General features: G+C 67.4%; 52 protein-coding genes and 1 other RNA gene (2 of these 53 cut by a window edge). 35 read left to right on the top strand and 18 right to left on the bottom strand.

From position 1 onward, the window contains the following. The 4 genes from ACP26O_RS09480 to ACP26O_RS09465 form a co-directional block, all read right to left on the bottom strand. Positions 1-989, bottom strand: partial view of a DegT/DnrJ/EryC1/StrS family aminotransferase gene (locus ACP26O_RS09480; RefSeq protein WP_175660633.1) — the 5' portion only. Its footprint begins 163 nt before the window's first position; 989 of the gene's 1,152 nt are visible here — the first part of the coding sequence; the start codon lies at positions 987-989; its stop codon lies beyond the left edge, outside the window. Between the two features lie 149 nt (positions 990-1,138). Further along, positions 1,139-1,510 (bottom strand): SMR family transporter, encoded by a 372-nt coding sequence (locus ACP26O_RS09475; RefSeq protein WP_011657057.1) that lies wholly within the window; start codon positions 1,508-1,510, stop codon positions 1,139-1,141. Between the two features lie 13 nt (positions 1,511-1,523). Beyond that, a complete protein-coding gene (locus tag ACP26O_RS09470) occupies positions 1,524-3,200 on the bottom strand; it encodes a glycosyltransferase family 39 protein (protein ID WP_175664825.1) in 1,677 nt (558 codons plus the stop codon). Positions 3,201-3,335: 135 nt separating this feature from the next. Then, positions 3,336-3,710: an Mth938-like domain-containing protein gene (locus ACP26O_RS09465; RefSeq protein ID WP_041489817.1), complete on the bottom strand. Its 375-nt coding sequence runs from the start codon at positions 3,708-3,710 to the stop codon at positions 3,336-3,338. A gap of 316 nt (positions 3,711-4,026) precedes the next feature. Between ACP26O_RS09465 and ACP26O_RS09460 the strand changes: the two genes are divergently transcribed. From ACP26O_RS09460 to ACP26O_RS09435, 6 genes are all read left to right on the top strand, one after another. Beyond that, complete coding sequence (locus ACP26O_RS09460) at positions 4,027-5,265, top strand: pyridoxal phosphate-dependent aminotransferase (RefSeq protein WP_006754745.1); 1,239 nt, start codon at positions 4,027-4,029, stop codon at positions 5,263-5,265. Positions 5,266-5,323: 58 nt separating this feature from the next. Next, entirely contained in the window at positions 5,324-6,652 is a 1,329-nt protein-coding gene (locus ACP26O_RS09455; RefSeq protein ID WP_175664824.1) for a homoserine dehydrogenase, read from the top strand. A 14-nt stretch (positions 6,653-6,666) separates the two neighbouring features. Beyond that, positions 6,667-8,118, top strand: coding sequence for a threonine synthase (thrC, locus tag ACP26O_RS09450; protein WP_105834102.1), 1,452 nt, complete (start codon positions 6,667-6,669; stop codon positions 8,116-8,118). Between the two features lie 250 nt (positions 8,119-8,368). Continuing rightward, a complete protein-coding gene (glp, locus tag ACP26O_RS09445; RefSeq protein WP_175664823.1) occupies positions 8,369-9,616 on the top strand; it encodes a molybdopterin molybdotransferase MoeA in 1,248 nt (415 codons plus the stop codon). 19 nt (positions 9,617-9,635) lie between these two features. Beyond that, positions 9,636-9,893 carry a molybdopterin converting factor subunit 1 gene (gene moaD, locus ACP26O_RS09440; protein WP_006758354.1) on the top strand — a complete coding sequence of 86 codons (258 nt, stop codon included), beginning with the start codon at positions 9,636-9,638 and terminating at the stop codon, positions 9,891-9,893. Positions 9,894-9,903: 10 nt separating this feature from the next. Further along, on the top strand, positions 9,904-10,380 hold the full coding sequence (locus ACP26O_RS09435; protein ID WP_011657050.1) for a molybdenum cofactor biosynthesis protein MoaE: 477 nt from the start codon (positions 9,904-9,906) through the stop codon (positions 10,378-10,380). 77 nt (positions 10,381-10,457) lie between these two features. Here the strand turns inward: ACP26O_RS09435 and ACP26O_RS09430 are convergent, their stop codons facing one another. Next, on the bottom strand, positions 10,458-11,018 hold the full coding sequence (locus tag ACP26O_RS09430) for a group III truncated hemoglobin (RefSeq protein WP_175664822.1): 561 nt from the start codon (positions 11,016-11,018) through the stop codon (positions 10,458-10,460). Between the two features lie 261 nt (positions 11,019-11,279). Here ACP26O_RS09430 and ACP26O_RS09425 point away from each other — a divergent pair, with 261 nt between their 5' ends. Together ACP26O_RS09425 and clpB are read left to right on the top strand one after the other, a co-directional pair. After that, the gene (locus ACP26O_RS09425; RefSeq protein ID WP_175664821.1) at positions 11,280-11,798 is read left to right on the top strand and encodes an Rrf2 family transcriptional regulator; all 519 of its coding nucleotides are present in this window, start codon (positions 11,280-11,282) and stop codon (positions 11,796-11,798) included. 145 nt (positions 11,799-11,943) lie between these two features. Then, entirely contained in the window at positions 11,944-14,541 is a 2,598-nt protein-coding gene (gene clpB / locus ACP26O_RS09420; protein ID WP_011657048.1) for an ATP-dependent chaperone ClpB, read from the top strand. Between the two features lie 134 nt (positions 14,542-14,675). Here the strand turns inward: clpB and ACP26O_RS09415 are convergent, their stop codons facing one another. Both ACP26O_RS09415 and ACP26O_RS09410 read right to left on the bottom strand, forming a co-directional pair. Further along, positions 14,676-15,107: a YidB family protein gene (locus ACP26O_RS09415; protein ID WP_166724682.1), complete on the bottom strand. Its 432-nt coding sequence runs from the start codon at positions 15,105-15,107 to the stop codon at positions 14,676-14,678. Positions 15,108-15,195: 88 nt separating this feature from the next. Further along, complete coding sequence (locus tag ACP26O_RS09410; RefSeq protein WP_175664820.1) at positions 15,196-15,807, bottom strand: ComEA family DNA-binding protein; 612 nt, start codon at positions 15,805-15,807, stop codon at positions 15,196-15,198. A gap of 300 nt (positions 15,808-16,107) precedes the next feature. Between ACP26O_RS09410 and ACP26O_RS09405 the strand changes: the two genes are divergently transcribed. Together ACP26O_RS09405 and ACP26O_RS09400 are read left to right on the top strand one after the other, a co-directional pair. Further along, the gene (locus ACP26O_RS09405; RefSeq protein WP_175664819.1) at positions 16,108-16,569 is read left to right on the top strand and encodes a MerR family transcriptional regulator; all 462 of its coding nucleotides are present in this window, start codon (positions 16,108-16,110) and stop codon (positions 16,567-16,569) included. Then, positions 16,553-16,987 carry a carboxymuconolactone decarboxylase family protein gene (locus ACP26O_RS09400; RefSeq protein WP_011657044.1) on the top strand — a complete coding sequence of 145 codons (435 nt, stop codon included), beginning with the start codon at positions 16,553-16,555 and terminating at the stop codon, positions 16,985-16,987. The genes ACP26O_RS09405 and ACP26O_RS09400 overlap by 17 nt, the downstream gene beginning before the upstream one ends. Positions 16,988-17,015: 28 nt before the next feature. On the opposite strand, the gene ACP26O_RS09395 is transcribed toward ACP26O_RS09400, so the two are convergent. Then, positions 17,016-18,947 carry a sigma-54-dependent Fis family transcriptional regulator gene (locus ACP26O_RS09395; protein WP_175664818.1) on the bottom strand — a complete coding sequence of 644 codons (1,932 nt, stop codon included), beginning with the start codon at positions 18,945-18,947 and terminating at the stop codon, positions 17,016-17,018. Positions 18,948-19,470: 523 nt separating this feature from the next. Here ACP26O_RS09395 and ACP26O_RS09390 point away from each other — a divergent pair. The 5 genes from ACP26O_RS09390 (at position 19,471) to lipA (ending at position 24,772) form a co-directional block, all read left to right on the top strand. After that, on the top strand, positions 19,471-20,529 hold the full coding sequence (locus ACP26O_RS09390) for an ATP-NAD kinase family protein (protein WP_175664817.1): 1,059 nt from the start codon (positions 19,471-19,473) through the stop codon (positions 20,527-20,529). Positions 20,530-20,627: 98 nt separating this feature from the next. Continuing rightward, complete coding sequence (locus ACP26O_RS09385) at positions 20,628-21,611, top strand: thiamine pyrophosphate-dependent dehydrogenase E1 component subunit alpha (RefSeq protein ID WP_011657041.1); 984 nt, start codon at positions 20,628-20,630, stop codon at positions 21,609-21,611. Positions 21,612-21,679: 68 nt separating this feature from the next. After that, positions 21,680-22,684 carry an alpha-ketoacid dehydrogenase subunit beta gene (locus ACP26O_RS09380; RefSeq protein WP_126227995.1) on the top strand — a complete coding sequence of 335 codons (1,005 nt, stop codon included), beginning with the start codon at positions 21,680-21,682 and terminating at the stop codon, positions 22,682-22,684. Positions 22,685-22,688: 4 nt separating this feature from the next. Beyond that, positions 22,689-23,804, top strand: a complete 1,116-nt coding sequence (locus ACP26O_RS09375) for an acetoin dehydrogenase dihydrolipoyllysine-residue acetyltransferase subunit (RefSeq protein WP_175664816.1) — start codon at positions 22,689-22,691, stop codon at positions 23,802-23,804. Between the two features lie 2 nt (positions 23,805-23,806). Beyond that, complete coding sequence (gene lipA, locus ACP26O_RS09370) at positions 23,807-24,772, top strand: lipoyl synthase (protein ID WP_175664815.1); 966 nt, start codon at positions 23,807-23,809, stop codon at positions 24,770-24,772. Between the two features lie 15 nt (positions 24,773-24,787). Here lipA and ACP26O_RS09365 read toward each other — a convergent pair whose 3' ends face one another. The 8 genes from ACP26O_RS09365 to trxA form a co-directional block, all read right to left on the bottom strand. Next, positions 24,788-26,143, bottom strand: a complete 1,356-nt coding sequence (locus ACP26O_RS09365) for an MATE family efflux transporter (RefSeq protein WP_175664814.1) — start codon at positions 26,141-26,143, stop codon at positions 24,788-24,790. A 2-nt stretch (positions 26,144-26,145) separates the two neighbouring features. Beyond that, on the bottom strand, positions 26,146-27,903 hold the full coding sequence (locus tag ACP26O_RS09360) for an ArnT family glycosyltransferase (RefSeq protein ID WP_426356236.1): 1,758 nt from the start codon (positions 27,901-27,903) through the stop codon (positions 26,146-26,148). 216 nt (positions 27,904-28,119) lie between these two features. Beyond that, on the bottom strand, positions 28,120-28,383 hold the full coding sequence (locus tag ACP26O_RS09355) for a type B 50S ribosomal protein L31 (RefSeq protein WP_006761151.1): 264 nt from the start codon (positions 28,381-28,383) through the stop codon (positions 28,120-28,122). Positions 28,384-28,541: 158 nt separating this feature from the next. Further along, positions 28,542-29,372 (bottom strand): zinc-dependent peptidase, encoded by an 831-nt coding sequence (locus ACP26O_RS09350; RefSeq protein WP_175664813.1) that lies wholly within the window; start codon positions 29,370-29,372, stop codon positions 28,542-28,544. Positions 29,373-29,410: 38 nt separating this feature from the next. Next, positions 29,411-30,967, bottom strand: coding sequence for an MFS transporter (locus ACP26O_RS09345; RefSeq protein ID WP_175664812.1), 1,557 nt, complete (start codon positions 30,965-30,967; stop codon positions 29,411-29,413). Next, entirely contained in the window at positions 30,964-31,464 is a 501-nt protein-coding gene (locus tag ACP26O_RS09340; protein WP_175664811.1) for a MerR family transcriptional regulator, read from the bottom strand. Before ACP26O_RS09340 ends, ACP26O_RS09345 begins: the two co-directional genes overlap by 4 nt. A gap of 129 nt (positions 31,465-31,593) precedes the next feature. After that, entirely contained in the window at positions 31,594-32,856 is a 1,263-nt protein-coding gene (gene rho / locus ACP26O_RS09335) for a transcription termination factor Rho (RefSeq protein ID WP_006753675.1), read from the bottom strand. Positions 32,857-33,051: 195 nt separating this feature from the next. After that, on the bottom strand, positions 33,052-33,378 hold the full coding sequence (trxA, locus tag ACP26O_RS09330) for a thioredoxin TrxA (protein WP_006402348.1): 327 nt from the start codon (positions 33,376-33,378) through the stop codon (positions 33,052-33,054). A gap of 402 nt (positions 33,379-33,780) precedes the next feature. On the opposite strand from trxA, the gene ffs reads away from it, so the two are divergent. From ffs to ACP26O_RS09280, 10 genes are all read left to right on the top strand, one after another. Continuing rightward, an RNA gene (gene ffs, locus ACP26O_RS09325) (signal recognition particle sRNA small type) lies at positions 33,781-33,879 on the top strand. 127 nt (positions 33,880-34,006) lie between these two features. Further along, positions 34,007-36,442, top strand: a complete 2,436-nt coding sequence (locus tag ACP26O_RS09320; protein ID WP_175664810.1) for a DNA polymerase III subunit gamma/tau — start codon at positions 34,007-34,009, stop codon at positions 36,440-36,442. A 94-nt stretch (positions 36,443-36,536) separates the two neighbouring features. After that, positions 36,537-36,863: a YbaB/EbfC family nucleoid-associated protein gene (locus ACP26O_RS09315; RefSeq protein ID WP_006755698.1), complete on the top strand. Its 327-nt coding sequence runs from the start codon at positions 36,537-36,539 to the stop codon at positions 36,861-36,863. Between the two features lie 40 nt (positions 36,864-36,903). After that, positions 36,904-37,500 carry a recombination mediator RecR gene (gene recR, locus ACP26O_RS09310; protein WP_006755697.1) on the top strand — a complete coding sequence of 199 codons (597 nt, stop codon included), beginning with the start codon at positions 36,904-36,906 and terminating at the stop codon, positions 37,498-37,500. 48 nt (positions 37,501-37,548) lie between these two features. Beyond that, complete coding sequence (locus ACP26O_RS09305; protein WP_175664809.1) at positions 37,549-38,754, top strand: CaiB/BaiF CoA transferase family protein; 1,206 nt, start codon at positions 37,549-37,551, stop codon at positions 38,752-38,754. A 208-nt stretch (positions 38,755-38,962) separates the two neighbouring features. After that, positions 38,963-39,724, top strand: a complete 762-nt coding sequence (gene surE / locus ACP26O_RS09300; RefSeq protein ID WP_011657030.1) for a 5'/3'-nucleotidase SurE — start codon at positions 38,963-38,965, stop codon at positions 39,722-39,724. Then, positions 39,721-40,653: a protein-L-isoaspartate(D-aspartate) O-methyltransferase gene (locus ACP26O_RS09295; RefSeq protein ID WP_175664808.1), complete on the top strand. Its 933-nt coding sequence runs from the start codon at positions 39,721-39,723 to the stop codon at positions 40,651-40,653. Before surE ends, ACP26O_RS09295 begins: the two co-directional genes overlap by 4 nt. A 5-nt stretch (positions 40,654-40,658) precedes the next feature. Further along, positions 40,659-41,546: a peptidoglycan DD-metalloendopeptidase family protein gene (locus tag ACP26O_RS09290; RefSeq protein WP_175664807.1), complete on the top strand. Its 888-nt coding sequence runs from the start codon at positions 40,659-40,661 to the stop codon at positions 41,544-41,546. Positions 41,547-41,557: 11 nt separating this feature from the next. Next, the gene (rpoS, locus tag ACP26O_RS09285; protein WP_006755579.1) at positions 41,558-42,643 is read left to right on the top strand and encodes an RNA polymerase sigma factor RpoS; all 1,086 of its coding nucleotides are present in this window, start codon (positions 41,558-41,560) and stop codon (positions 42,641-42,643) included. Between the two features lie 3 nt (positions 42,644-42,646). Further along, the gene (locus ACP26O_RS09280) at positions 42,647-43,423 is read left to right on the top strand and encodes a 3'-5' exonuclease (RefSeq protein ID WP_006755578.1); all 777 of its coding nucleotides are present in this window, start codon (positions 42,647-42,649) and stop codon (positions 43,421-43,423) included. A gap of 27 nt (positions 43,424-43,450) precedes the next feature. On the opposite strand, the gene ACP26O_RS09275 is transcribed toward ACP26O_RS09280, so the two are convergent. After that, positions 43,451-44,305, bottom strand: a complete 855-nt coding sequence (locus ACP26O_RS09275) for an endonuclease/exonuclease/phosphatase family protein (RefSeq protein WP_175664806.1) — start codon at positions 44,303-44,305, stop codon at positions 43,451-43,453. Between the two features lie 146 nt (positions 44,306-44,451). Between ACP26O_RS09275 and rlmD the strand changes: the two genes are divergently transcribed. Continuing rightward, entirely contained in the window at positions 44,452-45,906 is a 1,455-nt protein-coding gene (rlmD, locus tag ACP26O_RS09270; RefSeq protein ID WP_341771706.1) for a 23S rRNA (uracil(1939)-C(5))-methyltransferase RlmD, read from the top strand. A gap of 65 nt (positions 45,907-45,971) precedes the next feature. Here the strand turns inward: rlmD and ACP26O_RS09265 are convergent, their stop codons facing one another. Then, on the bottom strand, positions 45,972-46,670 hold the full coding sequence (locus ACP26O_RS09265; protein ID WP_006484459.1) for a Bax inhibitor-1/YccA family protein: 699 nt from the start codon (positions 46,668-46,670) through the stop codon (positions 45,972-45,974). A gap of 249 nt (positions 46,671-46,919) precedes the next feature. On the opposite strand from ACP26O_RS09265, the gene ndk reads away from it, so the two are divergent. The 9 genes from ndk to hfq form a co-directional block, all read left to right on the top strand. Next, on the top strand, positions 46,920-47,345 hold the full coding sequence (ndk, locus tag ACP26O_RS09260) for a nucleoside-diphosphate kinase (RefSeq protein ID WP_006755775.1): 426 nt from the start codon (positions 46,920-46,922) through the stop codon (positions 47,343-47,345). Between the two features lie 55 nt (positions 47,346-47,400). Continuing rightward, positions 47,401-48,540, top strand: a complete 1,140-nt coding sequence (gene rlmN, locus ACP26O_RS09255; RefSeq protein WP_011657023.1) for a 23S rRNA (adenine(2503)-C(2))-methyltransferase RlmN — start codon at positions 47,401-47,403, stop codon at positions 48,538-48,540. A 176-nt stretch (positions 48,541-48,716) separates the two neighbouring features. After that, on the top strand, positions 48,717-49,754 hold the full coding sequence (locus tag ACP26O_RS09250) for a helix-turn-helix domain-containing protein (protein WP_175664805.1): 1,038 nt from the start codon (positions 48,717-48,719) through the stop codon (positions 49,752-49,754). Between the two features lie 106 nt (positions 49,755-49,860). Next, the gene (ispG, locus tag ACP26O_RS09245; protein ID WP_012363994.1) at positions 49,861-51,165 is read left to right on the top strand and encodes a flavodoxin-dependent (E)-4-hydroxy-3-methylbut-2-enyl-diphosphate synthase; all 1,305 of its coding nucleotides are present in this window, start codon (positions 49,861-49,863) and stop codon (positions 51,163-51,165) included. A 16-nt stretch (positions 51,166-51,181) separates the two neighbouring features. Further along, positions 51,182-52,522 (top strand): histidine--tRNA ligase, encoded by a 1,341-nt coding sequence (gene hisS, locus ACP26O_RS09240; RefSeq protein ID WP_006754903.1) that lies wholly within the window; start codon positions 51,182-51,184, stop codon positions 52,520-52,522. A gap of 56 nt (positions 52,523-52,578) precedes the next feature. Beyond that, complete coding sequence (locus ACP26O_RS09235) at positions 52,579-53,208, top strand: tetratricopeptide repeat protein (RefSeq protein WP_175664804.1); 630 nt, start codon at positions 52,579-52,581, stop codon at positions 53,206-53,208. Positions 53,209-53,248: 40 nt separating this feature from the next. Then, positions 53,249-54,394 carry an outer membrane protein assembly factor BamB gene (gene bamB / locus ACP26O_RS09230; RefSeq protein WP_011657019.1) on the top strand — a complete coding sequence of 382 codons (1,146 nt, stop codon included), beginning with the start codon at positions 53,249-53,251 and terminating at the stop codon, positions 54,392-54,394. 247 nt (positions 54,395-54,641) lie between these two features. Beyond that, positions 54,642-55,979: a ribosome biogenesis GTPase Der gene (gene der / locus ACP26O_RS09225; protein ID WP_006754898.1), complete on the top strand. Its 1,338-nt coding sequence runs from the start codon at positions 54,642-54,644 to the stop codon at positions 55,977-55,979. 154 nt (positions 55,980-56,133) lie between these two features. Then, a protein-coding gene (hfq, locus tag ACP26O_RS09220) for an RNA chaperone Hfq (RefSeq protein WP_006754897.1) crosses the window boundary here: on the top strand, positions 56,134-56,184 show its start. Its footprint extends 192 nt past the window's final position; the window shows 51 of its 243 coding nt (coding positions 1-51); its start codon is at positions 56,134-56,136; the stop codon falls past the right edge of the window.

The raw sequence follows: 56,184 nt of genomic DNA, 5'->3' as shown, positions 1-56,184 counted from the left end.
AAAAGATGGACGGCCGGGTAGTGGACGCCCGTGCCGATCCCGCGTTCCTTCATCTGCGCCATGAAATCGGCGCGCGAGATCGACAAGCGCTCGAGCGGCAGCGTGACCTGGAACATGTGCCAGTTGCTGTTCTCGAAATCGGCGACGGGCAGGCCGAGGCCGAGCTTCACGGCCGGGCCGTCGCCGAGCGCGGCGAAATACGCGCGCGCGAGCGCACGGCGCTGCGCGGTGAAGCGCTCGAGGTGCGGCAGCTGGCCGAGACCGACCCGCGCGGCGACGTCGGTCAGGTTGTACTTGCCGCCGAGCACGTCGCAGTCCATCCCGTCCAGGCCGGTGCGCGTGATGCCCTGCAGCCGGTACTTCTGCGCGAGCGTCGCCTCGTCCTCGTCGTTCAGCACCAGCGCGCCGCCTTCGATCGTCGTCAGGTTCTTGTTCGCGTGGAAGCTGAACGACACGATGTCGCCGAACGCGCCGATGCGCTTGCCGTGCCACGTCGAGCCGAGCGCCTGCGCGGCGTCCTCGATCACGCGCAGGCTGTGTGCGCGCGCGATCGCGTACAGGCGGTCCATGTCGACCGGCAGGCCGGCCAGGTAGACCGGGATGATCGCCTTGGTGCGCGGCGTGATCGCCTGCTCGAGCTTGTCGAGGTCGATGTTGCGCGTGACCGGGTCGATGTCGGCGAACACGGGCGTCGCGCCGGTCTCGAGAATCACGTTGCTGGTCGACACCCACGTGGCCGGCGTCGTGATCACCTCGTCGCCGGGGCCGACGCCTGCGATGCGCAGGCCGATCTCGAGCGTGCAGGTGCCCGAATTGAACGCGCGGACCGGACGGCCGCCGCAATACTCGGACAGCGCGGCTTCGAATTTCTGGCTTTGCGGGCCGGTGGTGATCCAGCCCGAGCGCAGCACTTCGACGACGCCCTGGATGGTTTCCTCATCGATCTCGGGGCGGGTGAACGGCAGAAACGGAGCGGTAGTCTGGCTCATGAACACATTAGCCTGTAATGGCGTGTAATAAAGGGGTCGGGCGGTCCGGCCCGAAACCGGCATTAAACACCGGTTGGCGGATTCGTACCGTGATTTTTTGTAGGCGGACGCTTAATGCGCGTGAGTGCATCCGGGCCCGCCGGGCACGCTCAACTGCGCGCGAGCACGAGCACGCCGATCAGGATGATGCCGATCCCGACGAGCCGCTGGACCGACAGCACTTCGCCGAACAGGTACCACGCTGCGAAGGCGTTGACCACGTAGCCGAGCGACAGCATCGGATACGCGATCGACACGTCGACCCGCGACAGCCCGACAATCCACACGACGACGCTCAGCACGTAGCAGGCGAGGCCGCCGATGATCGGCAGCTGGGTCGCGATCTTCAGCCCGACCGGGATGATGTTCGCGCGGCTGAATTCGAAGTGTCCAACTGCGTTGACGCCGGCTTTCAGCAGAAGTTGCGCACAGGCGTTGAGCATCACGCCGGTGACGATGCAGACGAGCGAAACGGGATTCATGCGGTGGACGTCCTTACGATTGCGGTTTCTCGACGATCACGCGGCGGTTGTCGCGCGCGATCACGCGCATCGGCACGCCTTGCTTGACCAGCGTGTCGTACTGGCCGGTCGGCATGATCGCGAGCGCATGGGTTTCCTGCTTCCAGCGTTCGATCCATTGGCCGACGGTCGGGATCCATTTGTTCGGCTCGACCGAGATGCCGAAGGCGAGCTCGTCCTGGCGCTGGACCATGATCGTCGTGTGGCCCATATAGAACGGGAACGTGTGATCGAGCATCTCGATCGAGTAGAACGGCGTGTCGGGCGGCAGCTTCGCCAGTTCGGCGCGCACGGTGGGCGCGAGCAGCGCGCCCGAGCTGTAGCGGCCGAACTCGTCGTGACCGGTGCCGCCGATCGTGCCGAACGCGAGCCACGCGGCGCCGAACGCGGCGATCGCGGCCGCGACGCCCACGCGGCGGTTCAGCCACGCGGCGGCGAGCGTCAGCGCGGCCGCGACCGCGAGGCCCGCGTACAGCCACATCTGGAACGCGCGATACAGCGCGTTCGGCGTGCGGGCGTCGCCCTGGTACGCGAGGAAGATGATCCCGAACGCCGCGACGACGAAGAACACGAGGTAGCCGAGCAGGTGGCGCCGGAACCGCTCCGCGGTCATCAGCGGCAGATACGCGCCGATCATCAGCGCGAGCGCCGGTGCGACCGGCAGCACGTACGAGATCAGCTTCGAATGCGACACGCTGAAGAACACGAAGATGAACGCGCTCCAGATCAGCAGCACGAGCATCGGGGAGAAGCCGTTCGGCTGGCGCGGCATGCGCACCGCGTGGCGGATGCTCTGCCACGCGACCGACAGCCACGGCAGGAAGCCGACCAGCAGCACCGGCACGAAGTAGTAGAGCGGGCCCGGGCGGTTCTGTTCCGGGGTCAGGTAGCGGCGGAACTGCTGGACGATGAAGAAGAAATTGAAGAACTCGGGATTGCGCTGCTGGACGAGCACGAACCACGGCGTGACGATCGCGAAGAAGATCACGAGGCCGCTCACCAGATAGAGCCGCTTCCACAGCGCCCAGTCGCGGGCGACCAGCGTATAGAGCACCAGCACGGCGCCGGGCAGGATCAGGCCGACGAGGCCTTTCGACAGCACCGCGAACGCCATCGCGGCCCAGCACGCCCACATCCAGCCGCGCACCGCGCCCGCGCGCAGCCCGGGGCGCTGCGCGAGCAGCAGCGAGCAGAGCGACAGCGCCATCCAGAACGCGAGCCCCATGTCGAGCGCGTTGAAGTGGCCCATCAGGTTCCAGTACGGCGAGCACGCGAGCACGACGGCCGCGAGGAAGCCCGACAGCGGGTTGAACAGGCGCGCGCCGGTGAAGCCGACCAGCAGCACGCCGGCGAAGCTGGCGAGGCCCGTGTAGAGGCGCGCCTGCCATTCGCCGATGCCGAACCACGCGAACGTCAGCGCGTTCAGCCAGGTCTGCAGCGGCGGCTTCTCGAAGTACTTGTAGCCGTTGTAGCGCGGCGTGATCCAGTCGCCGGTGACGAACATTTCCCGGGCCATCTCCGCGTAGCGGCCTTCGTCGCTCGGGATCAGGTGCCGCAGCCCGAGCGGCGCGAACCAGACGATCGCGAGCGCGAGGAACAGAAGGGCGAGCGTGATGCGATTGAGCGGTAGCCTCGACGGCGTATCGTTCATGGATGTTGAGCCTGTTGGTTGTTGTGATGGGCCGCCGGCGGGTTGCGCCGGGGGCGGGCGGCCTGCCGGGTATCGATCCGGTGATGATCCGGGGATCGACCCGGTGCGCCGGCCCGTGTTTTACCGCATCGGGGATTAACGTTCAATTAAGAGCGCGGCGGCGACTTTGCGGCCCTCGGCCATCAGGATGTTGTAGGTGCGGCAGGCGGCCTGGAAATCCATCGTCTCGACGCCGATCCGCTTGGCCGTAAGCGCGGCCACGAGCCGAGGATGCGGGAAGCGCAGCCGCGCGCCGCTGCCGAAGATCACGAGTTCGGGCGCCGGGTCGAGCAGCATCGCGAAATGCTCGGGCGCGAGTGCGTCGAACGACGACACCGGCCATTCCCGCACCGGTGCGCCGGGCAGTACGATGACGCTCCCTTCGTGGCGTTGGAGGTTGACGTCGACATAATCGGGGCCGTAGCCGGTGACGGTGTTGAGCGCGCCGCTCGTGTCCTGGTGCAGTTTCAAATCGTTAATCCGCGGTTTCCGTAGGGGAGTGTCTGGCACGGGCCGCACGGGCCCGGGCGGCCGATTTCGCGAGCCGGCGCATACGGGACGCCTGACGGCGCGGGCCCGCAGCGGCCATGGTGCATTGCGAAAGTCGGCCAAAATCCGCTAAATTATAACTTTTTGGTCGCCCCCGGGCGCCACTTGCGTCGTGCGTCGTCACAAGCGCCGTCCGACCGCCCGCTTTTTCCCAGTCTAGACAGCGCGCACAGACCGTCCGCTCTCCAGTTTTGATCCCGTCCCCCGGCCGCAAGGCCAACCCAGGAACCGTGTCGTCGTGAAACCGATTCAGAAGTCGAACAAGCTGCTCAACGTCTGCTACGACATCCGTGGCCCGGTGCTCGAGCACGCGAAGCGCCTCGAGGAAGAAGGCCACCGCATCATCAAGCTGAACATCGGCAACCTCGCGCCGTTCGGGTTCGACGCGCCGGACGAGATCATCCAGGACATGATCCGCAACCTGCCGGCGTCGTCCGGCTATTCGGATTCGAAGGGCGTGTTCTCGGCCCGCAAGGCCGTGATGCACTACACGCAGCAAAAGGGCGTGGTCGGCGTCGGCCTCGACGACATCTACATCGGCAACGGCGCGTCCGAGCTGATCGTGATGGCGACCCAGGCGCTGCTGAACGACGGCGACGAGGTGCTGCTGCCGGCGCCCGACTATCCGCTGTGGACGGCCGCTGTGAGCCTGTCGGGCGGCACGCCGGTGCATTACGTGTGCGACGAGCAGAACGCGTGGATGCCCGATCTCGACGACATCCGCCGCAAGATCACGCCGAACACCAAGGCGATCGTCGTGATCAACCCGAACAACCCGACGGGCGCCCTTTACTCCGACGAATTGCTGCTCGAGCTGCTCGGGATCGCGCGCGAGCACGGGCTGATCGTGTTCGCCGACGAGGTCTACGACAAGATCGTCTACGACGGGCTGGAGCACACCGCGCTGGGTTCGCTGTCGGAAGACGTGATCACCGTCACGTTCAACAGCCTGTCGAAGAGCTATCGCTCGTGCGGCTACCGCGCGGGCTGGATGGCCGTGTCGGGCCTGGGCGGCGACAATCGCCGGCGCGCGAAGGATTACCTGGAAGGCCTCGGGATCCTGTCGTCGATGCGCCTGTGCGCGAACGTGCCCGGGCAGTTCGCGATCCAGACCGCGCTCGGCGGCTACCAGAGCATCAACGAGCTGATCGTGCCGAGCGGGCGCCTGTACAAGCAGCGCGAGCTCGCGTATGACATGCTCACGTCGATTCCCGGCGTGACCTGCGTGAAGCCGCAGGCCGCGCTGTACATGTTCCCGCGCCTCGATCCCAAGCTCTATCCGATCCAGAACGACCAGCAGTTCATCCTCGACCTGTTGCTCGAGGAGCGTGTGCTGCTCGTGCAGGGAACGGGCTTCAACTGGGCGGCCCCGGATCACTTCCGCGTGGTATTCCTGCCGAACCTCGACGACCTGACCGATTCGATCAACCGGATCGCGCGCTTCCTCGACGGCTACCGCAAGCGCCATTCCGTCTGAGCGGACGGGGTCCCCCGGCATTCAAATCATTCACTCTTACTCATCGACCACACGCAGCATGGAACCGATCAAAGTTGGCCTGTTGGGCTTCGGCACCGTCGGCAGCGGCACCTTCACGGTGCTGAACCGCAATCAGGAAGAAATCAAGCGCCGCGCAGGGCGCGGCATCGAGGTCGCGCGCATTGCCGTGCGCAACCCGGCCAAGGCGCAGGCCGCGCTCGGCGGCGACACCGGCGGCGCGCAAATCACCGACGATTTCAACGCGGTGGTGGACGATCCGTCGATCGCAATCATCGCCGAGATGATCGGCGGCACGGGCATCGCGCGCGAGCTCGTGCTGCGCGCGATCGCGAACGGCAAGCACGTCGTGACGGCGAACAAGGCGCTGCTCGCGGTGCACGGCACCGAGATCTTCGAAGCCGCGCGCGCGAAGGGCGTGATGGTCGCGTTCGAGGCGGCCGTCGCCGGCGGCATTCCGATCATCAAGGCGCTGCGCGAAGGCCTGACCGCCAACCGCATCCAGTACATCGCGGGCATCATCAACGGCACGACGAACTACATCCTGTCGGAAATGCGCGACCGCGGGCTCGACTTCGCGACCGCGCTGAAGGCCGCGCAGGAGCTCGGCTACGCGGAAGCCGATCCGACCTTCGACATCGAAGGCGTCGACGCCGCGCACAAGGCGACCATCATGAGCGCGATCGCGTTCGGCGTGCCGGTCCAGTTCGACCGCGCGTACGTCGAAGGCATCAGCAAGCTCGACGCGACCGACATCCGCTACGCGGAAGAGCTCGGCTACCGGATCAAGCTGCTCGGCATCACGCGCCGCGCCGAAAACGGCATCGAGCTGCGCGTGCACCCGACGCTGATTCCCGAGAAGCGCCTGCTCGCGAACGTCGAAGGCGCGATGAACGCGGTCGTCGTGCACGGCGACGCGGTCGGCACGACGCTGTACTACGGCAAGGGCGCGGGCGCGGAACCGACCGCGTCGGCGGTCGTCGCGGATCTCGTCGACGTCACGCGCCTGCACACGGCCGACCCCGAGCATCGCGTGCCGCATCTCGCGTTCCAGCCGGACCGCCTGTCGAACACGCCGATCCTGCCGATCGAGGAAGTGACGAGCGGCTACTACCTGCGCCTGCGCGTGGCCGACCAGACGGGCGTGCTCGCGGACATCACGCGCCTGCTCGCCGAGACGGGCATCTCGATCGACGCGTTGCTGCAGAAGGAATCGGAGCAGGTCGACGACGCGAACGGCGAAACCGACATCGTCCTGATCACGCACGAGACGCTCGAGAAGCACGTCAACAAGGCGATCGCGCAGATCGAAAGCCTCGCGACGGTGGTCTCGAAGGTGACGAAGCTGCGCATGGAAGCGCTGAACTGAGGACCAGGAACGACATGAACTACATCTCCACGCGCGGCGCCGGCATCGGCGAGCGCCATACGTTCTCCGACATCCTGCTCGGCGGTCTCGCGAAGGACGGCGGGCTGTACCTGCCGGCCGAGTATCCGAAGGTGTCGGCCGACGAACTCGCGCGCTGGCGCACGCTGCCGTACGCGGATCTCGCATTCGAGATCCTGTCGAAGTTCTGCGACGACGTGCCGGCCGACGACCTGCGCGCGATCACGCGCCGCACGTATACGGCCGCCGTGTACAGCAACACGCGCCATGGCGAGAACGCGTCCGACATCACGCCGCTGAAGACGCTCGGCACCGAAAACGGCACGGCGCTGTCGCTGCTCGAACTGTCGAACGGCCCGACGCTCGCGTTCAAGGACATGGCAATGCAGCTGCTCGGCAACCTGTTCGAGTACACGCTCGCGAAGCACGGCGACGCGCTGAACATTCTCGGCGCGACGTCGGGCGACACCGGCAGCGCGGCCGAATACGCGATGCGCGGCAAGGCCGGCGTGCGCGTGTTCATGCTGTCGCCGCACAAGAAGATGAGCGCGTTCCAGACGGCCCAGATGTTCAGCCTGCAGGATCCGAACATCTTCAACCTCGCGGTCGAAGGCGTGTTCGACGACTGCCAGGACATCGTGAAGGCCGTGTCGAACGATCACGCGTTCAAGGCGCAGCAGAAGATCGGCACGGTCAACTCGATCAACTGGGCGCGCGTCGTCGCGCAGGTCGTGTACTACTTCAAGGGCTATTTCGCGGCGACGCAGTCCAATGAAGAGCGCGTGTCGTTCACGGTGCCGTCGGGCAACTTCGGCAACGTCTGCGCGGGTCACATCGCGCGGATGATGGGCCTGCCGATCGCGAAGCTGGTGGTCGCGACCAACGAGAACGACGTGCTCGACGAGTTCTTCCGCACCGGCGCGTATCGCGTGCGCAGCGCGGAGAACACGTATCACACGAGCAGCCCGAGCATGGACATCTCGAAGGCGTCGAACTTCGAACGCTTCGTGTTCGACCTGCTCGGCCGCGATCCGGCACGCGTGATGCAGCTGTTCCGCGACGTCGAGGAGAAGGGCGGTTTCGACCTCGCGGCGAGCGGCGATTTCGCGCGCGTGGCCGAGTTCGGCTTCGTGTCGGGCCGCAGCAGCCACACCGACCGCATCGCGACGATCCGCGACGTGTTCTCGCGCTACGACACGATGATCGATACGCACACGGCCGACGGCGTGAAGGTCGCGCGCGAGCATCTCGACGCGGGCGTGCCGATGGTCGTGCTTGAGACGGCCCAGCCGATCAAGTTCGGCGAGACGATCCGCGAAGCGCTCGATCGCGAAGCCGAACGACCGGCCGCATTCGACGGGCTCGAGGCGCTGCCGCAGCGTTTCGAGGTCGTGAAGGCCGACGCGCAACAGGTGAAGGACTTCATCGCCGCGCACACGGGCGCGTAACGCAGCGCCGGGCTGCCGGGTTCAGGCCCGGCGGCGCAGGACGGCCGGAATGCCGATTCGTCGCACGGATCGGGGTTCCGGCCGTTTCGTTTGGTGGCGGCCGCGCGCAGGTCGTCCGATGCCGCGCGAAGCCAGTGTCAGTGCCGCGCGTTCGCGCCGATCACAGTTGTCGCATGTCCGCCATATCGCACGTGCGCGCGACGGCGTCGCTACAATGACGTATTGACTCCAACGATCCCCGATTCCCCCGATGTCGAACCCGAATTCCGTGGCGCCGCGCGCGCCGATGCTGTCGACCGCGGAAGCGCTCGCCGCGCTGCTCGATGCCGCGAAGCCACTGCCCGGCGCCGAAACCGTCGCCACGCTCGACGCGCTCGGCCGCGTGCTGGCAGCCGACGTGAGCTCGCCGCTCGACGTGCCGCCGATGCATACGAGCGCGATGGACGGCTATGCGGTGCGGGTCGCCGACCTGCTGCACGGCGAGCGGCGCTTGCCGGTGTCGCAGCGGATCCCGGCCGGCCATCCGGCCGCGCCGCTCGCGGCGGGCACGGCCGCCCGGATCTTCACCGGTGCGACGGTGCCGCCCGGCGCCGACGCCGTCGTGATGCAGGAACAGGCGTCGGCCGACGATGACGCGGTCGAGATCCTGCATACGCCGAAGGCCGGTGAATGGATCACCGCGCAGGGCGCGGACATCCGCCAGGGTTCGGTGATCCTGCCGGCCGGCACGCGGCTCACGCCGCAGGCGCTCGGCCTGGCCGCGTCGGTCGGCTGCGCGCGGCTGTCGGTCGCGCGGCGGCCGCGGGTCGCGGTGTTCTTCACCGGTGACGAACTGACGATGCCGGGCGAGCCGCTGAAGCCCGGCGCGATCTACAACTCGAACCGCTTCACGCTGCGCGGGCTGCTGGAGCGGCTCGGCTGCCACGTGACCGACTACGGGATCGTGCCCGACTCGCTCGCGGCGACCCGCGACACGCTGCGCGAGGCCGCGCGCGATCACGACGTAATCCTGACGAGCGGCGGCGTATCGGTCGGCGACGAGGATCACGTGAAGCCGGCCGTCGAGGCCGAAGGGCGGCTCTCGCTGTGGCAGATCGCGATGAAGCCCGGCAAGCCGCTCGCGTTCGGCGCGGTGCGCCGCGGCGACGAGCGTCCCGATGCGCACTTCATCGGGCTGCCGGGCAACCCCGTGTCGAGCTTCGTCACGTTCCTGCTGTTCGTGCGGCCGTTCCTGCTGCGCCTGTCCGGCGTGCGTGACGTCGCGCCGCGAGCGCTGTCGCTGCGGGCGGATTTCTCGCAAAGCAAGGGCGACCGGCGCAACGAATTCCTGCGCGCGCGCGTCAATGCGGCCGGCGGCCTCGACCTGTTCCCGAACCAGAGTTCGGCGGTGCTGACGTCGACGGTCTGGGGCGATGGCCTGATCGACAATCCGCCGCAGCACGCGATCAGCGCGGGCGAGACCGTGCGTTTCATTCCGTTTTCCGAACTGCTGTCGTAACGCGACGGCTTCCAGACCTATGAAGATTCAGCTGAAATTCTTTGCAAGCGTGCGCGAGGCGCTGGGCGTGTCCGACGAGCAGGCCGACGTGCCCGACGGCGTGACGACCGTCGGTGACGTGCGCGCATGGCTGCGCCTGCGCGGCGGCGCGTGGGCCGAGACGCTCGCCGAAGGGCGCGCGTTGCGCATGGCGTGCAATCACGAGATGACCGACCCCGACACGCGGCTCACCGACGGCTGCGAGGTCGCGTTTTTTCCGCCGGTGACGGGCGGATGAGGGGGGTGTCATGGCAACGATACGAATCCAGACCGACGATTTCGACCTGAACGCCGAAGTGGCGGCATTGCGCGCGCGCAATCCGAAAATCGGTGCGGTCGCGTGCTTCGTCGGCACCGTGCGTGACCTGAACGAAGGCGATTCGGTTGCCGCGATGGAGCTCGAGCACTATCCGGGGATGACCGAGAAGGCGCTCGAGAAGATCGCCGCCGAGGCCGGCCGGCGCTGGCCCGGCATCGACGTCGCGATCGTGCATCGGGTCGGCCGCCTGCTGCCGCTCGACCAGATCGTGATGGTCGCCACCGTCGCGTCGCACCGCGGCGACGCGTTCGCGTCGTGCGAGTTCGTGATGGATTACCTGAAGACCGAGGCGCCGTTCTGGAAAAAGGAAACGACGCCGGACGGCGAACGCTGGGTCGACGCCCGCAGCGCCGACGATGCGGCGCTCGCGCGCTGGGGCGTCGAATCGGGTAACACGCGGCGCTGAGTGCGGCATTCGCGTCGTGCGGCATTGTGCCGCGGGTGCTCCGGCGCTCCGGCGTTCAAGCGTCGCGAATCGCCGTGTCAGGCGTCCGGATCGACGCCGCGCCCGATGATCTTCGTCGGAAACGGCTCGCCGCGGGCGCGCGACGGCAGCGCGTCAGGATCATCGCCCGCGTCGCGGCGGCGCGGCGCGACCGCATCGAGCAACGCCTGCTGCTCGGGCGGAATCTGATAGTCCCAGCCGAAACGGCTCAGCTGCAGGCTCTGCGCGATCCGCAGCGCGGGTTCCATGAAGCGGATCGCCGCGGGCGGCGTGTAGCGCCCCTCGACGGTCTTCAGGAACAGCGACAGCCAGCGGCTGAAATGCGCGGGCTCGATCCCGTCGAGCGGCTGGTGCGCCTGCTGCACGTTGCCGCGATAGCCTTTGGTGCCGAGCACGAGGCTCGACCAGAAGCTGACCATCTTCCGCAGATGGTCGTCCCAGCGGCCCTCCAGCTTCGCGTCGAATACGGGCCCAAGCAGCGGATCGGCGCGCACGCGGTCGTAGAACGCGTACACGAGGTCGCGGATATTGTCTTCGGTCGGTTCGGCGTCGCGGGGGCGGGCCGGCGCGGTATCGGGCGAGGCGGGCAGGGCAGTCATCGCAAAAAGGGCCGGAAAAATCGGGGCGTTGGCGGAGCCCGTCGGCGCGGCAGCGCAGGGAATGCGCAGGACGCCGGGCGGATTTTGACGCAAAATAGCGTCGACCATTGCCTGAAAAATGCGTGGATTCCATGCATCTTATTGCGCGCAGGCCATCCCGGCAACCCGGCGCCTTCAGGCGCGCCCGCCGGCCGGCCGGCGCGCGCCGATCGACCTGGTCCGCATGATCGGGGCACGATCGATCATTTTCCGTATCCGCTCATGAGACTCACCGACTACACCGACTACTCGCTGCGCGTCATGCTGTATCTCGCCGTGCGCGGCGAGGGGCTCGCGACGATCCAGGAGATCTCGGACGCCTACGGCATCTCCAAGAACCACCTGATGAAGGTCGTCCAGCAGCTCGGCGAGCTCGGCTGGGTCGATACCGTCCGCGGCCGCAACGGCGGGCTGCGACTGTTCCCCGACTCGCTGAAGCTGACGGTCGGGCAGGTGGTGCGCGCGACCGAGAACGATTTCGCGCTGGTCGGCTGCTTTTCCGCCGACGGCGGCGAGTCGCGCGGTTGCGTGATCGAGCCGCAGTGCCGCCTCAAGGGCGTGCTGGCGGCCGCGCGCGATGCGTTCTTCGCCGAACTCGACGGCCACACGCTCGGCGAGCTGGCCGAACCCGCGTCGCCGCTCGCCGCCCTGCTGGGCATTCGTCCGATCGCGCTGGTGCGTGCCGAGCCGTCCGGGGATGACGCACTGGCGTCCGTGGTAGCACCGTCGAAGGCCGGCTGACACGCCGGCGTCACCCCGCATCCCGCTGCCCTGTGCCCGCAGGCCGCTCCATGTGTTTTTTGCGCTGAATCAACCCGAATTTCGCTTGAAACCCGCATAAGCATCCTCATCTTGGTGTTAATCGAAAATTGGAGGTCTCGACTAAATGAGAATCGACAAGCTCACCACCAAGTTCCAGGAAGCACTGGCAGACGCGCAAAGCCTCGCGGCAGGCCGCGACAATCAATACATCGAACCCGTTCACGTGCTGGCGGCGCTGGTCGCGCAGCACGACGGCTCCGCCCGCTCGCTGATGTCGCGCGCCGGCGTTCACGTGCAGGCGCTGCAAGGCGCGCTGAACGAGGCCATTTCGCGCCTGCCGCAGGTGACGGGCACGGGCGGCGACATCCAGATCGGCCGTGAATTGGCCGGGCTGCTGAACCAGGCCGACAAGGAAGCGCAGAAGCTCAACGACACGTTCATCGCAAGCGAGATGTTCCTGCTCGCGGTGTCCGACGACAAGGGCGAAGCCGGCAAGCTCGCACGCCAGCACGGCCTGTCGCGCAAGTCGCTCGAAGCCGCGATCGCCGCGGTGCGCGGCGGCTCGCAGGTGCACAGCCAGGACGCCGAAAGCCAGCGCGAGGCGCTGAAGAAATACACGGTCGACCTGACCGAGCGCGCCCGTGCGGGCAAGCTCGACCCGGTGATCGGCCGCGACGACGAAATCCGCCGCTCGATCCAGATCCTGCAGCGCCGCACCAAGAACAACCCGGTGCTGATCGGCGAGCCGGGCGTGGGCAAGACCGCGATCGTCGAAGGGCTCGCGCAGCGGATCGTCAACGGCGAAGTGCCCGAGACGCTGAAGGGCAAGCGCGTGCTGTCGCTCGACATGGCCGCGCTGCTCGCCGGCGCGAAGTATCGCGGCGAGTTCGAGGAGCGCCTGAAGGCGGTGCTCAACGACATCGCGAAGGACGAAGGCCAGACGATCGTGTTCATCGACGAGATCCACACGATGGTCGGCGCGGGCAAGGCCGAAGGCGCGATGGACGCGGGCAACATGCTGAAGCCGGCGCTGTCGCGCGGCGAGCTGCACTGCATCGGCGCGACCACGCTCGACGAATACCGCAAGTACATCGAGAAGGATGCCGCGCTCGAGCGCCGCTTCCAGAAGGTGCTCGTCGACGAGCCGAGCGTCGAGGCGACGATCGCGATCCTGCGCGGGCTGCAGGAGAAGTACGAACTGCACCACGGCGTCGACATCACCGACCCGGCGATCGTCGCCGCGGCCGAGCTGTCGCACCGCTACATCACCGACCGTTTCCTGCCGGACAAGGCGATCGACCTGATCGACGAGGCTGCGTCGAAGATCAAGATGGAAATCGATTCGAAGCCCGAAGAGATGGACAAGCTCGACCGTCGTCTGATCCAGCTGAAGATCGAGCGCGAGGCCGTGAAGAAGGAGCAGGACGAAGCGTCGCAGAAGCGCCTGCAGCTGATCGAGGAAGAGATCGACCGTCTCGGCCGCGAATATGCGGACCTCGAGGAGATCTGGACCGCCGAGAAGGCCGCGGTGCAGGGCAGCGCGCAGCTCAAGGAAGAGATCGAGAAGGTGCGGGCCGACATCGTGCGCCTGCAGCGTGAAGGCAAGCTGGAGAAGGTTGCCGAACTGCAGTACGGCAAGCTGCCGCAACTCGAGTCGCAACTGAAGCAGGTCACGCAGGCCGAAGAGCAGGAGCAGCACAACCCGACGCGTCCGCGTCTGCTGCGCACGCAGGTCGGCGCGGAAGAAATCGCGGAAGTCGTGTCGCGCGCAACCGGGATTCCGGTGTCGCGGATGATGCAGGGCGAACGCGAGAAGCTGCTGCACATCGAGGAAAAGCTGCACGAGCGCGTGGTCGGCCAGGACGAGGCGATCAGCGCGGTCGCGGATGCGATTCGCCGTTCGCGCGCGGGTCTCGCCGATCCGAACCGTCCGTACGGCTCGTTCCTGTTCCTCGGCCCGACGGGTGTCGGCAAGACCGAGCTGTGCAAGGCGCTGGCGTCGTTCCTGTTCGATTCTGAAGAGCACCTGATCCGCATCGACATGAGCGAGTTCATGGAGAAGCACAGCGTCGCGCGGCTGATCGGCGCGCCGCCGGGCTATGTCGGCTACGAGGAAGGCGGCTACCTGACGGAAGCCGTGCGCCGCAAGCCGTACAGCGTGATCCTGCTCGACGAGATCGAGAAGGCGCATCCGGACGTGTTCAACGTGCTGCTGCAGGTGCTCGACGACGGTCGCATGACCGACGGGCAGGGGCGTACGGTCGACTTCAAGAACACGGTGATCGTGATGACGTCGAACCTCGGCTCGCAGGTGATCCAGGCGATGACGGGCGCGCCGCAGGAAGAGATCAAGGACGCCGTGTGGATCGAGGTGAAACAGCACTTCCGTCCGGAGTTCCTGAACCGGATCGACGACGTCGTCGTGTTCCATGCGCTCGATCGCAGCAACATCGAATCGATCGCGAAGATCCAGCTCGCACGCCTGCACGACCGGCTCGCGAAGCTCGACATGGCGCTCGACGTGTCGCCGGCGGCGCTCGAACAGATCGCGAAGGTCGGCTACGACCCGGTGTTCGGTGCGCGGCCGCTGAAGCGCGCGATCCAGCAGGAGATCGAGAACCCGGTCGCGAAGCTGATCCTCGCGGGCCGCTTCGGCCCGAAGGACGTGATCCCGGTCGACGTCCACGACGGCGAGTTCATGTTCGACCGCGTCGTGCACTGAGCGTCGCTGATCGGCCCCCGCCCCCCGCCCGATTCGCGCCGGGCGCGCAAAAACAAACACCCCGCTCAGGCGGGGTGTTTGCATATGGAGCGGCCGAAACCGCTGCCGGGGCCGTCAGCCGGTGCGGTGCGGGCTCAGGCCTGCTTGTTGCCGCCGAACATGCCGGCGAGCTGCGTGAGCGTGCCCAGCACGTTCGACGTATCGACCTGGCCGCCAGCCGGCACTTCGCCGTTCGGCGTCGCGCCGTTGACGACGTGCGGCAGCACCTGCGCGAGGATCGACGAGGCCTGCGACGGATCGATGCCGACCTTGGTCGCGAGCGCGCCGACGACGTCGGAGCCGAGCACGTTCTGCAGCGTGTCGCCCGAGATCGGCTGGTTTTCGCCGGTGCCGACCCACGAGCCGATGATGTCGCCGGCGCCGCCGGCCTTGAACTTCTCGATCAGGCCGTTCAGGCCGCCCGGCTGGTTGTTGATGAATTCGAGCGCGGTCGTGATGAGCGCGCTTTGCGAGTTGCCGCCGGCCTGGCCGCCGATCAGACCGCCAACGATGTCGAGGAGACCCATGGTTCTTCACCTTCACTGAAAAGGGCGCCGCAGCAACGGCGCCCGTTGATCGAAAGCCGCGCGCACGCCGTCGCGCGCGCGGCGCACATCAGGCGCCCGACGCCGCGGCGGCGGAGGCTGCCTTGTCCTTCTTGCTCTTCTTCTTCGAACCCTTGGTCGCCTTCGTGGACGACGCCGCGGCCGGCGCGCTCGCGCCCGCGCCCGCATCGGCGGATGCCGCCGCGGCTGCGGCCGCCTTCTCTTTCTTCGATGCTCGCTTGCTCTTGGCGGGCTTGGACGCCGCTTCCGGCGCGCTGGCGGCCGGTGCGGTCGCCGTCGTGCCGGTCGTCGTGGTCGTCGGCGTCGATGCGGTGCCTGCCGACGTCGTGGCCGACGGGGTCGCCGACGTCGTCGCGGCCGGCTTCGACAGCTTCACGCCCTTCGGCGGCGTCGACGAGCCGCCGATCGTCAGGCCGTTCTCCTCGAGATGCCCGACCGACTTCGTGCCGAGGCCCTTCACGCGGTTCGCGAGATCGTCCGCGTCCTTGAACGGGCCGTTCTTGGTGCGTTCGTCGATGATCGCCTTCGACTTCACGGGCCCGAGACCCTTCACCGCTTCGAGCGCGGCCTGATCGGCCGTGTTGACTTCGACGGCCGCGGCGAGGCCGGCGGCAAGCGACAGCGACAGCGCGACGAACAGCATCAGCAGCTTTTTCAGCATGGCAAGGGCTCCCTGGTTCTGACGGATGAATGGGCGTTGCAACGGACGACTGGACGAGGCCCGGCCGGGCGTCGCCGTTAAGCATAGGACAAATGCGTGCCCTTTTTAAGACAGGCCATGACCGAATCTTGCTGAAGGCTTGCGCCGCTGTAAAGACGGAAAGCTGCACCGGGCCGCGGTTTTGACCATTCTTTACGGTGTCCGCGATGCGGTCCACGGCGCGGACCGAAAATTATTTGATCTGGCCGTGCGACGATGCTTGACTTAGAGTGAACTCTAACTCCTAACCTTGTTCCTGCCATGTCGAAAACCGTATCCAAACCTTCCGCCGCCGGTCCGCTGACGATCGGGCAAGTCGCCGAACTGACCGGCGTGTCGACGCATACGTTGCGGTATTACGAGCAGGCCGGCCTGCTGCGCGCGATTTCGCGCACGGCGGCCGGGCACCGGCTCTATGCGCCGGCCGACCTTGACTGGCTCGCCTTCGTGATGCGCCTGAAGGCGACCGGCATGCCGATCGCGCAGATGCAGCAGTTCGCGGCGTTGCGGGCCCAAGGCGAGTCGACGTTCGGTGAGCGGCGGCGGTTGCTGTCCGCGCATCGCGATGCGGTGCGCGCGCACATTGCCGAGCTGCAGGCGAGCCTCGACGCGATCGGCGACAAGATCGCGTACTACGAGACGCAGGAACGCGAGACGGAACGACGGGCGAAACCTACTCATTCACTCTCTGAACTGGACGGACACCATGGAACGACTCGTTGAAGACCGCTATACGCGTGGCTGGAACAAGCTGAAGGAAATCGACGGCGAAGCGGGCGAACGCGTGGTCGCGGCGCTCGCGCCGATCGCGCCCGACTTCGGGCGGCTGCTCGTCGAGTTCAGCTTCGGCGACATCTACAGCCGGCCGCAGCTCGACCTGAAGGCGCGCGAGATTGCGACGATCGCCGCGCTCGCTGCGCTCGGCAATGCGCAGCCGCAACTGAAGGTGCATATCGAGGGCGCGCTGAACGTCGGCTGCACGCGCGAAGAGATCGTCGAGGTGTTCATGCAGATGGCCGTCTACGCAGGATTCCCGGCCGCGTTGAACGCGTTGTTCGCCGCGCACGAGGTGTTCACGCGGCGTGATGAAGCGCTCGGCCGGGACGGCGCGGAAACCGAGGCGGCCGCGCACACGGCGTGATGCGAAGCGTGCCGATGCGTCGCGGGCATCAGATGCGGTGCGGCGCGACGATCCGGTGCTTGGCGATTCGCCGGTACAGCGTCGCGCGCGAGATGCCGAGCGCCTTCGCGGCCGCATCGGGTCGCCAGCGATGCGCGGTGAGCGCCGCGACGATGCGGCCGCGTTCGTCGTCCGGCAGTGCGCCGGCCGGACCGGCGCCGAGCTGCGTGGCGAGATCGGCCGGCAGGTCGCGCCGCGTCACGCACGCGGCGTCGCATACCGCGCACGCATAGCGCAGCACGTTGCGCAGCTGGCGCACGTTGCCGGGCCACGGATACGCGGCGAGCTGCGCGGCGAGCGTCGGGTCGAGCGTGAGCACGTGGCCGGTCGCCTGCGCCTCCTCGGCGAACACCGTGGCGATCACGTCGCCCACGTCCGCGCGCTCGCGCAGCGGCGGCAGTTCGAACGTCGCGCCGCTCAACCGGTAATACAGGTCCTCGCGGAACGTGCCGTCGGCCACCATCCGCGCGAGATCGCGGTGGGTCGCGCAGATCACGTCGAGATCGACGCGCACGGGCGTGTCGCTGCCGAGCGGCACGACCTCGCCGTCGGCGAGCACGCGCAGCAGGCGCGTCTGCAGCGTGAGCGGCATGTCGCCGATTTCGTCGAGGAACAGCGTGCCGCCGTCGGCGAGCGCGATCTTGCCGCGCGCGCCGTGCTTGCGCGCGCCGGTGAACGCACCGGCCGCATAGCCGAACAGCTCGCTTTCGATCAGTGCCTCGGGCAGCGCGCCGCAGTTGACCGCGACGAACGGGCGCGCACGCCGCGCGCCGGCGTCGTGGATCGCGCGGGCGAACACCTCCTTTCCGGCGCCGGTTTCGCCCAGCACGAGAATCGGCAGCCGCTTGCTCGCGACCCGCAGCGCGAGTTCGGCCTGCTGCGCGACGCGCGTGTCGCTGCTGTGCAGGAACGGCGTCAGCGCGCCGACGTGGCGCTGCGCGGTGCCGGGGCGGCGTGAGGCCTGGGCGGCCCGTGCCGTGCCGGTTTCGCGGCCCGCACGCCGTAGCGGGGCGCGCAGTCGCGCATAGAGCGGCGCGCCGGTCGCGCGCAGCCGCAGCGCGACAATCGCATCGAGCCGCGCGGCGTCGCGCAGCGGCATCTCGGTCGCATCGAAGATCTCGTCGATATGGCGCGGCTCGCGCAGCGCCGGCAGCGCGTCGCGCGCGTGCCGGTTCGCGGCGACGATATTGCCGCATTCGTCGAACGCGATCAGCCATTCGGGCTGCGCCTCGACGTAGTGACGGTTCGGATGCCCGAACAATATCCAGTGCTGCGCGGTGCTGTGCACGAAATAGCCGTCCTCGATCAGCGCCGCGCTCTGCCGCACGAGCTGGTACACGAGACGCTGGCTGTCGCGGCCGTCGGGCGACTGGACGGCCGACGCGTCGAGCACGCCGATCAGTTCGCCGCCCGGCGAGAAGATCGGGGCTGCGCTGCAGGTGAGCGTGGTGAACGCCGCGCGGAAGTGGTCGGTCTTGTGCACGGTGATCGGCGCGAGATCGGTCAGCACGCTCGCGACGCCGCACGTGCCTTCCTCGCTTTCCGACCAGCACGAGCCGATGTGCAGCCCCGCATGGCGGAAGTCGTTGCGGCGCTCGCGGTCGATCCGGTAGTCGATCGTCACGCCATGCGCGTCGGTCAGCATCACGCAATAGTCGGCGACCCGAATCATCTCGTGCAGGCGCGTCAGGCATTGGCCCGATGCGCGCAGGAACGCCTCCTCCTTGTCGCGCACCTCGCGCAACTCGGCCGCGGTCAGCACGCGCGGGCCGATCGACGAAGCGGGGTCGAGCGCGTAGCGCTCGAGCGAGCGCTGCCATGACGACACGAGACGCGCGGAATCGGCCGGCGCGGGCAGGCGCCCGGCGAGCGCGCCGAGCACACGGTCGGCGTGCTGGGCCTGGGGGACGGCATAGGGCATGGTCGGCTCCGGTTCCGTACGGCGGGGATTTCGATGCTCTTGTAGCACATCCGCGGCGGCGGATCACATTGCATCGCAGCACGCGCGCGACCTGAGACGTTCGTCTCACCGGCATCTCAGCCCGTCTCGCGCAGTTGAGACGCGTAGACACACACGGCAACACGGTGGTCGGGAGCGCGGCGATGCGTGCAACGCCGCGATGCGCGTGCGTTGCAGGTCAAACGGCAATGACGATCACGGCGCCGAAGCCGCCGTGTCGACAGATACACCACGTGAGACGCGCGGCCTGTTTCGCTCCGCTTCGCGCCGGCCGGCCGCAGGTGCCGGTGACGTGCGCGCCCCGCGGAGCCAGTCTCCACAAGGGTTTCGGGGACATTGCACACGCGATGGCACGCCGCTTGCAGATAGGACGGGCAACACCGGCGCGATCGCGTCGGCGACGACGATCCGCCGCCCTCGATGACGGCGGACGACACATGAAGGCCGGTGCGCGAGCGCCGGTCCACTGGATGGAGACAAGCCCGTGACGACGCCCGTGACCGTCGGCGTGATCGCGAACCCCGCATCGGGGCGCGACATTCGCCGTCTGACGACGCATGCATCCGTGTTTCCGACCGCGGAAAAAGCCAACATGGTCGTGCGCCTGCTTGCCGGCCTCGGCGCGATGGGCGTCGAGCGCGTGCTGACCCTGCGCGACAAGACGGGCATCGCGACGCTGCTGATGCGAGCGCTCGATACGCATCGCGCGCTTGCACCGCACGAACGCTGGCCCGACGTCGAATTCGTCGACCTGCCGATCTCCGACACGGTTGCCGACACGCACGCCGGCGCTGCGTACATGCGCCGGAGGGAAGTCGCGCTGATCGTCGTGCTCGGCGGCGACGGTACCCATCGCGCGGTCGCCGCGCACTGCGGCGCGACACCGCTCGTCGCGCTGTCCACCGGCACCAACAACGCGTTTCCCGAACATCGCGAGGCGACCGTCGCGGGCATCGCGGCAGGACTGGCCGCGACCGGCGCCGTGCCGGCCGAGATCGCGTTCGTGCGCAACAAGCGGCTCGTCGTGCGCGGCGTGGCGGGCGCGAACGCCGGCCGCGAGGAGATCGCGCTCGTCGACGTGTGCGCGGCACGCCAGCGCTTCATCGGCGCGCGGGCGATCTCGGGGCCCGACGACATCGACACCCTGTACCTGACCTTCGCGGAGCCGGACGGCATCGGCCTGTCCGCGCTCGGCGGCGCGTGGGCGCCGCTCGAGCGCAGCGCGCCGCACGGGCTCGCGATGCGCTTCGCCGCCGACGGCAACGCGGCCGGCACGCCGCTCGTCGCGCCAATCGCCCCCGGCCGCGTCGATCGCGTCGTGATGCGCAGCTGCGAGCGGCTCGAACAGGGTGCGTGGCAGACGATCCCGTTCGAGCGCGGCACGCTCGCGTTCGACGGCGAGCGCGAGCTCGAGGTCGCGCGCGGCGATCGCTACGAGATCGCGCTCGACTGGCGCGGGCCGCTCACCGTCGATGTGGGCCGCACGCTGCGTTACGCGTCGTCGCGTCAGGTGTTGCGCGCCGCGGGCGCGTGGCGCGACTGACGGCAGCTTCACGTTTCACCGACGGCCGCAGGCCGTGCAATCCGTCGCCGGGGCGTTGCCGCGGCGGCATTCGCAGTCAGACCTACCAGGAGACACACATGACCGTTTCGACACAGCTCAGCAGGGACAAGCTGCTGGACGCCTACCGGCTGATGCGCACGATCCGCGAATTCGAGGAACGTCTGCACGTCGAGTTCGCGACCGGCGAAATCCCGGGGTTCGTCCACCTGTATGCGGGCGAGGAGGCATCCGCGGTCGGCACGATGCTGCACCTCGGTCTCGAGGACTACGTCGCGACCACGCACCGCGGGCACGGCCACTGCATCGCGAAAGGCGTCGACGTGCACGGGATGATGGCCGAGATCTACGGCAAGAAGACGGGCGTCTGCCGCGGCAAGGGCGGCTCGATGCACATCGCCGACCTGTCGATGGGGATGCTCGGCGCGAACGGGATCGTCGGCGCGGGCGGCCCGCTCGTGTGCGGCGCGGCGCTCGCGGCCAAGCACAAGAAGACCGGCGGGGTCGGCGTGTGCTTCTTCGGCGACGGCGCGTCGAACCAGGGCGTGATCTTCGAATCGATGAACCTCGCGTCGGTGTGGCGACTGCCGGCGATCTTCGTGGCCGAAAACAACGGCTATGCGGAAGCGACGGCGTCGAGCTGGTCGGTCGCGACCGACAACATCGCCGATCGCGCGAACGGCTTCGGGATGCCCGGCGTGATCGTCGACGGCTTCGACTTCTTCGCGGTGCACGAGGCGCTCGGCGAAGCGGTCGCACGCGCGCGCAGCGGCGGCGGCCCGACGCTCGTCGAGGTGAAGTTCACGCGCTACTTCGGCCACTTCGAAGGCGATGCGCAGACCTATCGCGCGCCGGGCGAAGTGCAGAAGCTGCGCGACGAGAAGGACTGCCTGAAGCATTTCGAAACACGCGTCGTGCGCGCCGAAGCGCTGACGACCGACGAGCTGCGTGCCGTCGATGCGCAGGTGAAGACGCTGATCGACGACGCGGTCGCGCAGGCGAAGGCCGCGCCGCTGCCGGACGCGGCCGACCTGCTGGCCGACGTGTACGTGTCGTACCCGTGAATGCGATGTGACACGGCAGCCCTCAGCTGGCGGCCGGCACGGCGAACCGAATATCCCAGGAGACAGACATGGCAAGGAAGATTACTTATTCGCAGGCGATCAACGAGGCGCTCGCGCAGGAAATGGCGCGCGACGACAGCGTGATCGTGATGGGCGAGGACAATGCAGGCGGCGCGGGCGCGCCGGGCGAGGACGACGCGTGGGGCGGCGTGCTCGGCGTGACGAAGGGGCTGTTCCACAAGTTTCCGGGCCGCGTGCTCGACACGCCGCTGTCGGAGGGCGGCTACATCGGCGCGGCGGTCGGTGCGGCCGCATGCGGGATGCGGCCCGTCGCGGAGTTGATGTTCATCGATTTCATGGGCGTGTGCTTCGACCAGATCTTCAACCAGGCCGCGAAATTCCGCTACATGTTCGGCGGCAAGGCCGTGACGCCGGTCGTGATCCGCGCGATGTACGGTGCCGGTCTGCGCGCGGCCGCGCAGCATTCGCAGATGCTCACGTCGCTGTTTACGCACATCCCGGGGCTGAAGGTCGTGTGCCCGGCGACGCCGTATGACGCGAAGGGGCTGCTGATCCAGGCGATCCGCGACGACGATCCCGTGATCTTCCTCGAACACAAGCTGCTCTACACGCGGGAAGGCGACGTACCTGAGGAATCCTATGCGATTCCGTTCGGCGAGGCGAGCGTCGTGCGCGAAGGCGACGACGCGACGATCGTCACGTACGGCCGGATGGTGCATCTCGCGACCGACGCGGCCGCGAAGCTGGCGAAAGACGGCATCCACGTCGACGTGATCGACCTGCGCACGACGTCGCCGCTCGACGAGGAAACGATCCTCGAAAGCGCGGCGCGCACCGGCCGCGTGGTGGTCGTCGACGAGGCAAACCCGCGCTGCTCGATCGCGACCGATATCGCCGCGCTCGTCGCGCAGCGCGCGTTCCGGACGCTCAAGGCGCCGATCGAGCTCGTGACCGCGCCGCACACGCCCACGCCGTTCGCCGGCGTGCTGGAAGACCTGTATATCCCGTCCGCCGATGCGATCGCGCAGGCGGTACTGAAGACGAGGAGCTGACACGATGTCGATTCACATGATCACGATGCCCAAGTGGGGGCTGTCGATGGAGCAGGGGCAGGTCAACGGCTGGCTGAAGGCAATCGGCGAGCGCGTGACGAAGGGCGACGAAGTGCTCGACGTCGAGACCGACAAGATCTCTTCGGGTGTCGAGTGCGCGTTCGACGGCACGCTGCGCCGACAGGTCGCGCAGGAGGGCGAGACGCTGCCGGTCGGTGCGCTGCTCGGCGTGGTGGCGGCGGCCGAAGCGAGCGATGCCGACATCGATGCGGCGATCGCCGAATTTCAGCGCGATTTCACGCCGAGTGCGGCCGCTGACGATGGCGGCGGCCCGCAGCCCGAGAAGGCGCAGATCGGCGGCCGCACGATCCGGTTCCTGAAGCTCGGCGACGGCACGGGCACGCCCGCGGTGCTGATCCACGGCTTCGGCGGCGACCTGAACAACTGGCTGTTCAACCATGCGGAACTCGCCGCGCACCGGCCCGTGTGGGCGCTCGATCTGCCCGGGCATGGCGAGTCGGCCAAGGCGGTCGACACCGGCAGCCTCGACGAACTGGCCGACGCGGTGCTCGCGCTGCTCGACGCGCAGCATATCGACCGCGCGCACCTGATCGGCCATTCGATGGGCGGCGCGGTCGCGATGGCGGCGGCCGAGCGTGCGCCGCAACGCGTGGCGTCCTTGACGCTGATCGCGAGCGCCGGGCTCGGCGCCGACATCAACCGCGGCTACATCGACGGCTTTGTCGCCGGCAACAGCCGCAATACGCTGAAGCCGCACCTCGGTGCGCTGTTCGCAGACCACGCGCTCGTCACGCGGCAACTGGTCGAGGACCTCGTCAAGTACAAGCGGCTCGAAGGCGTGCAGGCCGCGCTGGAGAAGGTCGCGAACGCCGCGTTCGACGGCGCGGCCCAGCGGCGCGTGTTCCGCGACCGCGTCGCGTCGCTCGCGCCGCGCACGCTCGTGATCTGGGGCGAGCGCGACGAGGTGATTCCCGCGCAGCATGCGCAGGGCTTGCCGGACGGCGTGCGGGCCGAGGTGATCGCGGGCAGCGGCCACATGGTGCAGATGGAGGCGGCTGCCGACGTGAACCGCCTGATCGTCGCGTTTCTCGGAGACTGACGATGGCCGCCGCGCTCGAACGACCCAGCCTCACCGCGCTCGGCCAGCCGGGCGCGAGGAGCCGCGACAAGCTCGCGCGCATTCCGGTGCGCGTCGAGCCCGCGGCCGGCGCGGCGCTGCCGAAGCCGCCGTGGCTGCGGGCGCGGCCGATGATGAGCGGGGCGGTCGCCGACATGGCGGCCGTGCTGCGCGATCATCGGCTGCATTCCGTCTGCGAGGAGGCCATGTGCCCGAACATCGGCGAATGCTTCGCGCAGCGCACCGCGACCTTCATGATCATGGGCGGGCTGTGCACGCGGCGCTGCCCGTTCTGCGATGTCGCGCACGGCCGTCCCGAGCCGCTCGATCCCGGCGAGCCCGCGCGACTCGCGGCCGCGGTCGCGGCGCTCGGGCTGCGCTACGTCGTGATCACGTCGGTCGATCGCGACGACCTGCGCGACGGCGGCGCCGCGCATTTTGCCGCCTGCATCGCGGCGGTGCGCGCGAGCGTGCCGGGCATCGGCGTCGAGGTGCTGACGCCCGATTTCCGGGGCCGCGTTCCGCGTGCGCTCGACGCGTTGTCGTCGGCGTGGCCGGACGTGTTCAATCACAACATCGAGACGGTGCCGTCGCTGTACCGGGCGGCGCGCCCCGGCGCCGACTATCGCGGCTCGCTCGAACTGCTCGCGCAGGCGAAGGCCGCGCGGCCGACGCTCGTGACGAAATCGGGATTGATGCTCGGGCTCGGCGAGCGCGACGACGAGGTGCGCGACACACTGCATGACCTGCGCGCGCACGAGGTCGATGTATTGACGCTCGGCCAGTATCTCGCACCGTCCGCGCACCATCTGCCGGTGCGGCGCTACGTGAGCCCCGATGCGTTCGCCGCATGGCGCGCCGAGGGGCTGGCGCTCGGTTTCAGGGAAGTCGTGGCCGGCCCGCTCGTGCGGTCGTCGTATCACGCGGCCGACGTGCTGGAGGACGCGTAGGCTGCTGACAGCGGGTCAGGCGCCGGCGTACAGCGCCGCGCGGCTGACGCGGCGCAGGTAGAGGGCGAGTCCCGCCCCGGCGAGCATCAGGCTGATCGTGTTCGCGAACCAGAAGCCGCGCGCACCGGTCAGCCATGCCGGCGCGATGCCGCCGATGTCGAAGCCGAGCACGTAGCCACCGCCGAGCCCGACGCCCCACAGCGCGACCGCGTAGATCACGGTCGGCACGACCGCGACCTTGTACGCGCGCAGCACGAATGCCGACGTGATCTGCAGCGCATCGAAGAAGTGATAGCAGGTGACGATCGCGACCAGCGGCAGCGCGGCGGCCACCACGGCCGGGTTCGGCGTGTAGCCGCTGACGATCAGCGGGCGCAGCGTGAACACGAGTACGCCATACGCGGCCGCGATCCCGCACGCGAGCATCACGCTGTGCCGGCCGAGCAGGCGCGCTTCGTCCGGACGGCCGGCACCGAGCGCGCGCGCGACCAGCGTCGATGCCGCGACGCCGATCGACAGCGGCGTCATGTACAGCACCGCGCTGATGTTGCCGGCGATCTGATGGCCGGCGAGCGTCGTCGTGCCGAACTGCGCGATGAAGAGCGCCATGCACGTGAACGACGTGACCTCGATCAGGTACGACAGGCCCATCGGCACGCCGAGCTTGAGGATCGCCTTCTGGCGCACCCAGACGGGCCAGCAAAAGCGCGAGAAGATCGCGAGCGGCGTGAACACGTCGAGCTTCGCGAGCAGCGTGAAGCCGATCAGCGCGAGCGCCCAGTTGATCAGCGTGCTGGCGAGCCCGCAACCGGGGCCGCCGAGAGCCGGCACGCCGAACCCGCCGAAGATGAACCACACGTTGAGCGGAAACTTGAGCAGCAGCGCGCCGATCTGCAGGATCATCGCGAGGCGCGGCTTGCCGGCCGCGTTGGTCAGCGCGTTGTAGATCCGGAACACGAGGCTCGCAGGCAGCCCGTACGACAGGATGCGCAGGTAATCGACGGTGCGCTCGTGCAGCGCGGGCGGCGCGTGGGCGATGTGCAGCAGCGGTTCGGGAAAATGCAGCAGCAGGAAGCCGGGCACCGCGAGCATCAGCGCGAGCCACAGCGCCTGGCGGACTTCCTCGCCGATCTCGGCGTAGCGCCGGGCGCCGTACAGCTGCCCGGTGATCGGCTGCAGCGCGGACAGGATGCCCGTCATCCCGATGTAGATCGACACGTAGATCGACGAACCGAGCCCGAGCGCGGCCAGGTCGATGGCCGAGTAGCGGCCGACCATCGCCGTGTCGATCACGCCGAACGCGATGATCGCGAGCTGGCCGACGAGCACCGGCCATGCGAGACCGACGATCCGGCGGATGTCGGCGAACATCGTCAATCGACCGTCCGGCGGCGCGGGCCACGGCGCTTGACGGGCGTCGTCGGCCGCTCGATGCGTTCGTACAGACGGAAGCGCTCGTCGCGGTCGGCAACACGGCGGCCTTCCCACACGAGACGCCACACGTATTGCGACATCGCGCTCGGCTCGCCGAAGTCCGCGCGGTCCTGGCGCAGGATCACGTCGCACTCGCCCGAGAATTCGAAGTGCATGTCGCCGAAGTACGCGAAGGTCGCGATCTGCGCATCACCGAGCCGCACCGGCGAGATGCACGCGTAATCCTTCGGCAGATGCGACGCGATCTGCTGCGCGACGTCGCTGTAGGTCCGGCCGTAGTTGACGATCGGCAGCCACAGCGTCATCAGCAGCACCCACATCAGCGTGGTGCCCGCGCTCGACAGCACGACGCTGCGCCACAGCACCTTCGGCTGGCGCGAGATGCGCCAGCGCGCGAGCAGGCACCAGCACACGGTGACGATCACCGCGCAGATGAACGACAGGATCTTGAAGTGCGGCTCGTAGCCCGGCACGAGGCGCGCGAGGTTACGAGCGAGCGGATGCGGGAAGCCGGTGAGCGACGCGAGCCACACGAGCCACACGAAGGTGCCGAGGATCGTGAAGCTCAGCACCGCGAACCAGTCGATCGCGTTGATCGCGCCGCGTTTGAGCGTGGGCAGCGCGAAGGTGGCGAGCACGGCGAGCGGCGGCAGCAGCAGCATGTACATGCGGTTGGACTGCTGGCTCTGCAGGATCACGAGCGCGACGAGCGGCACGACGACCGACAGCGGAATCGCGATGTGCGCGCGGCGGCGCATGCCGGCCCAGCTCCACCAGGCCCAGATCGCGAGCGGCCACGCGGGCCACGTGAAGAGCGGCAGGTTCTTCGCCGCATAGCCGAGCACCGCGGTCGGCGGGCCCGAGAAGCGCATCAGGCTGCCGTGGATCCACTGGTTGAAGAACCACGCGGCGTCGTCGGGCGCCGCGTTGAAGGCGGCGAGCGGCCACAGCGCGGAGATTGCGGCCGCGAGCGCCACGCCGATCAGCGGCAGGCGCAGGTTGCGCATCTCCGGCGTGATGAGCCACAGCGCGGCCGTGCCGGCGAGCAGCGCGACCACGAGCACCGGGTTGCCGGACAGGCCGACGAGGCCCATCGCGACGCCCCACCACAGCGCGCCCTGCATCGGCTTGTCGATGCCGCGCACGATGCCGTACACGAGCATCGCGATCCACGCGAACTGCGCGAGCTGCGGCGTCGTTTCGTGGCCGCGCTCCGCGAGCCCGAAGCATGCGACGAGGATCAGCAGCGCGCCGTCGGCGAGCGTGCGGCCGTAGTCGCGCGGCTCCGGCTCGCCGCCGAATGCGTACTTGAACGGCTGGACCTCGGCGCGCCGGCCGAGCAGGTAGGCGGCGTACCAGACGAACGCGCATGCGACGCAGAACAGCACGCCCGTGTCGACGCGCGACGCGTTGCTCGCGTCGACCCACGGCGCCAGCGCGCGGATCGACAGCGCGCCGAGCCAGTAGCCGAGCGGCCCGTCGGTCGTGATGAACTTGCCGACGAGATTCGGCAGCAGCCAGTCGTGCCAGCTGCCGGTGGCCATCGTCCACATCACGCCGAAGCCCGCCGCGTCTTCGTTCTTCCACGGGTCCCGGCCGAACAGGCCGAACGCCGCGTAGACGAGGCAGAGCGTAAGCAGCAGCCAGCGCGGCAGCGCACGCGTGGCGGAGGCGGTGAGACGGACGACAGGCTTCATGCAGATGAGCGTTTTGTTATGGGCGGCCGGCGCGGGCGCGCGCGGTCGAGCCGGTTTCTAGCATCCGGCATTGTAGACGTGCCGGGTGTTGCGCGTCAGGGGGTTCCTCGGGGCGCCGGCCGGCGGTTGCGGCGCGAGCAGAGACAAAAAAGGGCAGCCTGGGCTGCCCTTTTGTGCGATACCGGTGCGTTGCAACCACCGGATGCGGCGCGAAGCTTACTTCGCGAGTTTGCCGCTGGCGCGTGCGCCGAACTTGTTCTTGAACTTCTCGACACGGCCTGCCGTGTCCATGATCTTTTGCTGGCCGGTGTAGAACGAGTGCGATTCCGACGACACTTCGATCTTGGCGAGCGGGTAGGTTTTGCCGTCGAGTTCGATGTTTTCACGCGTCTGGATCGTCGAGCGCGTGATGAACTTGAAGCCGTTCGACATGTCTTGGAAGACGACTTCGCGGTAGTTCGGGTGGATGCCTTCTTTCATGGTCTTTCCTTGGTGAGAGCGGTAGCCAACCCGCCGCTTGCCGTATCGGAGCGCAAAATTGCGCTGCCAGACGACGCCAAGCCCGGCGCGAGCCACTTGCCTAAGGTCGAAAAACGGCGATTATGCCAGAAAATCAGATGGTTGACGAATAATTTTCATCACGCGCCGAGGGCGCCCGTGCGGGCCGGATCCTGCCGGTAGTAGCGCGCGAGCAGCCGGTACAGCTCCGGAAATTCGGACTCGAACGCGCGCGGCCGCACGAACAGCGCCTCGCTGCACACCGCGAAGAATTCCGACGGGTGGTCGGCCGCATAGGGATCGATCAGCGATTCCCGTTCGAAGCGCGCCCACGCGCGGTCCGGCACCGCGTCGACGCGTGCGCAGAACTGGTCGTACGCATGCTCGAACACGTCGGCCCAGGCCTGCGCGTCGAGGTGCGGCGCGTGCCAGCGGCGAAAAAGGGGCGGATAGCCGTCGGCCTCGCCGTTGACCATGTCGATCTTGTGCGCGAACTCGTGGATCACGACGTTGTACGCGTCGCGGCCGTCCGTCATCTGCGCGTCTTCCCACGACAGGATCACCGGGCCGCCTTCCCACGCTTCGCCGCTCGCGTCCTGCTCGACTTCATGGACGACGCCGTCCTCGTCCTGCACGGTCTTGCGGATCACGAATTCGCCCGGATACACGACGACGCCGACCCAGCCGTCGTACAGCGACAAATCCAGATTCAGCACGGGCAGGCATGCCTGCGCGGCGATCGCGACGATCATCTCGTCGGTCAGCTCGAGCCCGTGCGCGGTCGAAAACGACTTCTTCGCGATGAACAGGCTCGTGAGCTCGCGCAGCCGGCCCAGGTCGCCGGGCGTCAGTGCGTCGAGAAACGGCAGGCGCGCCACGGTGTCCTGCCACAACGCATCGGCAATCGGATGGCTGCGCAGCGCGCGGTCGCGGCGGCGGTCGTCGAACCAGCGGGTCAGTTTCGAAAGCATGGAGGCAGCGCGGGAAGATCCAAAGCCTGTCTTTTAACTCAATCGATCTCTTTTTGCCATGCCGCGAAGAGGCCGCCGACGAGCGCGACGCCCGCGAGGAAATAGAAACCGTCGAGCGACGCGAGGAACGACGCCTGTTGCGCGACCATCCGCGCGACCGACGCGATCGCAAGGGCGTGCGCGTCGTTCAGCGCATGGCCGGCTGCCGCATAGCTGCGCGTGAGCGCGTCGACGGTCTGCTGGAACAGTGGATCGAACACGTTCGCGCGCTCGACGAGCCGCGTCTGATGCACGGCCAGCCGGTGCTGCTCGACGATGATCACCGACGACGTCGCGAACGAGATCGTCAGTTGCCGCACGATGTTCTTCAGCCGGTAGCCGTGCGTGTATTCGTCGATCGCGAAGATACGGAACGTCAGGTTCGCGACCGGCAGCACGATGAACAGCAGCAAGAGCCCGCGCAGCAGCAGCGGGCCGATCAATGCGGCCTCGCCGACCTGCGGCGTCATCCGCGTCATCCACAGCGCGGCGGCGATCGCGATCGCGAAACCCGGCACCACGAACCATTTCTTGTGCGTGACGTGCTTCGCATAGCGCAGGTACGCGAACAGCGCGGTCGCCGAGATCAGCGACATCGTGCCGACCAGGCGCCCGGCGTTCTCGACCGGATAGCCGAGCCCGCCTTCGAGCAGGCGGGAGGTCAGGTAGCTGAAGCCGGTCGACTCGTAGTAATAGAACATGTACAGCAGCAATCCGACCTGGAACGTGCGCTCGCGAAACGCATGCAGCCGCACGAGCGGTGTCGGATGGTGCCACTGGTGATAGGCGAACCACGCGAGCGCGGCCACGCCGACGAACGTCAGCATGATCAGCATCGGCGAGCCGCTGTAGAGCTGGTAGTGCACCTGCTGCAGCACGATCTGCAGCGCGCCTTGCGCGAGCGCGAACACGATGTACGGCCAGAAATGTCCGGAGCCGCGCACGTCGTCGGGCGTCCTGCCCGAATCGGGCAGCGTGAGGAGGGCGAGGATCGCGAACGCGATACCCGCGGGCGCCGTGCACGCGAACAGCGCGCGCCACGTCGAATGCGCGACGAGCAGCCCGCCGACGATCGGCGCGAGCGCGCTGCCGAGCAGGATCATGATCAGGAACGCGCGCGTGGCGGGCGGCCGCGCCTGCGGCTTGAAGCTGATCTGGATCAGGATCCGGCACGCACCCATCATCGGACCGATGAAGTAGCCCTGGAAGCCGCGCGCGAACGCGAGCTCGAGCGACGTGTCGGCGAATGCCGCCGCGATCGCGCCGAACGAGAACATCAGCATGCAGCCGGCGACGTAGCGGCGATGTCCGAGCCGGTCGACCCACCATTGCTGCTGCAGGATGCCGAGCACCGCCGTGACCGCATAGGCGCTGGACGACCACACGAGTTCGTCGGGCGACGCGTTGATGCCGCCTGCGATGTAGCTCGCGAAGAACGAGAAGACTGCGTTGTCGAAGTAGTCGATGCCGGTGACGAGCGCGAGCGCCCACGGAAAGAGGTCCGCGCGCAGGTTCGCGCGGCTCCACAGTGGCGAGCGACCGCGCGCGACGTTCATTCCCGGCCCTTGCGCGCGCGGCGCGTGCGGGCTTCGGCCTGCCGCTGCGCGATCAGCGCGTCGGGATTTTCGCCCGCGAGCCGTCGCTCGATGTAGTCGATGTCGTGCTGCAGTTCCTTGCGCAGCGCGACGGCTTCCTTCAGTTCGCGCTGGACGGCCGCGATCCGCTGGTCGAGCGTGTCGATCTGCTCGGCGAGGCCCGTGCGGATGTCGCGCAGCGACGCGTCCGAATAGCGGCGCCGGCCGTCGCCCGTTTCTTCCAGCGGACGCTTGAGCATCTCGGTGATGCCGTGCAGCGAAAAGCCGAGCGCGCGCAGCCGCAGGATGCGGCCGAAGCGTTCGAGATCGGCTTCATCGTAAAGGCGATAGCGGCCGCCGCTGCGCGACGGCGTGACGAGTCCGCGCTCCTCGTAATACTTCAGCGTGCGCGGTGTGACGCCGAGCCGCGACGCGGCGTCACTCACGGTCAGCAACGGGGCGGAGGCATCGTTCGGCATGGGGAGGGGGCGGGCTTCGGTCGTGCGATGGCGCGATTATAGATCAACCTGTACGTTCACGTACAGGTTGGGTCGAAAAAACGGCCGCCGGGCAAAAGCGCGGGCGGCCGTTCGTGCGGGCGAGGGCGATCAGCCGCCGCGGCGCATCAGGTCGAAGAACTCGGAGTTGCTCTTCGTCTGGCGGATCTTGTCGAGCAGGAATTCCATGGCCTCGACTTCGTCCATGTCGTGGATGAACTTGCGCAGCACCCAGATCTTTTGAAGGATCTCGGGCTTGATCAGCATTTCTTCGCGACGCGTGCCCGACTTGTTCAGGTTGATCGACGGATAGACGCGCTTTTCCGCGAGGCGGCGCTCGAGGTGCACTTCCATGTTGCCGGTGCCCTTGAACTCTTCGTAGATCACGTCGTCCATGCGGCTGCCGGTTTCGATCAGCGCGGTGCCGATGATCGTCAGCGAGCCGCCTTCCTCGATGTTGCGCGCCGCGCCGAAGAAGCGTTTCGGGCGCTGCAGTGCGTTCGCGTCGACACCGCCCGTCAGCACCTTGCCCGACGCCGGGATCACGGTGTTGTAAGCGCGTGCGAGACGCGTGATCGAGTCGAGCAGAATCACGACGTCGTGCTTCATTTCGACGAGGCGCTTGGCCTTCTCGATCACCATTTCGGCGACCTGCACGTGACGCGTGGCCGGTTCGTCGAACGTCGATGCGATCACTTCGCCGGCGACCGAGCGCTGCATTTCGGTCACTTCTTCGGGGCGCTCGTCGATCAGCAGCACGAACAGGACGACGTCCGGGTGGTTCTGCTTGATCGCGTGTGCGATGTGCTGGAGCATCACGGTCTTGCCCGACTTCGGCGACGCGACCAGCAGGCCGCGCTGGCCCTTGCCGATCGGCGCGATCATGTCGATGATGCGGCCCGTGACGTTCTCTTCGCCGCGCATCTCGCGTTCGAGCGCCAGCGGCTTGTTCGGGTGCAGCGGCGTGAGGTTCTCGAACATGATCTTGTGTTTCGAGGCCTCGGGCGGCTGCCCGTTGACTTTGTCGACCTTCACCAGCGCGAAGTAGCGCTCGCCGTCCTTCGGCGTGCGGACTTCACCTTCGATCGTGTCGCCGGTGTGCAGATTGAAGCGGCGAATCTGCGACGGGCTGATATAGATGTCGTCGGTACTTGCGAGGTACGACATTTCCGGCGAGCGCAGGAAGCCGAAGCCGTCCGGGAGTACTTCGAGCGTGCCGTCGCCGAAGATCGTCTCTCCCGTCTTGGCGCGTTTTTTGAGAATGGCGAACATCAGCTCCTGCTTGCGCAGGCGGTTCGCGTTTTCGATCTCCAGGCCATTGGCCATTTCGATCAGTTCGGACACGTGCAGAGACTTGAGCTCGGATAAATGCATACGGAGAACCCGCCAGGGAGGAGAAGCGACGAAAAGAAATAAGGGAGGAGGGGCGAGCGGAGGCGCTCTGAGACTTAATGCGTCTTGTAGACGTTTTTTGATTCTAGCATACGCTGATTCGTGCCTGAGCGGCCGATCGGCGGCTTGGCGGCGGACGTGTTGTCGGTTGACAACACGTCCGAGGAACGGCCCGTATTACAGGTGGCTGTCCAGGAATGCGGTGAGCTGCGACTTCGACAGCGCGCCGACCTTCTGCGCGGCGGCCGCGCCGTTCTTGAACAGGATCAGCGTCGGGATGCCGCGCACGCCGAACTTCGCGGGCGTCGCCTGGTTGTCGTCGACGTTGATCTTCGCGATCTGCAGCTTGTCGCCGTAATCCTTCGCGACTTCGTCGAGGATCGGGGCGATCATCTTGCACGGGCCGCACCATTCGGCCCAGAAGTCGACGAGCACGGGCTTGTCGGATTTGACGACGTCCTGTTCGAACGATGCGTCGCTGATGTGTTTGATCTGTTCGCTCATTGGGTCAATACCTCTTACGGTTCGGGGACTGCCTGCTTGGCGCGTTGCGGCGCTCCGGCGGCCTTTCGGCTGCCGGCCGCTGCGGCAGGTCACTCCGCTCTCCGGAAGGAAGGGCGCAGGCGCTGCATGGCGCGGCTCGCGGGTCGTTCGGGCGTCATATTAGCCTAAATTGCTATCTGCTGCGGGCGGCGATAGTAGCCGCTACGCGAGTAGGGGTACGACGCGCCGTTCGACCGTTGTGTTCCAAAGGTGGAGGCCCGCATGCAAAATACAAGAGCCGCGGTTATTTGCTGCGTCTCGCCCCGGCTTCGTGTGCCCATGCGCGCGCCGGTTTGGTCGATCCCTCGCATTGTTGCGAACAAACGGTCGCATTCGACCGGAAGCGGTGATAGAATATGCCGTGACGGGCCTCCTCGCATGGTGGGGCGGTGAACCTGGTCAGGTCGGGAACGAAGCAGCCACAATCGTTTTCTGCCAGTGCCGAGGGTTGGGCTCGTCACCTTTCCTCTCGCCCCGTTCGTTGGGCGTTTTTTATTTCTGCGTCATTCTCCGTTTTTCCTGCGCCTTGCCCGTTCTCCGCACCGTTTCGCGTGTCGGCGCGGCGCAGCGTTACTGATACAATTTCCCGATGACCTATCAAGTTCTCGCACGCAAGTGGCGTCCGAAGGATTTCGCTTCGCTCGTCGGCCAGGAGCACGTCGTCAGGGCGCTCACGCACGCGCTCGACGGCGGGCGTCTCCATCACGCCTATCTGTTTACCGGCACCCGCGGCGTCGGCAAGACGACGCTGTCGCGGATCTTCGCGAAGGCGCTCAACTGTGAAACCGGCGTCACGTCGCAGCCGTGCGGCGTGTGCCGCGCGTGCCGCGAGATCGACGAAGGCCGCTTCGTCGACTACGTCGAGATGGACGCGGCGAGCAACCGCGGCGTCGACGAGATGGCCGCGCTGCTCGAGCGTGCGGTGTACGCGCCCGTCGATGCGCGCTTCAAGGTCTACATGATCGACGAAGTGCACATGCTGACGAACCACGCGTTCAACGCGATGCTGAAGACGCTCGAGGAGCCGCCGCCGCACGTCAAGTTCATCCTCGCGACGACCGACCCGCAGAAGATTCCCGTCACCGTGCTGTCGCGCTGCCTGCAGTTCAACCTGAAGCAGATGCCGGCCGGGCACATCGTGTCGCATCTCGAGCGGATTCTCGGCGAAGAGCAGATTTCGTTCGAGCTGCAGGCGCTGCGTCTGCTCGCGCGCGCCGCGCAGGGCAGCATGCGCGATGCGCTGTCGCTGACCGACCAGGCGATCGCCTATTCGGCGAACGAAGTGACCGAAGCGGCGGTGTCCGGCATGCTCGGCGCACTCGACCAGACCTACATGGTGCGGCTGCTCGATGCGCTCGCAGCGGGCAACGGCCCGGAGATCCTCGCGATCGCCGACGAGATGTCGCTGCGCAGCCTGTCGTTTTCCACCGCGCTGCAGGATCTCGCGAGCCTGCTGCACCGGATCGCATGGGCGCAGTTCGCGCCGGGCTCGGTGCTCGACGAATGGCCGGAAGCGGCCGACCTGCGCCGCTTCGCCGACGCGCTGAGCCCCGAGCAGGTTCAGCTGTTCTATCAGATCGCGACGGTCGGGCGCGCGGAGCTCGGCCTCGCGCCGGACGAATACGCCGGCTTCACGATGACGCTGCTGCGGATGCTCGCGTTCGAGCCGGCCGTCGGCGCCGGCAGTGCGCCGGGTGGCCAGCCGGCCGTGCCGCGTGCCGTCCCCGCGCCCGCGCCGCGTGCGACCGCCGCTGCCGCTGCCGCTGCGTCGGCTGCGGCGCCCAAGTCGCCAGCGATATCGGCACCCAAGCCGCCAGCGGCAGCCGCACCGGCCGCCGCCGCGGAGGCCGTACGCCCGCAGGCTGCCGCTCCGGTCGCGCCCACTGCGCGTCCGTCGCCGGTCCAGTCCGGCGATGCGGCGACTTCGTCGGCCGTGAAACCTGTGGCGACACCGGCAGCGACTGCGACCGAAGCGCCGGCCGCACCGCAGCCGGAAGCGAACCGGGCACCTCAGGCGGCACCGGTGAGCGATGCGCCGCCGGCCGTGCGCAACGAACCTGACTCGGCTGCCGCCGCCCAGCGCGTCGACGAACCTGAACCGCCTGCCGCCGCCAAGCGCGTCGCGGAACCTGCAGCGCATGCCGAGCCGGCGCCGCGTCCCACGCCGGCCGCGCCGGCCGCGCCTGCAGCTCGCCCGTCGGCCCGCGGTGGCGCAGCCGCCGCACTCGACGTGCTGCGCAATGCCGGCATGCGCGTGTCGTCCGACCGCTCGCGAGCAGACGCCGCGCCGAAATCGGCCGCGGCCCAGCCGGCCGCCGACAAACCGGCGCCGTCGCGTCCCGCCGTGCAGGTGCCGACGCCGCGGGCGGCAGCTCGCGCACCGCAGGCAGCCGACACGCGCCAGGCGCCGCCGCCGTGGGAAGACATCCCGCCGGACGAATACGTGCCGCTCAGCGCCGACGAGATGTTCGGCGGTGGGGCCGACGACGGCTTCGTCCCGGTATTCGACAGCGGCCCCGACGACGTGCGCATTGCGCCGAAGCCGGCGGAGGCCCGTCCGTCCGCACCCGTCGACACGCGTCCGCTGCCGCCCGCGATCGCGCTCGATCCGATCGGCTTCGACGGCGAATGGCCGGCGCTGGCCGCACGGTTGCCGCTGAAGGGCGTCGCGTATCAGCTGGCGTTCAACAGCGAGCTGACGGCCGTCGACGCGACGACGTTGAAACTGTCCGTGCCGGTGCCGCAGTATGCGGACGCCGCCCAGGTCGCGAAGCTGAAGGCCGCGCTGGCCGACGCGCTCGGCAAGCCGGTCGAGGTCGCCGTCGAGGTCGGGCCCGCGCGGCGCACCGCGGCAGCGCTCGATGCGGCTGCACGTGCGGCCCGCCAGCGCGAGGCCGAGCAGGAGATCCACGGCGATCCGTTCGTCCAGCAGCTCGTGCGTGATTTCGGCGCGCGTATCGTCGAAGGCTCGGTGCGGCCGCTCGCCGATTCGGCGCCGGACGGCGCGCCGCCCACGCTGCATTGAACGAATCGCACCGCGACAGGCACAATCACGCCCGCACACATTGACCGACATGCGCCGCGTGCCGGTTTTCACACGATCAAGAAGGAGTATTCCCATGTTGAAAGGCAACCTCGCCGGACTGATGAAGCAAGCGCAGCAAATGCAGGAAAACATGAAGAAGATGCAGGAGCAGCTTGCGCAGATCGAAGTCGAAGGGCAGTCGGGTGCCGGCCTCGTCAAGGTGACGATGACGTGCCGCAACGAAGTGCGTCGCGTGGCGATCGACCCGAGCCTGCTCGCGGACGACAAGGACATGCTCGAGGATCTGGTCGCGGCCGCGTTCAACGATGCCGTGCGCAAGGCCGAAGCCACGTCGCAGGAGAAGATGAGCGGCATGACGTCGGGCCTGCCGCTGCCCCCGGGTTTCAAGCTGCCGTTCTGAGCGCAGCGTCCGTTCAGCCCGTTCAGCCTCCAGCCGCCGTATGAAACAGCCGTCCGCCCTGTCCGCGCTCGTCGAGGCGCTGCGTGTCCTGCCCGGCGTCGGGCCGAAATCCGCGCAGCGCATGGCGTACCACCTGATGCAGCACGATCGGGAGGGCGCGGAGCGGCTCGGCCGGTCGCTGCTGTTCGCGACCGAGCACCTGCAGCACTGCGAGAAGTGCAACACGTTCACGGAAGCGCAGATCTGCGAGGTGTGCAGCGACGACGAGCGTGATCCGACGCTGCTGTGCGTCGTCGAGACGCCGGCCGACCAGATCATGCTCGAGCAGACGATGACGTACCGCGGGCTGTATTTCGTGCTGATGGGGCGGCTGAGCCCGCTCGACGGGATCGGCCCGAAGGAAATCCATTTCGACCGCCTCGTGCGGCGCGCGTCCGACGGCGTCGTCAAGGAGGTCGTGCTCGCGACCAACTTCACGAACGAGGGCGAAGCCACCGCGCACTACCTCGGCCAGACGCTGAAGGCGCGCGGGCTCGCGGTCACGCGCCTCGCGCGCGGCGTGCCGGTCGGCGGCGAGCTCGAATACGTCGACGCGGGCACCATCGCCCGCGCGATGCTCGACCGCCGCACGATGTAAGCCGGGCGCCGCCGGCGAGCGGCGCCGTTCCTCATGCCAGGGAGACACATGAGCACCAGCCAGGGCCCGCTCGCGGGCGTCAAAGTGCTCGAATTCGGGACGCTGATCGCGGGGCCGTTCGCGTCGCGCCTCTTGGCCGAATTCGGCGCGGAAGTGATCAAGATCGAGGATCCGAACGGCGGCGACCCGCTGCGCAAGTGGCGCAAGCTGCATCCGGAGCAGGGCGGCACGTCGCTGTGGTGGTCGGTCCAGGCGCGCAACAAGAAATCGGTCACCCTCAACCTGAAAACCGATGCCGGCAAGGCGATCGCGCGGCAGCTCGCGCGCGAGGCCGACATCGTGGTCGAAAACTTTCGCCCGGGCCTGCTCGAGAAGCTCGGCCTCGGCTACGACATCCTGTCGGCCGACAACCCCGGGCTCGTGATGGTGCGCCTGTCCGGCTACGGGCAGACGGGCCCGTACCGCGACCGGCCCGGCTTCGGCGCGATCGCCGAATCGATGGGCGGATTGCGTCACATCACCGGCTATCCGGATCTGCCGCCGCCGCGCATCGGGATCTCGATCGGCGACTCCATTGCCGCGCTGCACGGCGTGATCGGGGCGCTGATGGCGCTGCACCACCGCAACGTGAATGGCGGCGCGGGGCAGGTGGTCGACGTTGCGCTGTATGAAGCGGTGTTCAACATGATGGAAAGCGTGGTGCCCGAATACGGCGTGTACGGGATGGTGCGCGAGCGCACCGGCGCGTCGCTGCCCGGCATCGTGCCGTCGAACACCTACGCGTGTCGCGACGGCAGCATCGTGATCGGCGGCAACAGCGACCCGATCTTCAAGCGGCTGATGAAGGCGATCGAGCGCGACGACCTCGCGGACGATCCCGCGCTCGCAAGCAACGACGGACGCGTGCCGCGCACGCAGGAAATCGACGACGCGATCGCCGCGTGGCTCGCGCCGCGCACGATCGACGACGCGCTGGCCGTGCTCAACGCGGCCGACGTGCCGGCCGGGCGCATCTACAGCGCCGCCGACATGTTCACCGACCCGCAGTTCGTCGCGCGACAGATGATCCAGCGTTTCAAGCTCGCCGACGGCACCGACATTCCGTTGCCGAACGTCACGCCGAAGCTGTCCGGCACGCCGGGCGAAACGCGCTGGCTCGGGCCCGAACTCGGCGAGCACACGGACGAGGTGCTGCGCGGCCTCGGCTACGACGCGCAGGCGATCGCCGCGCTGCGCGAGGCCGGCGCGATCTGAGTATCCAGAGTGCCGGCGAAGCGCGCGGGGTTGCCCCGACGGGACTTCCTTCCGGGTCGATGACTGCGGGCGGCCGAGTGTTTTCCCGAGTGGGTGGAACGCCGCCGCGCAGTGCGGCGGCGCACCGCATGCGCGAGCTGCGTGCGGGCCCGTCAGACGCCGCCGGACTGTCGCTCTCGCGCCATCTTTCCTCGGTTACAATCGCCGGATGCGAATCCTACTCAGCAACGACGACGGCTATCTCGCCCCCGGTCTCGCCGCGCTCAGCGACGCGCTGCGGCCGTTGGCCGACCTCACCGTGATCGCACCCGAGCAGAACTGCAGCGGCGCGTCGAATTCCCTCACGCTGTCGCGGCCGCTGTCGGTGCAGCGCGCGACGAATACGGGTTTCTTCTACGTGAACGGCACGCCGACCGACTCGGTGCACGTCGCGTTGACGGGGATGGCCGACGAGCGTCCGGACCTCGTCGTGTCGGGGATCAACAACGGCCAGAACATGGGCGAAGACACCCTCTATTCAGGGACAGTTGCGGCCGCCACCGAAGGCATCATGTTCGGCGTGCCGGCCATCGCGTTTTCGCTGGCCGACAAGGGCTGGGCGCATCTGGCCGACGCCGCGCGCGTCGCCGCGGAAATCGTCGAGCATTACCTCGCGCATCCGCTGCCCGGTCAGCCGTTGCTGAACGTCAATATTCCGAATCTGCCGTACGACGAGCTGAGGGGCTGGAAGGTCACGCGCCTCGGCAAGCGCCACCCGTCGCAGCCGGTGATTCGCCAGACCGACCCGCGCGGCGAGCCGGTCTACTGGATCGGTGCGGCGGGTGCCGCGCTGGACGCGAGCGAAGGTACCGATTTCCACGCCGTCGCAAACGGTTTCGTGTCGATCACGCCGCTGCAGCTCGATCTCACGCATACGCAAATGCTGCCTGCAACGCGCGAATGGGCGCGCGCAGGCGGGCGGGCTTCATGAGCGGCGAGCGCGCGAAGCGGTTCCCGCTCGCGCTCGAAGATCTCAAGCGAGCGCCACGCAAATCGGAAGTCCGGTCCGGGTCCGGCGAACGCCATGCGGCGAGCGCGGTGCCGAAGGCCGCCGACAAGCCCGCTGCCGTGCTCAAGCCGGTGGCGAAGACGGGCGCCGCTCGCGCGCTGCCCGGCACGGCCGCCGCGAAGCCTGCGACCGCACCGAAGCCGACCGTGCTGAAGCCCGCGGTGCCGAAGCCGGCCGCGCCGACGATCGCGCCGGCCGGCGCGTTCGCGCTGACCTCGGAACGTGTGCGCGAGCGCATGGTCGAACGCCTGCGCGCGAACGGCGTGACCGACGCGCGCGTGCTGGATGCGATGGCCGCGGTGCCGCGCCACATGTTCGTGGATCCGGGGCTCGCGACGCAGGCCTACGAGGATGCCGCGTTGCCGATCGGCCACCAGCAAACGATCTCAAAGCCGTCGGTCGTCGCGCGCATGATCGAGCTCGCGATGGCCGGCCGCACACTCGAGCGCGTGCTCGAGATCGGCACCGGTTGCGGCTACCAGGCCGCGGTGCTGAGTCACGTGGCGCGCGACGTGTATTCGATTGAACGCATCAAGCCGCTCTACGAGCGCGCGAAGCTGAACCTGCGGCCGCTGCGCGTGCCGAACATCCGTTTGCATTATGGCGACGGGCGTGTCGGCCTGCCGTCCGCGGCCCCGTTCGACGCGATCGTGATCGCGGCGGCGGGGCTCGACGTGCCGCAGGCGCTGCTCGAGCAGCTCGCGATCGGCGGGCGGCTCGTCGCGCCGGTCGGCGCGCAGAGCGGGCAGCACCAGGTGCTCACGCTGGTCGAGCGCGTCGCGCCCGCGCAATGGCGAGAGTCCCGGCTTGATCGCGTTTTCTTTGTCCCTTTAAAATCCGGAGTGATTTGAAACCGATGAGTATGTTGCGCGCGATGCAAAACAACCGAACCAGGGAACCGCTCACGTTCGCCCAGCGCGCGATCTGTGTGGCTGCATTCTCCACGCTACTGGCCGCCTGTGCGACGCGCCTCGACAACGCGCCCGTCGTCGACCGCTCCGGAACGCTCGGCACGACAGCTGCCGCGCAGCCGGCGGTGCCGCTCGGCCCGCCGCCGCCCGGCTTCTACCGGGTGAAACCGGGTGACACGCTGTACCGGATCGCACTCGAGAACGGGCAGAACTATCGCGACATCGCCGCGTGGAACAACCTGACCAACCCGAACCAGATCGAAGTCGACCAACTGCTGCGCGTCGCGCCGCCGGGCGGCGCCGCGGTTGCCGGCTCGCAGGTTGCCGCGCCGATCGGCGGCGCTGCCGTCGCGACCGCACCGCTCAGCAGCGGTCCCGCGACGCCGGCCGCGGGCTCGTCGTCGTCCGCGATCACGCCGCCGGCTGCCGCCTCCGCATCGAGCGATACGGCAGCAGCGCCGAGCGGCCCCGTGACGTTTGCATGGCCCGTGCGCGGCCCGCTGCTGAACGGTTTCGACGACGCGAAGAACAAGGGCGTCAATATCGGCGGCACGTCGGGAGAACCCGTGAAGGCGGCGGCCGATGGCCGCGTCGTCTACTCGGGCAATGGCCTGCGTGGCTACGGCAACCTCATTATCATCAAACACGATGCAACTTACCTCACGGCGTATGCACATAATCGCGCTTTGATGGTAAAAGAGGGGGACGCGGTGACGAAGGGGCAGAAGATCGCCGAGATGGGTAACAGCGATGCCGACCGCGTGATGCTGCATTTCGAGGTTCGCCGGCAGGGTAAACCTGTCGATCCGCTGAAGTATTTGCCGCCTCAATAACCGAGACGACCATGCCGAAATCGAAGCGCCACGAGCCGCAAGCCGAGTCTGAGAAGATCAGTCGTGCCACGCAAGCATCGGTGGGGCGAGCTGGCGCTTCGAAGGACGACGAAGACGACGTCGCGGAAAACGAACGTGATATCGAGGCAAGCGACGCCGAAGCGGACGGCGACGGCGAGCGCGAAGGCCGTCCGGAAGCGGCTCCCGACGTCGACGATTTCCGCGCATTGCTGCAGGCCGAGCTCACGGCCGACACGATCCAGCATTACCTGAACCGCATCAGCGTGAAGCCGCTCCTGACCGTCGAGGAGGAGCAGCGCTATTCGCGTCTCGCGAAGGCCGGCGAATTCGAGGCGCGGCAGGTGATGATCGAGCGCAACCTGCGTCTCGTCGTCAGTATCGCGAAGGGTTACCTGAACCGCGGCGTGCCGCTGCTCGACCTGATCGAGGAAGGCAACCTCGGCCTGATGCACGCGATCGAGAAATTCGACCCGACGCGCGGCTTTCGCTTCTCGACCTATGCGACGTGGTGGATCCGCCAGAGCATCGAGCGGGCGATCATGAACCAGGCGCGCACCGTGCGCCTGCCCGTGCACGTGATCCGCGAGCTGAACCAGGTGCTGCGCGCGAAGCGCCACCTCGAAAAGAATTCGATGTCGACGGGCGAGGCGGCCGAGCGCCGCGAAGCCAGCATCGACGACATCGCCTATCTCACCGGCAAGACCGCCGAGGAAGTCACCGACATCCTCGCGCTCAACGAGCACACCGCATCGCTCGACGCACCGCTCGATCTCGATCCCGCGAGCAGCCTGCTCGACCTGCTGCCCGACGACCAGAGCCAGTCGCCCGACGCCGAGGTGCAGCACCGCGAGCTCGAGACGCTCACGCGCGCGTGGCTGTCACGGCTGTCCGACAAGCACCGCCACGTGATCGAGCGGCGCTTCGGCCTGAACCACATCGAACCGGCCACGCTCGAGGAGCTGGCGGACGAGATGGGGCTCACGCGCGAGCGCGTGCGGCAGATCCAGCAGGAAGCGCTGGTGCGCCTCAAGCGGTTCTTTGCCTCCAACGGCGTGCGCAAGGACGCCGTTCTGTAACTGATGACTCCGATTCTCGTTTTTGACATCGAGACCATTCCCGATGTCGACGGCATTCGCCGTCTGGAAGATCTGCCCGCGACGCTCGACGATGCCGCGGTGGCCGAACACGCGTTCGCCGCGCGCCGCGAGAAGACCGGCGGCGATTTCCTGCCGCATCACCTGCAGCGCATCGCGGCGATTTCCTGCGTGTTCCGCGACAACAACGGTTTCCGTGTGCGCTCGCTGGGCACGCCCCAGGACAACGAGGCGACGCTGATCCAGTCGTTCTACCGCGTGATCGAGAAATACACGCCGCAGCTCGTGTCGTGGAACGGCGGCGGCTTCGACCTGCCGGTGCTCCATTACCGTGCGCTCGTGCACGGGATTCCCGCGACGCGCTACTGGGATCTGGGCGAGGACGACCGCGAATTCAAGTGGAACAACTACATCGCGCGCTATCATTCGCGGCATACCGATCTGATGGACGTGCTCGCGATGTATCAGGCGCGCGCGAACGCGCCGCTCGACGCGCTCGCGAAGCTGTGCGGCTTTCCGGGCAAGCTGGGGATGGACGGCAGCCAGGTATGGCCTGCGTTCCAGGACGGGCGGATCGAGGAAATCCGCAACTACTGCGAAACCGACGTCGTCAACACCTACCTGCTGTATTGCCGGTTCCAGCTGATGCGCGGCGGCCTCACGCCGAGCGAATATGCGGACGAGATCCTGCTCGTGAAGAATTCGCTGGCGCAGGAGCCCGCGTCGCATTGGGCCGAATACCTGGCCGGCTTCGACGCGTGACGCGGGCGGCCCGCGTCGCGGCCGCGATCAATCGAGTTCGAGCACGACCGGCTGGTGATCCGACGCGCGCACGTCGCCGTCGATCTCGCAGCGCGTGACGCGCGGCAGCAGCGTATCGGTCACGAACACGAAATCGCACGCGAGCGGCCCGTCCGACCATTGCGCGGTGTCGTAGACGCCGGCGGTCGGCGGCGGCGTATGGCCCGCGTGCCGGGCAACCCACGCATCGACGAACGACGGCGCGTCCGCGATCGGCTCCAGCAGGCGCCGGTATGCATCGCTGTCGAACGCGCTGTTGAAATCGCCGCAGATGATCGCGTCGCGCGCCTGGCCGGTCGCGGTGAACGGTCCCGTGGCGTTCTCCGCCGGGGCGGGATGGTCGGCGTGGGCGCACGCTTCGCGGTGCCGGGCGCGCATCGCATCCACCTGTGCGAGCCGCTGGCGCGCAGAATAGAATTCGAGGTGCGTCGTGATGATACGCAGCGCGCCGGACGACGTCGTCAGCTCGACCTCCAGCGCGACGCGCGGCATCGACGGCCCGCTGGCGTCGGCCGGCCACGGCAGCAACTGGCGCAGCACGCGTCCGACCGGCAGCCGGGTCGCGATCGCATTGCCGAACTGCCGGCGCGCCGCGTCGGGTTCGAGCGGCGGCAGGTCGGCGCCGATCGCCTCGAAGATCGTATAGCCGGGCAGCAACGCCGCCAGTTCGGTGAACTGATCAGGGCCCGGCTGGCCGGGCAGCGCGCCGAAGCCGCGCGTGACTTCCTGCATGCACAGCACGTCGAAGTCGCCGAGGCGGCGGGCGGCGGCGATGGTGCGCGCGAGGTCGACGACGCCGTCCGCGTCCCGACCCCATTGAACGTTCCAGTCGATCAGTCGCATGGTCGATTCTCCTGCGAGCAGAGAGCCACCTGCGAGCAGAACTTGTGCCGCCGGTGGGTCGGCAAGACACCGCACCTGCGGGCCTGTGTGCACTACGCGGCGCCGTGGATGCATCCGGATCCACACGAGCGCGATGAAAGCGGGCGATGCGGGCTGTCGTCGTCTACAATCTCGCCTTCTTCAACGTTTGTCAGGAAAAGCTGGTGTCCGAAGCCGTCCCCACTTCTGCGCGCAAATCGAAAAATGCGCCCGTCGCGCCCGGGCCTGCCCCGGTTCTCGAGATCGAATCGCTCGACATGGAAGCGCGCGGTGTCGGCCGCACGGTGACCGAGGACGGCACGCCGGGCAAGGTCATCTTCGTCGAAGGCGCGCTGCCTGGCGAGCGTGTGACCTATTCGAGCTACCGTCGCAAGCCGAGCTACGAGCAGGCGACCGTGGTCGACATCCTGCGCCCGAGCGTGCTGCGCACGCAGCCGAAATGCGCGTTCTTCGGCACCTGCGGCGGCTGCTCGATGCAGCATCTCGACATGCGCGCGCAAGTGGCGATCAAGCAGCGCGTGCTCGAGGACAACCTGTGGCACCTGGCGAAGCTGCGCGCCGAGACGGTGTTCGCGCCGATCCATGGCCCGTCGTGGGGCTACCGCTACCGTGCGCGCCTGACCGTGCGCAACGTCGCGAAGAAGGGCGGCGTGCTGGTCGGCTTCCACGAAAAGAAGAGCAGCTATGTTGCCGACATGACGAGCTGCGAAGTGCTGCCGCCGCACGTGTCGGCAATGCTGGTGCCGCTGCGCCGGCTGGTCGAGGGGCTGTCGATTCGCGACCGGATGCCGCAGATCGAGCTCGCGGTCGGTTCGCAAGTCACGGCGCTGGTGCTGCGCGTGCTGGAGCCGATCAATGCGGACGACGAAGCGCTGCTGCGCGCGTTCGCGGACGAGCACAAGGTGCAGTTCTGGCTGCAGCCGAAGGGCCCGGACACGGTGACGCCGTTCTATCCGCTCGACGTGCCGCTCGACTACACGCTGCCGGAGTTCGGCATCCGCATGCCGTTCAAGCCGACCGACTTCACGCAGGTCAACCATCAGATCAACCGCGTGCTGGTGGGCCGCGCGCTGCGCCTGCTCGCGCCGTCGCGCGACGATCGCGTGCTCGACCTGTTCTGCGGGATCGGCAACTTCACGCTGCCGCTCGCGCGACTGTCGCGCGAGGTGATGGGCATCGAAGGCAGCGACACGCTGACGACGCGCGCGCTGGCGAATGCGCGCGAAAACGGCGTCGATGGGCACACGACGTTCGCGTGCCGGAACCTGTTCGAAGTGACGGGCGACGACCTCCGTGCGCTCGGCGCGTTCGACAAGTTCCTGATCGACCCGCCGCGCGAAGGCGCGCTCGCGGTGTCGAAGGCGCTGGCCGAAATCGCGCAGAGCGGCGAAGGCCCGCTGCCGAAGCGGATCGTCTACGTGTCGTGCAACCCGTCGACGCTCGCGCGCGACGCGGGCCTCCTTGTGCACGAGGCGGGTTACCGCCTGAAGGGCGCCGGGGTCGTGAACATGTTCCCGAATACGTCGCACGTCGAATCGATCGCGCTGTTCGAGCGCGACTGAGCGGGCGGGCGTCGGACGTAAAAAAACCGGCCCGCGGGCCGGTTTTTCATGGGGTGGTGCGAACGTCAGTTGCGGTTGCCGCCGAAGATGCCGAGCAGCGCGAGCAGGTTCGTGAACACGTTGTACAGGTCGAGGTAGATCGCGAGCGTGGCCGAGATGTAGTTCGTCTCGCCGCCGTTCACGACGCGCTGGACGTCGAACAGCATGTAGGCCGAGAAGATCGCGATCGCGAGCACCGAGACGGTGAGCATCAGCGCCGGCAGCTGCAGGAAGATGTTCGCGACCGACGCCAGCAGGATCACGATCACGCCCATGAACAGCCACTTGCCGAGCCCGGAGAAGTCGCGCTTGCTGACGGTGGCGATCGTCGCCATCGTGGCGAAGATGATGCCGGTGCCGCCGAACGCGAGCATGATCAGCGACGGGCCGTTCGAGAAGCCGAGGATGAAGCTGAGCAGCCGCGACAGCATCAGGCCCATGAAGAACGTGAAGCCGAGCAGCACGAACACGCCGGCCGCGCTGTTTTTGGTCCGCTCGATCGCGAACATGAAGCCGAACGCGATCGCGAAGAACGCGAGCAGGCTCATCATCGGGCTCGTGGCCGCGAACAGCGAGAAGCCCGTCGCGACGCCGACCCAGGCGCCCAGCACGGTCGGCACCATCGACAGCGCGAGCAGCCAGTACGTGTTCCGCAGCACGCGGTTGCGAACTTCGGCGGTGCTGACGGAACCGCCGCGGCCGAAATTGTACGGATAGTCGTTCATGGTTTCTCCTAACATTGAACGCGTGGGCGTCCGGGGCCGGTTCGGCGCGCGCGATGTGCGGCGCAGCAAACCGGGGCAGCTATGGCTAAGATACGTTCCGCGCCGCCAGGTTTCAATGCGGGCGGCGCAAAAAACATATGGATTCGAAACCTTTCATTCGTGTAAGGGTTCAATCGCAATGATACACGGGATCGTGCTACAATAGCGGATTCATTTGAACCTGTAACTTCTTAATTTTTTGGAGTTTTTATGGCAATCGAGCGCACCCTGTCGATCATCAAGCCGGATGCGGTGGCAAAGAACGTGATCGGTCAGATCTACAGCCGTTTCGAAGGCGCCGGCCTGAAGATCGTCGCATCGCGCATGGCTCACCTGTCGCGTGGCGACGCAGAGAAGTTCTATGCGGTTCACGCAGCACGTCCGTTCTTCAAGGACCTCGTCGATTTCATGATCTCGGGCCCGGTGATGATCCAGGTTCTGGAAGGTGAAGGCGCGATCCTGAAGAACCGCGACCTGATGGGTGCGACGGATCCGAAGAAGGCGGAAAAGGGCACGATCCGCGCCGACTTCGCCGACAGCATCGACGCGAACGCCGTGCACGGCTCGGACGCTGCCGAAACGGCCGCGGTCGAAATCGCGTTCTTCTTCCCGGAAATGAACGTCTACTCGCGCTAAGCCCTGGCTGGCAACAAGTAGGCAGGATTCAGCGCAAGCGGCAAGGCAGCACATCATGACGAGCGAAACTTCCGTCAATCTTCTCGACTTCGATGCCGAGGGTCTTGTCGCGTACTGCGGCAGCCTTGGCGAGAAGCCGTTCCGCGCCAAGCAGTTGCAGCGCTGGATCCACCAGTACAACGCCGGCGATTTCGACGGCATGACCGATCTCGCGAAGTCCCTGAGAGAAAAGCTCAAGGGCCGTGCGTCGATCGTGATGCCCGAGATCGCCAGCGATCACGTTTCCACCGACGGCACGCGCAAGTGGCTGATCGACGTCGGAAACGGCAATGCGGTCGAAACCGTGTTCATCCCGGAAGAGACGCGCGGCACGCTGTGCGTGTCGTCGCAGGCCGGGTGCGCGGTCAACTGCCGCTTCTGCTCGACGGGCAAGCAGGGCTTCTCCCGCAACCTGTCGACAGCCGAAATCATCGGTCAGCTCCGGATGGCCGAATTTGCACTGCGTGCGTCGCTCGGTCGCGCGCCCGGTCCGAACGGCAAGGCCGAACGGGTCGTCACCAACGTGGTGATGATGGGCATGGGCGAGCCGCTGCTGAACTACAACGCGGTCGTGCCCGCGATGCGGCTGATGCTCGACGACAACGCGTACGGCCTGTCGCGCCGCCGCGTCACGCTGTCGACGTCCGGCGTGGTGCCGATGATGGACCGCCTCGGCGCCGAATTGCCGGTCGCGCTCGCCGTTTCGCTGCACGCGCCGAACGATGCGCTGCGCGACGAGCTGGTGCCGCTCAACAAGAAGCATCCGCTTCGCGAGCTCATGGCCGCGTGCCAGCGCTATCTGAAAGTCGCGCCGCGCGACTTCATTACATTCGAATACTGCATGCTCGACGGCGTCAACGACACCGAAGCGCATGCGCGCGAACTGCTGGCCGTCACGCGTGACGTTCCGTGCAAGTTCAATCTGATCCCGTTCAATCCGTTTCCGGAATCGGGCCTCATCCGCTCGAAGCCGGAGCAGATCAAGCGCTTTGCACAGGTCCTTATCGACGCGGGTGTCGTCACGACCGTGCGCAAGACGCGCGGCGACGACATCGACGCCGCGTGCGGCCAGCTGGCCGGCGCCGTGAAGGATCGCACGCGCCTGGCGGAGCGAACGGGCGCAGCAGCAAAAATCATCGAAGTTCGGGCAATTTGACGGGGCGCCAGGTCGGGGCGGCCTGGCCCGGATGCCCGAGCCTCTTGGCGGTACAACACGCGAATAGCGATCGGTCGCGGCGCCCCGGCGCCGCGCATGATATGGACAGTTGCGGGTGCCGGCCGGCGCAAGCCGGCGGCGCTCGCCAGTGAAGAAGAATCGACGCGAGGACAAGGATGAGTGAGCCGCAGCCGACAAACGGCGCAGAGACGGATGCCGCGAAGCCGGCACCGGCGGGGTTGGAAACGCTGACGGCCGTCGGCAGCCGGCTGGCGCATCTCCGGGAGGCGAAGGGCTGGACGGTCGACGACGTGTCGGCGCGGCTCAAGGTCGCCCCGCAGAAGCTGCGTGCGCTCGAGGCAGGCGACATCAGCCATCTGCCAGGCGTGACGTTCGCGCTCGGCGTCGTGCGCAGCTACGCGAAGATGCTCGGCGTCGATCCGGAGCCGTTTGCGCAGGCGTTGCGCCGCGAGCGCGGCGTGCCGGAAGTCGATCTGTCGATGCCCGCGTCATCGGGCACGGATCTGCCGCGCGGCCGCGTGTCGATTCCGCTCGGCGGCTCGTCGCGTCACCATCCGTGGCTGTGGGGGACGGCGATCGTCGTCGTCGCGGTGGTCGCGGTGCTCATGTGGCACACTGGCGGCGATTCGTCGAGCTGGCTCGCGCGTTTCAAGGGCGGCGACACCGACCATGCGTCGGCGGCCAGCGCGCCGGCGGCGTCTTCGGTCGAAGAAGCGGCCGCGGGCGGCGCGTCGGCGGCAGCCGGCAGCGATGCGCCGGCGCAGGTGGCGGCATCCGCCGTGGCGCCGCAGGTCGTTGCATCGGCTGCACCGGCTGCACCGGCTGCACCGGCTGCACCGGCGCCGGCCCCAGCGGTCGCGGCGCCTGCGTCGCAACCGGTGGTGACGGCCGCGGCGAGCGGTGCGGCCGTGCCGGCCCAGCCCGCGAGCGTCGTGGTGGCGGCAGGCCAGTCGATGATCGAACTGAAGGTCAAGCAGGATTGCTGGTTCAGCGTGCGCGACAAGAACGGCAAGGAGCTGTTCTCGGCGCTGGTGCGGGCCGGCGAGACGAAGCAGGTCGCCGGCGACGGGCCGTTCAAGGTCACGATCGGCAACAAGGCAGGCATGGACGCGGTCGCGTTCGACGGAAAACCTGTCGATCCGGCAAAATATTCGGCAGCGCGGGGTAACGTGGCGCGGTTCACGTTGCCCTGATGTCAAGCGCCGTGGCGCGGGCCTGTCCAGCACAGGCCGCGAGGGCACGGCGCTTTTTCAATTCATGCGCCGCTTCGCGGCGCATTCCGCGTAAATGGATCTATCGATGCAATCCGAAGCTCAATCCCCACGCAGCAGTCAGATTTGTTCAACCGAGCCGGTGTTCGGCGGGCATCAGCCGCGTCGCGTGTCGCATGCGGTGGATGTTCGTTGGGGCGGGCAGCTCGTGACGATCGGCGGCGATGCGCCGGTGCGCGTCCAGTCGATGACGAATACCGACACGGCCGATGCGATCGGCACGGCGATCCAGATCAAGGAACTCGCGAACGCGGGCTCCGAACTGGTCCGCATCACCGTCAACACGCCGGAGGCCGCGGCCGCCGTGCCGGCGATCCGCGAGCAGCTCGACCGGATGGGCGTGACCGTGCCGCTCGTCGGCGATTTTCACTACAACGGCCACCTGCTGCTGCGCGACTACCCGGGCTGCGCGGAGGCGCTGTCGAAGTACCGGATCAATCCCGGCAACGTCGGCCAGGGTGCGAAGCGCGACACGCAGTTCGCGCTGATGATCGAAGCCGCGGCCAAGTACGACAAGGCGGTGCGGATCGGCGTGAACTGGGGCAGCCTCGACCAGGACCTGCTCGCGCGCATGATGGACGAGAACGGCGCGCGTGCGCAGCCGTGGGGCGCGCAAAGCGTGATGTACGAGGCGCTGATCCAGTCGGCGATCGGCTCGGCCGAGCGTGCGGTCGAACTGGGTCTCGGCCGTGATCGCATCGTGCTGTCGTGCAAGGTCAGCGGCGTGCAGGACCTGATCGCCGTGTACCGCGAACTCGGCCGCCGCTGCGGCTTCGCGCTGCACCTCGGTCTGACCGAGGCCGGCATGGGCTCGAAGGGCATCGTCGCGTCGACGGCCGCGCTCGGCGTGCTGCTGCAGGAAGGGATTGGCGACACGATCCGCATCTCGCTGACGCCGGAGCCGGGCGCGCCGCGCACGGGCGAGGTGATCGTCGGCCAGGAAATCCTGCAGACGATGGGCCTGCGCTCGTTCGCGCCGATGGTGATCGCGTGCCCGGGCTGCGGCCGCACGACGAGCACGCTGTTCCAGGAGCTCGCGATGCAGATCCAGACCTACCTGCGCGAGCAGATGCCCGTATGGCGCAAGGAATATCCGGGTGTCGAGAAGATGAACGTCGCGGTGATGGGCTGCATCGTCAACGGCCCGGGCGAATCGAAGCACGCGAACATCGGCATCAGCCTGCCGGGTTCGGGCGAGAACCCGGCCGCGCCCGTCTTCATCGACGGCGAGAAGGTCAAGACGCTGCGCGGCGAGCGGATCGCCGAGGAATTCCAGCAGATCGTCAGCGACTACGTCGCACGCAACTACGGCCGCACCGAGGCCCTGAATTAATTCGTCCACACACACGATGACTGAACAGAAACGCAAGATCGAGAAGCTCACCGGCGTCAAAGGCATGAACGACATCCTTCCGCAGGATGCCGGCCTGTGGGAATTCTTCGAAGCCACCGTGAAATCGTTGCTGCGCGCGTACGGCTATCAGAACATCCGCACGCCGATCGTCGAACACACGCAGCTCTTCACGCGCGGCATCGGCGAAGTCACGGACATCGTCGAGAAGGAAATGTACAGCTTCACCGACGCGCTGAACGGCGAGAACCTGACGATGCGCCCGGAGAACACCGCGGCCGTCGTGCGCGCGTCGATCGAGCACAACATGCTGTACGACGGCCCGAAGCGCCTGTGGTACATCGGCCCGATGTTCCGTCACGAGCGTCCGCAGCGCGGCCGCTACCGCCAGTTCCACCAGGTCGGCGTCGAGGCGCTCGGCTTCGCGGGCCCGGATGCGGACGCCGAGATCATCATGATGTGCCAGCGCCTGTGGGACGACCTCGGGCTGACCGGCATCAAGCTCGAGATCAACTCGCTCGGCCTCGCGGAAGAGCGGGCCGCGCACCGTGTCGAACTGATCAAGTACCTCGAGCAGTTCGCCGACGTGCTGGACGAGGACGCGAAGCGCCGCCTGTATACGAACCCGCTGCGCGTGCTCGACACGAAGAATCCCGCGCTGCAGGAAATCGCGCAGAACGCGCCGAAGCTGATCGACTTCCTCGGCGACGAATCGCGTGCGCACTTCGAAGGGCTGCAGCGCCTGCTGCTCGCGAACAACATTCCGTTCAAGATCAACCCACGTCTCGTGCGTGGCCTCGACTACTACAACCTGACCGTGTTCGAGTGGGTGACCGACAAGCTCGGCGCACAGGGCACCGTCGCGGCCGGCGGCCGCTACGATCCGCTGATCGAGCAGCTCGGCGGCAAGCCGACCGCCGCATGCGGCTGGGCGATGGGCATCGAGCGCATTCTCGAATTGCTGAAGGAAGAGGATCTCGCGCCCGAGCAGGAAGGTGTCGACGTGTACGTGGTGCACCAGGGCGAGACGGCGCGCGAACAGGCGTTCATCGCGGCCGAGCGTCTGCGCGACACGGGCCTCGACGTGATTTTCCACTGCAGCGCCGACGGCGCGCCGGCAAGCTTCAAGTCGCAGATGAAGCGGGCCGATGCAAGCGGTGCCGCGTTCGCGGTGATCTTCGGCGAAGAAGAGGTCGCGAACGGCACGGTGGGCGTGAAAGCGCTGCGCGGTGCGGGCGAGGAAGGGGAAAAGAACGTTCAGCAGACCGTACCGGTCGAAAGCTTGACCGAATTCCTAATCAATGCGATGGTTGCATCCGCCGAAGACGGCGACGACTGATCGCGCTCGCATTCGCTCGACAAGAAAAAGCCTGAACAGGAAGGAATCGCTCGCCGATGAGTTATCACGACGAACAAGAATCGATTGAAAGTGTCAAGGCGTGGTGGGCCCGCTGGGGCAACCTCACCACGTGGATCGTGCTCGCGGCGCTGGTTGTCGCGGCCGGTTTCAACGGCTGGAATTACTGGCAGCGCCGTCAGGCCGCCGAGGCTTCCGGGTTGTACGAGCAGGTCCAGAAGGCCGCCGCCGCGAACGACAAGGCGACGATGGCCCGCGCGGCCGCCGACATGGAAGACAAGTTCGCCCGCACGCCGTACGCGCAGATGACGGCCCTGTCGGCCGCGAAGACGCTCTACGCGGCAGGCGACGCCGCCGGCGCGAAGGCCCAGCTGCAATGGGCCGTCGAGCACGCCAGGGATGACGAGTACAAGCAGATCGCGAAGCTGCGTCTCGCGTCGCTGCTGCTCGACGAGAAGGCGTACGATGCGGGCCTCGCGCTGCTGTCCGGCACGCCGGTCGATGCATTCAAGGGCGTCGTGGCGGATCGCCGCGGCGATCTGCTGGCCGCGCAAGGCAAGACCGACGACGCGCGCGCTGCGTACAAGCTCGCGCTCGACGGCCTGCCGCAGGACGACCAGTCCGCGCGCCAGCTCGTGCAGTTCAAGCTCGACGCGCTCGGCGGCTGATTCCGGCCCCCTCAACCTCTTAACTCTGCTTCGCTAACCGATGAATTTGCTGAAACGTTACGCTGTGCCCGTAGCCTGCGCGGCGGCTGTCCTGGCATTGGCGGCCTGCTCGTCGTCGAAGGACGCGCGCCGCGTGCCGACGCCGCTCACCGAGTTCAAGCCCGTCATGGACGTGCAACAGGTCTGGAAGGCGAGCGTCGGCAAGGGCGGGCGCTACCTGTTCACGCCGGTGGCCGTGGGCGACGCCGTCTATGCCGCGGGCGAGAACGGTTCGGTCGAGAAGATCGACGCGAAGACGGGCCAGACGCTGTGGCGCTCGAAGGTCGGTTCGGACCTGTCGGCCGGTGTCGGCAGCGACGGCAACCTGACCGCGGTCGGCGCGCTCAAGGGCGGCGTGTTTGTCCTCGGCCCCGACGGCAAGCTGCTGTGGAAGACGAGCGTGCAGGGCGAGATCTTCTCGCCGCCGCTGGTCGGCAACGGCCTCGTGATCGTGCGCACGATCGACGGCCAGGTGATCGCGTTCAACGCGCAGACGGGCGAGCAGAAGTGGAACTACCGCAACCGCGCGGTGCCGCTGAACCTGCGCGTGTCGGCCGGCATGACGTTCGCGGGCGATGCTGCCGTGCTGGCGGGCTTCCCCGGCGGCGGTCTGGTTGCGATCAACCTGCAGACGGGTGAGCCGTTCTGGCAGACGCCGGTGTCGTTCCCGAAGGGTGTGACCGAAGTGGAGCGCATCAACGACGTCAGCGGTCCGCCGACGCTCGTCGGTGCCGAAGCGTGCGCGGTCACGTTCCAGGGGCAGATCGGCTGCTTCGACGCGAACTCGGGCCGTCCGCTGTGGGAAAAGGCGTTCTCGAGCCGCAGCGGCCTTGCGCAGGACGATTCGGTCGTCGCCGGCGGCGACGACTGGTCGGTCGTGACGGCTTACGACTCGGCGAGCGGCAACCAGCTCTGGCGCAACGACAAGCTGAAGAGCCGCGACGTCGGCGTGCCTTACCTGCTTGGCCATGCGGTCGTGATGGGCGACTACAAGGGCTTCGTGCACTTCCTGTCGCGCGAGGACGGCAGCTTCATCGCGCGGATGAAGACGGACGGCAGCGCGATTACCGCGGCGCCGGTCCTGGCGGGCAATACGCTCGTCGTGCAGACGAAGGACGGCGGCCTGTACGGGTTCCGTCCGCGCTGACGCGCACGCAACAGGCGCGATCGCGGCGCGGCGGGCTCGTCCCGCGCGCCGCGGTCGTGCGACACGAAGGCGGCCGGTGTTCCCGGCCGCTCGGTATTTGAAAGGCAGTTCGAAACGAAAGACCACGGCGTGCAACGCGCGCCCGGCGCGCGCATCCGGCGCGGCGCGAATTCGTGATATTTTCATTCAGCGCAGCCGCCCGCAGCAGCGGGCCTCCCGCTGCTGCGCATCACCGTAGAAAACACAGATGAAACCGGTCATTGCCCTTGTTGGGCGCCCCAATGTGGGGAAATCCACGCTGTTCAACCGGCTCACGCGCTCGCGTGATGCGCTGGTCGCCGATTTGCCCGGCCTCACGCGCGATCGCCATTACGGCGAAGGGCGGGTCGGCGAACGGCCGTACCTGGTCGTCGATACCGGCGGCTTCGAACCCGTCGCGAAGGACGGCATCCTGCACCAGATGGCGCGCCAGACGCGGCAGGCCGTCGAGGAAGCCGACGTCGTCGTGTTCATCGTCGACGGCCGTAACGGGCTCGCGCCGCAGGACAAGTCGATCGCCGACTACCTGCGCAAGACCGGCCGGCCGATCTTCCTGGTCGTCAACAAGGCCGAGGGGATGAAGTACACGGCGGTCGCGACGGACTTCTACGAGCTCGGCCTCGGCGATCCGCGCGCGATCTCGGCCGCGCACGGCGACGGCGTGACCGACATGATCAACGAGGCGCTGGAAGTCGCGTACGCGGGCCAGCCCGAGGAAGCGGACGAAGACGATCCGTCGCGCGGCATCAAGATCGCGATCGTGGGCCGCCCGAACGTCGGCAAGTCGACGCTCGTGAACGCGCTGATCGGCGAGGACCGCGTGATCGCGTTCGACATGCCGGGCACGACGCGCGATTCGATCTACGTCGACTTCGAGCGTAACGGCAAGAAATACACGCTGATCGACACGGCAGGCCTGCGGCGCCGCGGCAAGGTGTTCGAGGCGATCGAGAAATTCTCGGTCGTGAAGACGCTGCAATCGATCTCCGACGCGAACGTCGTCATTCTTCTGCTGGATGCGCAGCAGGACATTTCCGACCAGGACGCGCACATCGCCGGCTTCGTCGTCGAACAGGGCCGCGCGCTCGTGATCGGCGTCAACAAGTGGGACGGTCTCGACGACCACGCGCGCGATCGCGCGAAAGCGGATTTGACCCGCAAGCTGAAATTCCTCGACTTCGCGAAATCGCACTACATTTCGGCCGCGAAGAAGACGGGCATTGGCGCGCTGATGCGCTCGGTCGACGACGCGTACGCGGCGGCCATGGCGAAACTGCCGACGCCGAAGCTCACGCGCGCGCTGATCGAGGCCGTCGAGTTCCAGCAGCCGCGCCGCCGTGGCCCGGTGCGTCCGAAGCTGCGCTACGCGCACCAGGGCGGACAGAATCCGCCGCTGATCGTGATCCACGGCAACGCGCTCGACGCGGTGACCGAAACGTACAAGCGCTACCTCGAAAACCGATTCCGCGAAACTTTCTCCCTGACCGGGACTCCATTGCGCATAGAGTTCCGTTCGTCGAACAATCCGTACGCGGACAAGGGCTGAACATGCCTGCCACGCACGTCCCGCAAGGGCCAGGCCGCATGGCCTGCTGCCGGGCGGGGCAGGCAAAATCAGCTATAGTGTAGCGATTGGCGCCGGATCTCTTTTTCTTCGGCGCCAAATTCAGATCAACCTGCAAAAAAAGATGGAGTACGCCATGAGCAACAAAGGGCAATTGTTACAAGACCCGTTTTTGAACGCACTGCGC

The organism is Burkholderia sp. R-40 (assembly GCF_049942845.1).
Taxonomy (GTDB): domain Bacteria; phylum Pseudomonadota; class Gammaproteobacteria; order Burkholderiales; family Burkholderiaceae; genus Burkholderia; species Burkholderia ambifaria.
This window is presented reverse-complemented; position numbering and strand designations above follow the sequence as displayed.

What these genes read in the sequence shown, in the direction of transcription:
- ACP26O_RS09475 (WP_011657057.1), bottom strand. Translation starts at nt 1,510, where the DNA reads ATGAATCCCGTTTCGCTCGTCTGCATCGTCACCGGCGTGATGCTCAAC.
- ACP26O_RS09470 (WP_175664825.1), bottom strand. Translation starts at nt 3,200, where the DNA reads ATGAACGATACGCCGTCGAGGCTACCGCTCAATCGCATCACGCTCGCC.
- ACP26O_RS09455 (WP_175664824.1), top strand. Translation starts at nt 5,324, where the DNA reads ATGGAACCGATCAAAGTTGGCCTGTTGGGCTTCGGCACCGTCGGCAGC.
- thrC (WP_105834102.1), top strand. Translation starts at nt 6,667, where the DNA reads ATGAACTACATCTCCACGCGCGGCGCCGGCATCGGCGAGCGCCATACG.
- glp (WP_175664823.1), top strand. Translation starts at nt 8,369, where the DNA reads ATGTCGAACCCGAATTCCGTGGCGCCGCGCGCGCCGATGCTGTCGACC.
- moaD (WP_006758354.1), top strand. Translation starts at nt 9,636, where the DNA reads ATGAAGATTCAGCTGAAATTCTTTGCAAGCGTGCGCGAGGCGCTGGGC.
- ACP26O_RS09435 (WP_011657050.1), top strand. Translation starts at nt 9,904, where the DNA reads ATGGCAACGATACGAATCCAGACCGACGATTTCGACCTGAACGCCGAA.
- ACP26O_RS09430 (WP_175664822.1), bottom strand. Translation starts at nt 11,018, where the DNA reads ATGACTGCCCTGCCCGCCTCGCCCGATACCGCGCCGGCCCGCCCCCGC.
- ACP26O_RS09425 (WP_175664821.1), top strand. Translation starts at nt 11,280, where the DNA reads ATGAGACTCACCGACTACACCGACTACTCGCTGCGCGTCATGCTGTAT.
- clpB (WP_011657048.1), top strand. Translation starts at nt 11,944, where the DNA reads ATGAGAATCGACAAGCTCACCACCAAGTTCCAGGAAGCACTGGCAGAC.
- ACP26O_RS09415 (WP_166724682.1), bottom strand. Translation starts at nt 15,107, where the DNA reads ATGGGTCTCCTCGACATCGTTGGCGGTCTGATCGGCGGCCAGGCCGGC.
- ACP26O_RS09410 (WP_175664820.1), bottom strand. Translation starts at nt 15,807, where the DNA reads ATGCTGAAAAAGCTGCTGATGCTGTTCGTCGCGCTGTCGCTGTCGCTT.
- ACP26O_RS09405 (WP_175664819.1), top strand. Translation starts at nt 16,108, where the DNA reads ATGTCGAAAACCGTATCCAAACCTTCCGCCGCCGGTCCGCTGACGATC.
- ACP26O_RS09400 (WP_011657044.1), top strand. Translation starts at nt 16,553, where the DNA reads ATGGAACGACTCGTTGAAGACCGCTATACGCGTGGCTGGAACAAGCTG.
- ACP26O_RS09395 (WP_175664818.1), bottom strand. Translation starts at nt 18,947, where the DNA reads ATGCCCTATGCCGTCCCCCAGGCCCAGCACGCCGACCGTGTGCTCGGC.
- ACP26O_RS09385 (WP_011657041.1), top strand. Translation starts at nt 20,628, where the DNA reads ATGACCGTTTCGACACAGCTCAGCAGGGACAAGCTGCTGGACGCCTAC.
- ACP26O_RS09380 (WP_126227995.1), top strand. Translation starts at nt 21,680, where the DNA reads ATGGCAAGGAAGATTACTTATTCGCAGGCGATCAACGAGGCGCTCGCG.
- ACP26O_RS09375 (WP_175664816.1), top strand. Translation starts at nt 22,689, where the DNA reads ATGTCGATTCACATGATCACGATGCCCAAGTGGGGGCTGTCGATGGAG.
- lipA (WP_175664815.1), top strand. Translation starts at nt 23,807, where the DNA reads ATGGCCGCCGCGCTCGAACGACCCAGCCTCACCGCGCTCGGCCAGCCG.
- ACP26O_RS09365 (WP_175664814.1), bottom strand. Translation starts at nt 26,143, where the DNA reads ATGTTCGCCGACATCCGCCGGATCGTCGGTCTCGCATGGCCGGTGCTC.
- ACP26O_RS09360 (WP_426356236.1), bottom strand. Translation starts at nt 27,903, where the DNA reads ATGAAGCCTGTCGTCCGTCTCACCGCCTCCGCCACGCGTGCGCTGCCG.
- ACP26O_RS09355 (WP_006761151.1), bottom strand. Translation starts at nt 28,383, where the DNA reads ATGAAAGAAGGCATCCACCCGAACTACCGCGAAGTCGTCTTCCAAGAC.
- ACP26O_RS09350 (WP_175664813.1), bottom strand. Translation starts at nt 29,372, where the DNA reads ATGCTTTCGAAACTGACCCGCTGGTTCGACGACCGCCGCCGCGACCGC.
- ACP26O_RS09345 (WP_175664812.1), bottom strand. Translation starts at nt 30,967, where the DNA reads ATGAACGTCGCGCGCGGTCGCTCGCCACTGTGGAGCCGCGCGAACCTG.
- ACP26O_RS09340 (WP_175664811.1), bottom strand. Translation starts at nt 31,464, where the DNA reads ATGCCGAACGATGCCTCCGCCCCGTTGCTGACCGTGAGTGACGCCGCG.
- rho (WP_006753675.1), bottom strand. Translation starts at nt 32,856, where the DNA reads ATGCATTTATCCGAGCTCAAGTCTCTGCACGTGTCCGAACTGATCGAA.
- trxA (WP_006402348.1), bottom strand. Translation starts at nt 33,378, where the DNA reads ATGAGCGAACAGATCAAACACATCAGCGACGCATCGTTCGAACAGGAC.
- ACP26O_RS09320 (WP_175664810.1), top strand. Translation starts at nt 34,007, where the DNA reads ATGACCTATCAAGTTCTCGCACGCAAGTGGCGTCCGAAGGATTTCGCT.
- ACP26O_RS09315 (WP_006755698.1), top strand. Translation starts at nt 36,537, where the DNA reads ATGTTGAAAGGCAACCTCGCCGGACTGATGAAGCAAGCGCAGCAAATG.
- recR (WP_006755697.1), top strand. Translation starts at nt 36,904, where the DNA reads ATGAAACAGCCGTCCGCCCTGTCCGCGCTCGTCGAGGCGCTGCGTGTC.
- ACP26O_RS09305 (WP_175664809.1), top strand. Translation starts at nt 37,549, where the DNA reads ATGAGCACCAGCCAGGGCCCGCTCGCGGGCGTCAAAGTGCTCGAATTC.
- surE (WP_011657030.1), top strand. Translation starts at nt 38,963, where the DNA reads ATGCGAATCCTACTCAGCAACGACGACGGCTATCTCGCCCCCGGTCTC.
- ACP26O_RS09295 (WP_175664808.1), top strand. Translation starts at nt 39,721, where the DNA reads ATGAGCGGCGAGCGCGCGAAGCGGTTCCCGCTCGCGCTCGAAGATCTC.
- ACP26O_RS09290 (WP_175664807.1), top strand. Translation starts at nt 40,659, where the DNA reads ATGAGTATGTTGCGCGCGATGCAAAACAACCGAACCAGGGAACCGCTC.
- rpoS (WP_006755579.1), top strand. Translation starts at nt 41,558, where the DNA reads ATGCCGAAATCGAAGCGCCACGAGCCGCAAGCCGAGTCTGAGAAGATC.
- ACP26O_RS09280 (WP_006755578.1), top strand. Translation starts at nt 42,647, where the DNA reads ATGACTCCGATTCTCGTTTTTGACATCGAGACCATTCCCGATGTCGAC.
- ACP26O_RS09275 (WP_175664806.1), bottom strand. Translation starts at nt 44,305, where the DNA reads ATGCGACTGATCGACTGGAACGTTCAATGGGGTCGGGACGCGGACGGC.
- rlmD (WP_341771706.1), top strand. Translation starts at nt 44,452, where the DNA reads ATGCGGGCTGTCGTCGTCTACAATCTCGCCTTCTTCAACGTTTGTCAG.
- ACP26O_RS09265 (WP_006484459.1), bottom strand. Translation starts at nt 46,670, where the DNA reads ATGAACGACTATCCGTACAATTTCGGCCGCGGCGGTTCCGTCAGCACC.
- ndk (WP_006755775.1), top strand. Translation starts at nt 46,920, where the DNA reads ATGGCAATCGAGCGCACCCTGTCGATCATCAAGCCGGATGCGGTGGCA.
- rlmN (WP_011657023.1), top strand. Translation starts at nt 47,401, where the DNA reads ATGACGAGCGAAACTTCCGTCAATCTTCTCGACTTCGATGCCGAGGGT.
- ACP26O_RS09250 (WP_175664805.1), top strand. Translation starts at nt 48,717, where the DNA reads ATGAGTGAGCCGCAGCCGACAAACGGCGCAGAGACGGATGCCGCGAAG.
- ispG (WP_012363994.1), top strand. Translation starts at nt 49,861, where the DNA reads ATGCAATCCGAAGCTCAATCCCCACGCAGCAGTCAGATTTGTTCAACC.
- hisS (WP_006754903.1), top strand. Translation starts at nt 51,182, where the DNA reads ATGACTGAACAGAAACGCAAGATCGAGAAGCTCACCGGCGTCAAAGGC.
- ACP26O_RS09235 (WP_175664804.1), top strand. Translation starts at nt 52,579, where the DNA reads ATGAGTTATCACGACGAACAAGAATCGATTGAAAGTGTCAAGGCGTGG.
- bamB (WP_011657019.1), top strand. Translation starts at nt 53,249, where the DNA reads ATGAATTTGCTGAAACGTTACGCTGTGCCCGTAGCCTGCGCGGCGGCT.
- der (WP_006754898.1), top strand. Translation starts at nt 54,642, where the DNA reads ATGAAACCGGTCATTGCCCTTGTTGGGCGCCCCAATGTGGGGAAATCC.